The following is a 57,671-nucleotide window of genomic DNA, read 5'->3' as shown; positions in this document are numbered from 1 at the left end:
TTGAGCGTCACCTTGAAACAAAATTTTCCGGCGTCATTCTCGGTGAGATCGGTCCGCTGAGTTTGGCGGAAGGCCTCTCTATTGCAGCGCGCCTGGGTGTGCCGGCTTTGGATGCGGATACGGTTGGTCGTGCCACACCTGAAATCAATCAGCATTCCGTTCGCGTTGCGGGCTATCCCTTAACGCCGGCGGCGGGTGCTACGCAATTCGGGGATGAAGTTATTGTCGGCAAGCTGGGACAGCCGTCGCGCGGAGAGGATATTTTTCGAGCTCTGTCTGTTGCCAGCGGCATAATCGGCGTCGTCGACGCGCCGATTACCGGGGATATTGCAAAACGTAAGGGCACGCTCGTCACGGGGAGTTTAACGCTCGCGATGGATATAGGGCGCGCCGTAAGAGAGGCCAAAGCCGCCGGAATAGACCCAATTGAGGCGGCAAGGGTCGCAGGTGACGGCTATAAATTATTCGAAGGGCGCGTCGGAAGGTCAAACTGGGCCGATGGGGATGGATTTTTGGAAGGTGATGTGATTGTAGCGGGCACCGGGCCTTACGCGGGTCAATCCCTCCACCTCGATTACAAAAATGAGCACTTGGTCGCCAAGCGTAACGGCAAGACTATCGCAACCTGTCCCGACCTCATTACAATGATCGATAAAGCAACAGCCGACGGTATTAACAATCCTGATTTCATTGAGGGTCAAGAGGTTGCCATCCTCGGTTTCCGATGTGATCCCCTCTGGCGGACGGAGGCAGGCCTAGAGGTCTTTTCGCCCAGCTATTTTGGATATGATGAAGATTACGTGCCGATTGAAACGAGACTTGGAATCTAGGTCGAACTTGAATACCGATATTTCGTCAAACTTCGGGGAGGTTGGGTAGACATGTTGAAACTCTCAAAAAACTATAAGCGATGGGGTCTGGCCTTGGGCTTACCCGCGACCGCTTTTCTGCTCGTTGCCTGTGATGACGACCGTCTAGAAAGTTTTGCCAGTCTCTCTGTCGCCCCGATCTCGCAAACCGAAGCCGTCTATCCGTTGGATCTGACGCGCGAGAGTTATGAAGTTCACAATATTTCCGCGGATGTATTGAAGATGGCCTACCCGGAGGCGATGGCTGAGAGGCAAGACGTAATATCCAAATCTCATCGTCAGGTCCAATTTTTTGGGGCATCTGATCAGAACGAGGAGGATTTACCCTTAGAGATGACTCCCGATAATATGGCTTATGTCACAGCGCTCAGTGTCGGCTTTCCGGAGTTAATTACGTTACGCAATCTTGCTTCGATCGCAGAAGATTTCGACCAACTGCCGCCGGCCGAGTTTTACCCCGACCTTGACGAGGCGATGGAACTCAGCCGCCAGTCCCATTGTTATGATTTTGACGGCAAGGCGCTGGCCTTTGCCAATCTCTTTGCAAATTTATACCTTATGACCGTCACAACCGATGGCTGCGCCAAGGCGGGGACAGCCCAATCGCATAATGCTTATTTTGTCGAACTGAAAAATGACGCGCTTTACTCTTACTCCAAAAAAGACGGGACGGACATTCCAACTTTTACGGCATGGAAAACGGCCACGCAGCCCAATACAGCCCTGACCAACCCAGATGTTTATGCAGACTATTTCCGCGCACATGCCGACGATTTTGAACGGACGGATATTCCTGTCTATTGGAACGGAGAGGTATCAGAGCCGATGACAGTCGCGCATGGTTTCATCTCGAAACTGCAAAGTGCGAAAACCACTGACACATATTCTTTGGAAAGCCTGATCAAATGAGAAAGCCATTTGTCTCTCTTGCAGTTACCGGTTTGGTGGGATTAGGTGCATTGGCCCTCTCTGCCTGTACACCAACGGGACCGAAACTTGTTGACGCATATAGCGGCAATGACCTCTTCCCGTTTTGCGTCGGTGCGGGTCAGTGCGGCCTAATAACAGATGCGGGAGGTATCGCGCTTGCGCCGGAATATGACGCTGTCGTGCAAACCAAATTTATGGGTGATCCGATTGCGGGACGTCTTCTCGTGCAACAGAATGGAAAATTCGGCGTCACCAATGCCGGCGGGAAATATGATATTGCACCTGATTGGATCACGCTTTTTTATCATCCGGATGGTGATGTCTGGATCGGCCATGACGGTACGGGCTATCATATCATCAATGGCTCAGGACAGAACCGCGCGGCGCTGGATAGCAGGATTAAAGGCGTTCTGCCCGTTCCAGGGGCAGCAATCCTCGCCGTTCCCACGACATCCGATCAGAGTTGGATGGATGTGGAGGGCGAAACATTCGAGGCGGCTCCGGCATTTGACCTCTATCATACGACTATTCCGCTGACGAAAGTTGACCTGCCGGAGGAGACGTTTTTCGGTTTCTTCCCGACCGTTTTTTCTGATCTGATTTTCAAGGATGGAGATGAATTTGGTCTGGTCTCCGTGACAGGAGAGGAAAAACTGCGCATCGATATTCCGGCTGACACAGGGATTGAAGGCGCGATTGAGGAATTGATTGCGGCCGAAGCCTTTGAAAAAATACAGCATGTCATCGATAACGTTCGTTACAGATATAGAGCCGACCCCGTGGCTGAAAACCTGTTTCAGGTCGTCAAAGAGGACGGAACTCTTGCCTCCAGAACAAGTTTTAGTTCCATCAGTAAATTCAAGGAAGACCGCGCTGTTGCTTCGACACCGGACGGAACGGGCGTCATTTCGAAACAGTTTAAATTCATAGTCCCGCCAAGCTATGATATGGTCGAACTGGACGCGGATGGACGCGCCAGATTCAAGTCGGGGACACAGGTCGGTGTTATTGATAGATCCGGTAAGGAAATTTTCTCGACGTCGGAATGTGATAAGATCACCTATCAGAACAATTTGATGGTGATCTGCCAGAATTTTAGAAAAACAGAAAAATACGGCCTGCTCGACTATGACGGCGAGAGCCTTCTGAAATTCGTCTATCCGGGATTGGAAATGTTTGAAACAAAATCCGGACAGGTCACGATCCTGAAAACGCAAGCCAATGGAAAATACGGCCTCCTATCCACATTGGGACAAACGGTTCTGGAGCAAAAGTATGACTTTATTAAAACTGTGGAGCTGGATGATGGTTTGATTTTTGAGGCCCGACAAGGTGAAGCCAAATTTCTCTTCGACAGTGACGGTAAAGCCATTCCCGTCAACTTAACGGATGTATCGACTGTTGATGTTGTCGCAAATTATATCGTGACCAAGCGTGAGGGCAAGTTTCAGTTCAATCGCACGGATGGCACTAAACTTCAGGTTCCAGAGATGGACAGTTATGATGTCATTATACGGGAAGGCGAGCCTTACATACTGTTGAGTTTTAAAGGGCAGGAATATGTTATGACTCCGGAGGGCGATATGCTGGGATATAGCTCGCCCGATCAATGATATCGCCCTACTTCGTATGAACCACACGCTGCGGGAACGGTATTTCTACACCATTATCGCGCAGTGTTCGCCAGACGATAAAGTTCACATCGCTCGTGAATTTATTCGGGCCGTCATCGACTCCTTCACACCAAAACTCAATCGCCATATTGACGCCGTTTTCACCAAAGCTGCGGAACTCAAGGTCCGGCATTTCAGGCTCTCGTAGAACTTGCGGGTGCTTCAGAACTTCTGGGATGAGCATGTCTTCGAGCGCATCTAAATCGGTCGTATAAGAGACCATGAAGTGAACTTCATAACGCTGACGTGGGTCCTTATGGGTCCAGTTCTCATAAGCCTCTTCCGTGAACTTTGTGTTTGGCACCATAATGTCTTTGCCGTCCGTCGTTTCGACAACGGTGTTGCGCATATTGATAGCTTCGACGAAGCCTTCCTGCCCATCCGGTAGAACAACAAAGTCGCCGACGCGCACAGAGCGGTCAAATAAGATGATGAGGCCGGACACAAAATTCGCGGCGATGGGTTGAAGGCCAAAGCCAATGCCCAAGGCGACGGCCGAGAAGACAACGACTAACCCTGAAAGGGGAATCCCAGCTGCGCCCAGAACCAGAACTGTCAGGACCGCAAAGAGGATAATCTGGAACAGTTTGGCAACGATTTCCCGAACGCCGCTATCCAAGCTTTCTTGCCCGCGAATGGCAGCTTGCCCGCGTGTATTGGAAATTCCGCCCAGCCAGAAAAACAGTGCGCCAAAAATACCGAGCCGGATCAAGCTCATCAGCGTGATGTCCGCCTCACCCATTTTAAAGACAGTCGTCCCGCTGAGGAAGGCGGAGAGGTCATCGCCATAACCCAATACCATGATAAGACCGAGCGGTATGAGGGTCCAGGTCGCCAGCTTTTGGAATAACGGATCCGCCACAAATGTTTTGATCGCACGGTAAATCAGGAAAACGAGCGCTAAGCTCTGCGCCAGCTTCACGAGCCAGTCCTGCCCCAACATTGGGACGGCTTTCAAGATGGCGGCAAATATTGCCAGAAGGCCGACAAGCATGACGGCGCGCAGGAAATTCCCAGCCTTAAAAATGATCTGCCGCGCCGGCAGCAATTTGGCATCTTCCGCAGGCGCGTCCCGAAACAGGAAAATGCCTTTCCGGATAAACCTAGCCAGCAGAGGCGCGAGGATGAGAGCAGCAATGACTGCGCCAACCTGGGCCAGAAAAGCCGGGCTTTGCACCCAGATCAATACCTGTTCCAGCGCCTCGCGGAGGCGGGCTTCCATCACATCAGAATTCATTATAGCGGCCCTCTTTCTCTTGCACCCTATCGCTCATCTTATAGCGTGTCCTGAATAATATCACGGATAGGGATAAATGCACGGTGCCAAAATATTTTTATGTGAGTCCGTTTCTGCTCTGCGGGGTGATCTTGTCAGGGTGCGCTGCAACTCAGGTCCCACTCCCGAACCTTGAAACATCTTCCGAGCTTTCCCTTGTCTGGGCGGACGAGTTTGAGGGGGACCGTTTGGACCGGACCCGTTGGGCGTTTGATCAACACCGAAATCGTGCGGGTTGGTATAATAATGAACGCCAATATTACGGGCCTGACAATGTGCGGGTTGAGGACGGCCAGTTACATATCGACATACGCCAAGAGCGCCCATCCGGGGCATCGGATGATGGGGGGCAGACCTACACATCTGCGCGGCTCCACACAAAAGGTCTCGCCGCTTGGCAATATGGCCGGGTTGAAGCGCGCGTGAAGGTGCCGTGTGGAACGGGTCTCTGGCCCGCAGTTTGGATGTTGCCGGAAGCGGGGGGAAAATGGCCCGATGGCGGCGAAATCGATATCATGGAATATGTCGGATTTCAGCCCGACACATTTCACGCCACCGTCCACACCCGCGATTACAATCACGCCCAAGGTACAGAGGTCGGCGCAAAAATCGACCAACCCGGCGCTTGTGACCGCTTTCACACGCACAGGCTGGATTGGACGGCGGACGCGATCACTGTCAGTCTCGATGATACGCCTTATTTCACCTACCTGAATGATGGTGCGGGCCCGGGCAGTTGGCCCTTTGACCAGCCTTTTCACCTGTTATTGAATGTCGCCGTTGGCGGGGATTGGGGCGGACGCGAAGGTATTGATCCTGAAATCTTTCCGGCAACAATGTCCGTGGATTATGTCCGCATTTATCAATAGGCCTTGCATTGAAATATTCACGTGTCGACGGAGACGCTCCGGCATAGATACGCTAACCTATGATGAGGGTTGCACCACTCGCTATCATTCTCTAGCAGGCCTTTGATGCTGATATAGTCTTCGGAGCTTTTCTCATGTCTACACCCAAAAAAGTCGTCCTCGCCTATTCGGGCGGACTGGACACCTCGATCATCCTGAAATGGTTGCAAGAGGAGAAGGGCTGCGAGGTTGTGACCTTTACCGCCGACCTCGGTCAGGGCGAAGAGTTGGAACCTGCGCGCCGCAAGGCCGAAGCTGCGGGTGTGAAAGAAATTTTCATCGACGATCTGCGCGAAGAATTCGTGCGCGATTTCGTCTTCCCGATGTTCCGCGCCAATGCGGTTTATGAAGGGCTCTACCTGCTCGGCACATCCATTGCCCGTCCGCTCATTTCAAAACGCCAGATTGAAATTGCGCATCAGGTCGGGGCCGATGCCGTCTGTCACGGCGCAACCGGAAAAGGGAATGATCAGGTCCGGTTCGAGCTGGGCTATTACGCGCTGGACCCGGATATTAAAGTCATCGCGCCTTGGCGGGAATGGGATTTGAACTCCCGCGAAAAACTGATCGAATATGCCGAGAAGCATAATATCGAAATCGCCAAAGATAAGCGCGGCGAAGCCCCGTTCTCGGTCGATGCGAACCTGCTCCACACCTCATCCGAAGGTAAAGTCCTCGAGGACCCGAATGAGGACGCGCCGGAATATGTTTATCAACGCACCGTCTCGCCAGAAGCCGCCCCGGACAAGGCAACCATTATCGAAGTCGGATTTGAACGTGGCGATGCCGTGTCGATTGATGGGGTGGAGATGTCGCCCGCGACACTCCTGACGAAGTTGAATGAGTTGGGTGGGGAGAACGGGATTGGCCGTCTCGACCTGTTGGAAAACCGCTTTGTCGGGATGAAGTCGCGCGGAATTTACGAGACGCCGGGCGGGACCATCCTCCTCATGGCGCATCGCGGCATTGAACAAATCACGATGGATAAAGGCGCCGCGCATCTGAAAGATGAGTTGATGCCCCGCTATGCCGAATTAATTTATAATGGCTATTGGTACTCGCCCGAACGCGAAATGCTGCAAGCCGCGATTGACCACAGCCAGGAATTGGTGACCGGCACAGTCCGCCTGAAACTCTATAAGGGCAGCGTCAATATCGTCGGCCGCGACAGCCCCTATTCCCTCTACTCGCAGGAACACGTTACATTTGAAGAAGATGACGTATACGACCAAGCCGATGCGGGCGGGTTCATCAAAATCAATGCCCTGCGTCTGCGTTTGTTGAAGGCACGGGACCGCAAAGCCGGGAAGAACGGTTAGGGCAACTCTCACCCCTGCCGGATGAAAATGGAATTTTCCGGCAATGGGTAAACTGCGCGTCAATTAAAAAGACGAACCCCGATTTCAGCAAGCCCAAGATATGCTCGCCGCATATGACGCGCTTTGGGCGTCTGCGGAACATTTTCACGCCAGCTTGGGCCGCTCCTGTCGAAAGCGTATCATACAGGCTGGGGCGCGCCAAAAACTGAGGCCAGACTGAAAAGAATGATCTCTGCGCTTGGGTTCCAATTGTCACAATGGAACGCGCATTACGCCCGAAATGCTATCCCGAAACGGCGTTGCACAGAAGATAAAATCTGGCTGGAAGCTTGTTTAGACACCTGAGACAGACATAAAATTTGATACCTCAGGTTTCAAAACCGTCTTTTTACGGGACGTCTTCCGCCAAGGCGGCATCCACAAAACTCTCGCCTTCACTGATCTCTAGTTCCGCGACGGGTGCAGAGATTTCTGCGACGGGAATGTAGGCTGGCTCAGGCGCGCTGGGCAGGACCATGGGGATGACCAGAAATCCCAAAATGAGTCCGGCCGCGAGACCAAATAGGAAGTTTTTATCAAAAAGAGATTTTGATCTTGCGTCCGCTTGCGGGGCTTTTGACTCGCGTTTTAACAGTCCTGCCAGCAGCGATTTTGATTGAGGGGTCTCCGCGACATGTGATGCCGCCTGAGCTTGATGTGGCATGGGTGGATATCCCGGCGCGGCCATTTGCGGGGCTTGAAACTGTCCATGTCCCTGAGCGGCTTGAGCCTGTTGAACATGTGGGGGGTGAAACCCTGGAGGAGGTGTTTGGGACTGCTGCGGGGTCATATGACCGGGGCTTTGTTGAACTGCGGCAGGATAAGCTTGCGCGGGCGGCATTTGTGTTTGCGGATGGGCTTGCGGTTGAAAACCTTGCACCGGTTGCGCGTGAACGGTTTGCTGCGCCATTTGGGGCGCGGGCTGCATCAGGGGTGGTTGCGACGCTGCTGGCACGCCGGCTTGATGTGGCTGAGGTGTTTGTGGTTGCGTCACATGAGTTTGTGCGGGTGGGGTCCACGGCACAGCGAGAGGCGTCGGCATTTGCGGTATCGATGATTGCTCTGTCATAAGCTATGTTCCCATTCACTGCGACGAACTTATGGTTTGTAAAACCTAAAACACGGTTAAGTCGCGCGTGTAGACGCATATGACAGCGCTCGGTTGTTAGGTGAATATTGCGTGGAGCTAAGAGATCGCGGTAAAAACAAGGTTACAATTGCGCCCAATCCGCGTTACGTGACGCAAAGACCGTCATAACATTGCGTTTAAAACTGGAGCGCCCCAGACATGTCCCAAACACCCCAAAATGAACTTGGTTTCCGTGAATCCGTTGAGCTTATGTTCAACCGTGCCGCCAGTTACATGGATATTTCCGATAAGCTGATCGAGAAAATCCGTGTCTGTAACGCGACTTACATCGTGCGGTTCGGCGTGAAATTGCGCGGTGATGTTCACACGTTTACGGGTTACCGGTCGGTCCATTCGGAACATAAAGAACCCGTCAAAGGCGGGATCCGTTATTCCCTCGGCGTTAATCAGGACGAGGTCGAAGCCCTTGCCGCGTTGATGACTTATAAATGCGCGTTGGTTGACGTGCCCTTTGGTGGGTCAAAAGGCGGCCTTTGCATAAATCCTGCGGATTGGAATGAGGAAGAGCTGGAGCGGATCACCCGTCGTTTCACGTTTGAGCTCGCCCGTCGCGACCTCATCCATCCCTCGCTCAACGTACCCGCACCTGACATGGGCACGGGCGAGCGCGAAATGGCGTGGATGGCGGATGAATATCGTCGTCTGAATAATGAAAATATTGACGCCATTGCCTGTGTCACGGGTAAGCCCGTTCATCTGGGTGGTATTATGGGCCGGACCGAAGCGACAGGTCGCGGCGTGCAATATGCGTTGCAGGAATTTTTCCGCCACTCTGATGATGTCAAAGCGGCAGGTCTGCGCGGTGAGTTGAAGGGTAAAAAGATCGTCGTTCAAGGCCTCGGGAATGTGGGCTATCACGCGGCGCTCTTCCTCCAGACGGAAGACAAAGCCAAAATTATTACTGTGATTGAGCGCGACGGAGTTATCCGGAACAAGGACGGGCTCGATATCAAAGCTCTGCGCGAGCATATGACATCTGGAGCGCCCCTCGAAGAGTTTGAGGGCGGCACAGTCAGTCAGGACAAAGACGCCCTAGAAGATCAATGCGATATCCTAATCCCGGCGGCGCTCGAATCCGTCATTAATATGAACAATGCGCATAAGATTAAAACAAAGCTGATTATCGAGGCGGCGAACGGCCCGGTTACGGCCAAGGCGGATAAAATTCTCCGCGACCGCGGCATCACCATTATCCCGGATATGTTTGCCAATGCGGGCGGTGTGACTGTCTCCTATTTCGAATGGGTGAAGAATATCAACCAAATCCGCTTTGGGCGTTTGCAACGTCGATATGAAGAGGGCCGTAATAACGCCCTTATTCAAGCTCTGGAAAAGCAGGGCATGAAATTTACGCGCGGTTTTAAATCCAAATTCCTCGATGGCGCGGATGAGCTTGACCTCGTCCGGGCGGGCCTCGATGATACGATGCGTCTGTCCTACCGCAATATTCGCGACACGTTACATGAAAAACCGGAACTGGAAGATTTGCGGACGGCCGCTTTCTACACGGCCATTAGTGATATTGCCCTCCACTATCGCAGCATCGGATTATAGACATAAAAAACCCCGACTTTGGTTGGTCCAAAATCGGGGTCAATATTAAAGTTCAGCTTTAAGGGAAAAGAAGCTGAACTTCACATTAGGCTGATTTGATGTGGGTCCGATCACCAATATCAGGTAGCGTGTCTGTGATATTTGCTTTCGTTGTCTCATAGAGAAACTTTAGCGTACTATCCGTACTTGCCCAAAGGGCAGCATCTTCCATTTCAAACCGCAACATCATCATTTTTGGATCTGTTTTTCCACCCGGATACCAACTGGCGACGATGGGGTTCCAGAAGCGCTCGATTAATTGCATATTTGTGATTGGATATAACCGACCCCGCACGCAGGCTTGATAATCCTTCGTCATATAGGTCAGCATAACCGGACCATTATCTGCGAGGACGGCTTTACCCAAATCCGACGTGTTGTCTGAATAGAAATAAATATTTCCCGGATAATTTTCGATGATGTCATCATCCAGTTGCGGTGACATGGGCTGCATATGTTCCGATGGATTTGGGGAGCCAAGCATGACGCAACGAGCCTCTTTAATTTGCTCCAGCAATTGCTTTTGCGGGTTCTCTTTAAATTCTTTCAAATCGGCCATCTGACTCTCCTTCTTTTTGTTTCAGTTGTAAGATTAACGGGAGATCGCAGGAAAATGTTCCGAATTATTTGACAGACCTCGTAGGCTGGGCCAGTTTGTCGCAGATAAGGGAGAGACACTATGCGCACATTCGTCAAATGGCTCAGCTGGGCCGCCGCGATTTATATCTCAATCATTTTTCTTGATAGTTTGAGGTTTAAATTCACAGGTCATCCGACGCCGGAACATATTTTTACGACCTTGAAAGACTGGTCGGGCATTGGATTATTCTATCCGGCAGGGCCGTGGTTGATCGGGATTGGAGAAGCATTGGCCAGTTTGCTCGTCCTCGTTTTACCCGCAATCTTCACGCTAAAAAAATCACCTCGCAATGCGGCCCGCAGTCAGTTTCTCGGCGCGTTGATGGCGATGGGAATCATGAGCGGCGCAATCGTCTTTCATCTCTTCACGCCTCTGGGCATAGAGACTCCCACAGAATGGAATGAGGCTGGAACTGAAATCCTCGCTGAAGGGTCATTGCTTTTCTACATGGCCTGCGGCGTTTGGCTCGCTTCACTCTTCCTGCTGATTTATCGCGGCAAGCAGATGAAGGGCGGGACGAAGTTTTAGACCGCAATATTCGGCACGGTCCAAACAAGGCCGTGCCACTCACCTATAGAGTCATAATGTGCGGTGAAGTCTCTTTCAGGTGCGCGCAGATAATTTAGACGATTCATGACGGCTTGTGACGTCAGATTATCAGGCGCTGTATAGGTTATAATATCTGAAATGCGGCAGCGCTTTTGAATGTCATATTGCGCAGCCAGTGCCGCTTCCGTCGCATAACCTTTACCCCAAGCTTCGGGCAAGAGCCGCCAGCCAATTTCGACGTGTGTGCCGAGACATTGATGGTCTTTGACGCGGATACATCCGACAGCGCCCAAAAATGTTCCGGTCTTATCCGTCACTTTCCACCGCGTGAAATCATCCTCGCGATAAGCTTGCCGATATCTTTCAAAAGACGTCAACGCTTCCGCCTTACTCAAGGTGCGTCCAAAATCGCGGTTCGCCAGCGGGTCACCATAGAGGCGAACCAGAAGTGGACCGTCATCCGCGTCCCAAGAGGAGAGGATCAGACGGTCGGTTTCCAGTCTGAACGTCATTTATCCGCGCGCCTCTAACCACGCCTTGTAGCGTTTGGTCAGACGGGACGTTCTGATCTGTTGCCCAATCGTGGCGAGCAGGGCGTTTTGCTTAGGCTTTGTGGGTTTTCCGTCACCGAGGCGATAAAGCTGTTGCTTGGTCATCGCCATGGTCGCAAGGGCGGCGAGGCCTTTATCCTTCCACGTCGCCGTATTGATCGTGATCTCGGTACGTTCCCCGTCCTGCCAATCCGCGACGAGTTGCGGATTAAACGCAAAAGCGCGCCCAATCCCGACCATATCGACACCGGCCTCGGCCAGTGCCGTTTCCGCCGTTTCGTGCTTCGTCACGCCGCCCGTCACCATGAGCGGCATTTTCGCGGTCTCGGAAATGCGCTTGGCAAAGTCGAAGAAATAAAGCTCGCGTTTTTCTGTGGAGCTCTCAACGCGACCATCCTCGGATTGGCCCATCATGGCAGAACTCTCATAGCTACCGCCGGAAATCTCGACGAAATCCACGGCTTCCTCATTTAACCAGGCGACGACTTGCTCGGAATCTGCAATATCAAAACCTCCTTTTTGGAAATCCGCACTGTTGAGTTTCACGCCGACAATAAATTCCGGATCAACGCGGTCCCGTATGGCGCGGATGATCTCCAACAGGAACCGCGCGCGGTTCTCCAGCGATCCGCCAAATTCATCCTCGCGCAGATTGGTGAGCGGCGAGAGGAATTGCGCAACCAGATAGCCATGCGCGCCGTGAACCTGCACGCCGTCAAACCCCGCCGCCTGCGCGGCAAAAGCAGTTTCCGCAAAGCGGCGTATAAGGCCGCGAATTTCGTCAATCGTCAGGGCGCGCGCAGGCGCGAACATTTTGTCCGCCATGCCTGATAGCGTCACTTTCGTATCTGATGCCGAAACCGCCTGCGTGCCCATGGCGGCAAAGACCTGCCGCCCGGGGTGGGAGATTTGCATCACGAATTTCGACCCTCCGGCCTGTCCGGCTCTCGCCCAATGCTGGAACCGATGGCGCGTGTCGGGATTGTCCAATGTGCCTTGCTCCAGCACGACGCCCCCCGGTCCCGTCATGGCCGTCGGGTCCACCATCACATTGCCGGACAGGATGATACCCGGTCCGGCATCGGCTGCCTCGTTGGCCCAAGCTGTGTAAAGATTAATCAGGGCGTCGCCGGGCACCTGTCCGCCCTCCGCCATATTCTCCTCCATTGCCGCCTTTGCGAGACGGTTCTGAATAACGGTGCCATTGGGCAGTTTAAGGGGGCTAAAGAGGGTAGGGGTCATGCGGGAATTTCCAAAACTGTTCGGACCTGCTATAAGGTCTTTATGCGCATCATACCAACCCTCGTCCTTGTTGCTGGCCTATGCGTTAGCGCAGATAGTTTTGCGCAGGACGCCCCTTTTCGGAATATTGCAGATGAGGCCGACCCGCAAGTGATTGCATTTATCGGAAAAAAGATATTCGTCGAAGAACGCAATCTCAAAACAACCATGATGATTAAAGATGGTTCAGGCAATTTGGTTGAAAGGGTCATGCCAAATTTTGATAGTCGTTATGAAGCGCGGTATAGAATTTTGGACTGGGTTGTAGAGCCGGAGTCGCCTCGACCAGAAATCGATTTTACCGCCTATGACCATTACAGTAATCCACGTTTCCCAAAGGTCGAAACACCTCTCCTTTTTCTAGAAAAACATGATGGGCAATGGTTTCACAGCAAGTATCTGTTTTATGATGTCTCCAAGACGACGGATGGAGATTGGGCAATTTGCGGAATTCCCGACAGATATAAAGGTAACGGGGACGAGGGTTTGGATTTCGTTGAGCCGCTATCATTTCTGAAGCCGGATATAGAGAAACCTTGCATTTCCGGTACACGTGCGAAGCGTATTTTTGATTACCAAAACGTGACACGTTTTCTGCCTGACCAGTGGCATCGCGCCTGTAATTTACAACTTGGGTATCCAACAAATACCTTCATTGGTACGGGATCACACCCGACAGCCAAAGAGGAGAAAGATGCAGCCCGTTATAAAGTCTGTATTGATAAAAAGCGTTTCGAGGCGTTCAGATAACTTGATTTAAGGACTCCGTCGCCAAGCTTTCCACAAGCCCAAACTACTAATGGCCAGCCATGCAATTTCAATCACGAAGCTCGCAAGATTAAAGCTGTAATAGAGCGAGATGAGGATGAGGACGGCGCCAAGCCCGTTCCCCGCAGAATAGCGCCAACCCTTCGGGTCAATCCGCTCCAGCGTCAGCGCGCCGTAAGTCAGCAGGATTAACCCCACGCCGAGAAGGCCGATGAGGTCTGGGAGTGTGGGGGCATCAAATGTCATGGCGGAGGGCTTTGGCGGTCAAGAAGTAAGGGGTCAAGCGATGAACGCGCTCTATAGATTCACCCGCCGCATCGTCAGATTAATTCGTCCGCCTTTCGGAACGAGGGCGCTCTGCCCGTAATCGACTTTACTGATCCCGTGATAGCAGCGACGGGCCTCTTTCGCGAGGACGACGACATCGCCGGAGAGGAGTTTGACCCCCTGCGTTTTGCCACCGCGTTTTGGGCCGCCAATGCGGAACATGGCGGGGTCGCCAAGGCTGATCGAGACGACGGGCGCGTTGACGGCCAACTCGTCCCGGTCGACATGCAGCCCCATTTTCGCGCCGTCTTTATACCAGTTGATGAGGCAGGCTTCCGGCAGGTCCGGCCAGTCACTCACATCTTGCCAGAGCTTTTGCAGCAGATCGGGTAAGGGCGGCCAAGGGACATCCGTTACTGGATGTCGCGGCTCATAACGGTAGCCCCGTTCCTTATCTGTGACCCAGCCCAATGAGCCAAAGTTACTCATCACGACGGATAGAGGTGTTCCGGTCCGTGGCATTCTAGGTTGAAAGAACGGCGCAGTTTCAGTCGCCGCCTTGACCGCTGCAATGAGCGCCTCTTGCTCTGCGGGCGAGAAATAGAGCGGATAATGGGCGAACCCGTCGGGAAATTCAGATGGCTTAGCCAAACAAAGCCCGCATGATAAAGAAGATGGCGGCGGAGAGCAGTCCGGCGAGAGGCACGGTCAGCACCCAAGCGGCCGCAATTTTCAAAAGTAGTTTCCGTTCGACCAAACGCGGGCGGTGCTTCTTTTTCATTGCCCGCCAATCCCGTGCCGTCGGGCCGGAGGTCTGGGCGGCAAACTCCTTCATCAGGCCGCGACGCTCATTCAAAACGGCGGCCTCATAGCGCGCGGTGAAATCTGCTGCGACGCCAAAGGTCTGTGCGACCCACACATCCCGGGCTTTCTCTCGCGCCTGCAAGGCTTCGCGCAGGAAGCCGATGCCGAAAATCCCACCAATGGTAATATGCGTGGAGGAGACGGGCAGGCCGAGCTGGCTGGCAATAATCACGGTAATGGCCGCAGCCAGCGCGACACAGAATGCACGGGTCATATTAAGGGTCGTGATTTCAGAGCCAACCGTGCGGATGAGCTTCGGCCCGTAAAGCGCCAGACCGACGGCAATACCCGCCGCACCGACCAGCATAACCCAGAGCGGAATGCCGGCTTTGGACGCGATCTCTCCGGATTGGACCGCGGTGTTAATGGCCGCCAGTGGACCGACGGCATTGGCCACGTCATTTGCGCCATGGGCAAAGGAGAGCAGTGTTGCCGCCACGATGAGCGGGATCATGAAGAGATGGTCGACGCCCTTCTTCGTGTTTTTTTCGACCTTTGGCGCGCGTCTGACGAGGGCGGCGGTTAGCGCCAGAACGCCTAATCCGATGACGAACCCGACACCCAGTGCGGGCAGAAATTCGAATGGAATGATTTTCTTTAGGCCTTTGAGGATCAAATAGGTCGAAAAAGACCAGGCCATAACCCCGACGAGAAGCGGGACAATTTTCTTGGCCGAACCTTCAATATCATTTTGATAGAGCACGGTCCGTTTGACGAAATAGAGTGTTAGCGCCGCAATTCCGCCGCCCATGGCGGGGCTGATGACCCAACTGGCAACGATGCGACTGACCTCCGACCAATCCGCAATCGCCCAGCCACCCGCCGCGATGCCGGCGCCCATGACTCCGCCGACAATGGAATGGGTTGTGGAGACGGGAGCTCCGATAAAGGTGGCGAGGTTGAGCCAGAGGGCTGCCGCGAACAGGGCCGAGGCCATGACCCAGACAAAGACTTCCAACTCGCCCTCGAAATAACTGGGGTCGATAATGCCGCTCTTGATCGTGGAGACCACATCGCCCCCCGCAATCAATGCCCCTGCCGCTTCCGCGATAAAGGCAATGATAATCGCCGCGCCGAGGCCGAGCGCGCCCGAGCCGACGGCGGGGCCGACATTATTGGCCACATCATTCGCGCCAATATTCATGGCCATATAGCCGCCGACAACGGCCGCAAAGATCAGAAAGCTGGGATCATTGGACAGGTCGCCAAAGCTCTGCTGCACAAAAACATAGATAATGACGAGGAACAGCACCGCGCCCAATAGGCGGAGCATGTCTTTACCGTTCAGCCGTTTGACGGAGGCGGGGGATGTAGGCCCGGAATCGGACATAGAACACTCACTTGTAAATGGCTAACCTCGGAAAACCCATTGGCGCGACGTTTCGCCCGAGTCCAGCCCTATCCGCGAAATCTCTCGCCGGATGTGACAGAAATTTCAGATGCGTGAAGGGGGACGTGCGTTAGGGTCGGATCATGCGTACCCTTCTAAGTCTCCTCCCGATTATCGCTTTGGCGGCTTGTAGCCCGACGGAGGCGCAAGTTCCGCCTGTGACGGTGCCAGAACCTGAGCGTGTTGCGGTTATGTCGACATTAGCGGTCGACCCAGCCGCCCAGCCGCTCGTCACGGCGGCACGGGATCGGTTAAAGGCCAATGTTCGATATGATGGTGCCTATATCGGGTTGGATTATCCCGGCGGGGACGTGCCCGCCCATATCGGGGTCTGCACGGATGTCGTGATCCGGTCCTACCGCGCGGCCTACGGCTTCGACCTGCAAAAATCCGTACATGAGGATATGCGCGAGAATTTCGCGACTTACCCCACAAATTGGGGTTTAACCCGCCCCGATAAAAATATCGATCACCGTCGCGTCCCGAATTTGGAGACGTGGTTCACCCGCGCGGGATATGACATCCCCATCAGCGCGACACCCACCATCTATCAACCCGGCGATATTGTCAGTTGGCGCTTGGATAGCGGGTCGGGTTCAGGCGGCCTGCCACATATCGGCATCGTCTCAGATAAAGTCTCAAGAAACGGCACACCGCTCATCATCCACAATATCGTCGCGGACCGGAAGAAAGTGGCATTCTCTTTGACCACACGATTACGGGGCATTTTCGCTATTGGGTGAGGTGATGTATATGAAGTTTATGTGTTTATATATAGAATCTTGTATAAATGCATAAACTCTCTATATTTGAGCTATGGATCCCGTGAGAAACCCCTTTGCGCCCGGTGCGGGCGCGCCGCCCCCTGAACTTGTTGGACGCGCAGATGTTCTTTCATCAATTGATGTTGCTATTCGACGCGCCGCTTTGGGGAAGCCCGCCCGTAGTCACATGCTTTTGGGTTTGAGGGGGACGGGTAAAACGGTTCTGCTGCATCATACCGCGATTAAAGCGCAGGACATGAAAGATATTCTGGTTTGGGAGGCAATGATTGAGGCTCCTGAAGGTGGAGACTTGCCAAAGCTTATTTTTCCGCTTCTTCGCGCCATCCTGAGAAAACTTTCCGTCATAGAAGCCTCGAAAAAAGCCGCTTATTCGGGCCTACGCGCATTAAGAAGTTTCGCCTCTGCCTTTAAGCTTGAAGTCGGAGCTGCCAGTCTAAGTGTGGATCCAGAACCCGGAGTCGCCGATAGCGGGGACCTTTTATTGGACCTTTCTGAGCTTTTTGTTCGAATTGGCACTGCAGCCAAAGATGCGGGCGGTGTTTTTCTACTCTTATTAGATGAAGTGCAATATTTGAGCGCTCTTGAGCTTTCAGCAATTATCACATCTTTGCACAAATGCAGCCAAGCTACGCTACCCGTTATATTTATTGGAGGGGGCTTGCCACAGGTTGCGGGATTGGCTGGAAATGCAAAATCTTATGCGGAACGCCTCTTCGATTACCATGTAATTGGGCCGCTCTCGGAGCATGAGTCGCGGAAAGCTGTCCAGCAACCCATACTTGATGAAGGCGAGTCGATCACGTCGGAGGCTTTGGACCAGATCGTCGCTGACACGATGGGTTACCCTTACTTTCTGCAGGAATGGGGGTATCATGCGTGGAATGTGGCAGAGGAGTCCCCCATAAATATCGCAGACGCAGTAGCGGCCCGTGAAAATGCCATCCGACGACTGGATGAAGGGTTTTTCAAAGTTCGTCTCGACCGTCTGACACCGAAAGAGCGGGAATATGTACATGCAATGGCTTCATTAGGTCGTGAGGGGCCCTACCGTTCCGGCGATATTGCGCAAAAACTTGGCGAGGCTTCTAATAGACTTGGGCCTAGGCGCGCTGCCATTATCAAAAAAGGTATGATTTATAGTCCTGATCATGGGGATGCGGATTTTACAGTTCCGGGTTTTGCAGATTATTTGCAGAGGCTTGTGTAACTCTGAATTCTGAAGAAGCTAGAATCAGATATCCTTTGCGCCAGCAGAAAAATCTCTCCCCCAGCCCTTGCGAGTCAGGTCCTGCGCCCCATATCGGGTCCAGAACGAGGGTCAGACCGTGCAACCGGTATGTTGTCCTGCCCTCATTATTGATATCCGCGGATGCCGCATGATGCAGGTCCGCCAAAGAATTTGGAGCATGATACATGTCTAAAGTGATCGGTATCGACCTCGGCACCACGAATTCCTGTGTTGCGGTCATGGACGGCGATAAGCCGAAAGTTATTGAAAATGCGGAAGGGCAACGTACGACCCCATCCGTCGTCGCCTTTACAGAGGACGGCGAACGCCTGATCGGAACGCCCGCGCGTCGTCAGGCCGTTACAAACCCTGAACATACATATTTCGCGGTCAAGCGTTTGATCGGTCGTCCGTTCACGGATGCCGCCGTCAAGAAGGACGCGAAACTCGTTCCCTATAAAATCGTCAAGGGCAAGGGCGGCGATGCCTATGTCCAAGGCCGTGACAAGGAACTGTCCCCGGCTGAAATCTCCGCCATGACGCTCACGAAGATGAAGGAAACGGCTGAGGATTATCTCGGCGCGACCGTCTCGCAGGCCGTCATCACGGTTCCAGCCTACTTTAACGATGCCCAGCGTCAGGCCACAAAAGATGCCGGTAAGATTGCCGGTCTCGAAGTCCTGCGCATCATCAACGAGCCGACAGCGGCAGCGCTGGCTTACGGCATGAACAAAGAAGACGGTAAAACCATCGCGGTTTACGATCTCGGCGGTGGTACATTCGATGTGTCCATCCTGGAAATCGGTGACGGTGTGTTTGAGGTCAAATCCACAAACGGCGATACATTCCTCGGCGGTGAAGATTTCGATATGCGCATCGTTGAGTATTTCGCGGATGAGTTCAAAAAAGAAAACGCCATCGATCTGAAAGCCGACAAGCTCGCATTACAGCGTCTGCGCGAAGAAGCCGAGAAGGCGAAGAAGGAACTGTCTACTGCGTCCAGTTATGAAGTGAACCTGCCCTTTATCACCGCCGATGCGACGGGCCCGAAACATTTGAACATGAAGCTGTCCCGCGCCAAGCTGGAAACGCTTGTCGGCGACCTGATCAAGCGCACAATCGCGCCGATCAAAAAGGCCGTCTCGGATGCCGGACTGACCGTCAAAGATATCGATGACGTCGTGCTCGTTGGCGGGATGACCCGTATGCCGGCTGTGCAAAAGGCCGTGTCAGATTATTTCGGTAAGGAACCGCATAAAGGTGTGAACCCGGATGAAGTCGTCGCCATGGGCGCGGCCATTCAGGCGGGTGTCTTGCAGGGCGATGTCAAAGACGTCCTCCTCCTTGACGTGACGCCGCTGTCGCTCGGTATTGAAACCGAAGGTGGCTTGTTCACACGTATGATTGACCGGAACACAACAATCCCGACCAAGAAGTCTCAGGTCTATTCGACTGCGACGGATAATCAGGCCGCTGTGACGATTAAGGTCAGCCAGGGCGAACGCGAAATGGCCGCGGACAATAAATTGCTAGGCCAATTCGACCTCGTCGGTATTCCGCCCGCACCGCGCGGCATGCCACAAATCGAAGTCACATTTGATATCGACGCCAACGGCATTGTGAATGTGTCGGCGAAAGACAACGCCACGGGCAAGGAACAGCAGATCCGCATCCAAGCTTCCGGTGGCCTCTCTGACGATGACATCGAAGCGATGGTCAAAGACGCTGAAGCTAATGCGGAAGGCGACAAAGCCCGCCGCGAATTGGTCGAAGCCAAGAACCAAGCCGAAGCCCTCGTCCATAAAGCCCAGACCGACTTGGCTGAACATGGCGAAGCTGTCGATGATGAGCTGAAAGGCCAGATCGAAGAGGCGCTGAAAGAGACTGAAGACGTCATGGAAGGCGAAGACACAGCCCTGATCGTCGATAAGACACAGGTCCTCTCCGCCGCACTCATGAAAATGGGCCAGGCCATGTATGAAACAGCACAGGCCGAACAGGATGCAGGTCCGGCGTCACAAGCCGACCAAGCGGATGATGACGATGTCGTCGACGCTGAGTTTGAAGATGTCGAAGATGATGAGAACGCCGCTTAAACCCGGCTGTCCATCATAGACCAATAAGACTCGACCCTTCCGGTTTAACTCGGGAGGGTCTTTTTATTATCAAAGTACGCGAACTGGAATCCAAAATACCCTTGACACTAATTCTCACGATACACATGAAATCTTTAAACTAGTAGGTGTATTATAAAAATTGCTATTATTGGTGTCGGTTTGTTCTGCTTAACTCAAGCCTTTGGGGCCTATGCTCAAGTCAATAAAAATCAGACAATCCCGAAGAACCGATTTTCTGGGGTGGCGAAGAAGTCGAAAACTCAACCTGTTGGGGGTGGGATTGTGGAACAACATCAGGTCGGGGTGACCCCACCGGAAGCTACGGCACTGGCGGAAATAGCCCAGGCGAAGGTTTTGGATCCGACCCCTATTACAACCCCGGTGATGATGGTTTGGGCGGGTTAGGTTTCGATCCACAGAATCCTTTTCAAGGATCTTGCATAAATCATTGCTGGGATCATGTAAAAAAGCTTTCGAGAATTGCATGCAGGCAACTAAAGATGGAAGTCCAGAGTCCTTAAATATACCCCTGAGACTTGAATTATGTCGTGATTTCCAAGCGCAATTTTTTCAAAATGTACGGACGATCATAACTGCCATTAGTTTCCACAGTTAGGTGTTGGTTTGAAGGAGGATTTAATGAAAGTAACTTTTATTATTTTCTTTTCGGTGCTCTTTTTATGCTTTCCTACTTTTGCTCAAGAATTAGAGAGGGAGACCGGCAATGAAATTTGTACTGAAACCGACTGTGAGATTAGTTATGATGAATGGCGATATGTTTTAGACGTAGAGGTTGACCCTCGAAATGAAAATCAAATGATCTGTCTCAGCCATAGTTGGGATCATGCAAAAAAGACATTGGAAATTTGTATTGATGTAACTGGAGCGACTGTAAATGAATTTGAATCGCCCGGACACAAACTGCAAATGTGCCTTGATCAACAGATACAGTCCTTCAAGAAAAATGTAGAAAAACACCAGTGCTTGAAATCCTAAATCTTTATGGGCCATCAAAGACTCAATAAGTTTTGATATTTTGATGGCCTAAAAATTTTATCACCTCACTGATTGATATTTAGCCTTTCTGACTTACATCAGAGAGGCTTTCTTAATTTTATGGGGAAACGCTATTCCGAGCCTGTCTCGGTCTGCGAAGGAAACCGACTTACATGTCCAAACGCGATTATTACGAAATTCTGGGCGTTCCTAAAAACGCCGATGAGAAAACGATGAAATCCGCCTTCCGCAAGAAGGCGATGGAATGCCATCCGGACCGTCATCCTGATGACGAAGGCGCGGAAGCGCGGTTCAAAGAACTCAATGAGGCGTATGGCATCCTCTCGGACGAGCAGAAACGCGCCGCCTATGACAGGATGGGTCATGCGGCGTTCTCGCAAGGGGGCGGCGGAGGCGGTGGCGGCTTCCAGGATTTCAATGATATTTTCAGCCAGATGTTTGGCGGCAGCGGGGCCGGCGGCTTCGCCGATATGTTTGGCGGCGGCGGACGTCGTCAGCGTGAAACGGTGCAGCGTGGCTCTGACCTCCGCTATGAACTTGACATTACGCTGGAAGAGGCTTTCGCGGGCAAGGATGTGGAGATCACGGTCCCGATTGCTGAGGATTGCGATCGCTGTGACGGCGTCGGGGCGGAACCCGGGGCGGAAGTTGAGACATGTTCGACTTGTAACGGTATTGGCCGCGTGCGCACCAATCAGGGGCTCTTCACCATGGAACGCGCTTGCCCGACTTGTGGCGGGCAGGGCGAATATGTGTCTGACCCTTGCATCCAATGTGACGGACAGGGGCAGGTGCGCCAGCAAACCGAACTCGACGTGTCCATTCCCGCGGGTGTCGAAGACGGCACGCGCATTCGCCTGACCGGGCAAGGCGATGCTGCGCCGAAACGGGGCGGCGGCGGCGGGCGTCAACGCGGTGATCTCTATATTTTCGTCGGCGTGAAATCGCATGAATTATTCGAACGTGAAGCCGCCAATCTCTTTTGCCGTGCGCCCGTGCCGATGGCCACGGCCGCCCTAGGCGGAGAGATCGAAATCCCGACCATTGATGGTGGGAGGTCGAAAGTGAAAGTCGCTGAAGGCAGCCAATCCGGCAAGCGCCTGCGCCTGCGTGGAAAAGGGATGAGCGTCTTACGCTCGGACCGTCGCGGCGATATGTATGTTGAACTCGCGGTCGAAACACCGTCCGGCCTGACCAAGCGTCAGCGCGAATTGCTGGAAGAGTTTGCGGCAGAGGGCGGCGATCACACGGCCTCACCGGAGAGCCGGAATTTCTTTGATAAAGCGAAACGCTTCTGGGATGAACTTGTCGACTAGCAAAGTTTAAAGCAATTGCGTTCCAATATAAATAACAGATGGGTACGCGGCACCAAAGGCCCAGACGAACGCGTTCAGTCCCATAAAGAGGCCGACGCTGAGGTGAAAAACTATTCCGACAAAAATGCCAAGAAAGAATATTCCTCCGTCAAAGAAAAAAATAAATGGAAATAAAATTTCCCACCCTATTGTTGCCCAGCAAATCAAAAGACTGGCCCCAGCATAACGTTTGAAGAAGTCTTGTGTGAATTTGTTGCCATATGTGTGGGTGGACAGGACGCCTTTCGCCGCCAAGCCTTGACGCCAGCTTGAGGAAAAGAGTTTTGAAAAACCTGACGCAAAATAAGAAATGCAGAGTTGTCCTGCGATAAAAATAATTCCGACCAGATTAATGAACTCAGACGAACTTAGACAAAAACAAACGAGGACGGCGATAGAGACGAAGAAGGACATCTGATCCGCGCCGTCCGTGCCTAGATCCTGTCTATAATATAGCAGAAACATACAGGCAAAAATGACAGTCCCTAGAATTTTTCCGTAAACAGGTGCGACGTCAGTCAAAATGAACAACACTGAGAGAAAGCCGCATAGGGTACAGGTAAGACCTATACCCATCATGCCTTGTGGGGAATAAATTCGGGCTAATAATCCAACAGCTGGGGACCTTCTCATCCAAGTCGGGCCAATAATATTCCAATCGAAAATACCACGTGGTGCCAGCTCATATTTTAATGCGGCCATTTCAAGCGACTTTACCGCCCCTGAAATAGATAAAAGCAAACAAGTGAGAATATAGGTGTCAAATATTGTCATTTTACGGGGTGAAAATCCGATCTGCAGACAGGAATGACAACACGCTCTCCGGAGGCCTGTGTGGCTTCTGCCACAATGAATTGACGCGCGATTATAGTCTCGTCCTTCAGGGGAAGATGTAGAATGTAATTCAACATGCCAATATATCCGTCTGAGAGTTTAATGGTCGCGTCTCGAATATCACGCGAGGTGTCATCCTCTGTGTTTCGAACCGTATTATAGGTTGTTTTAATTGAGGCGACGCAATCGAAGAAAAACTTCTGGATACGTTTCTTTGGATTCCAGATGATATCAAACCAACTGCGCTCAATCATATATGGGATCTCAGACCAGCTGGAAAGACTTCCATCCTCAAACTTTTCTCTGACTAATATTCGCGTGTCATAGATGCCGGGATTTGGCGCAAAAAAAGTATAGATGGGTAGGAGTCGAAATCTCCAAATGAAGGAGGCCCCCAATATTCTATCCCGTATCGGCCCTATCTGCCAAAGCGCGGAAAGGCTTAACCAGAATGCAAAGAGGGAGCCGACAACACCGTCGACCCAACTCATTTAATACTGCGCTTTGCGTCTCGGACCTCGTCACGAAGTTTTGAAAGAACATTCACGGCTGTGCCATTTTCTTCAACGCTTTCCAGTTCGACGAGATCCCCTGCTAGCTTTTTAAGACGGAAACCAATGTCTTTGCGATCTGCAATAGATTTTCCATATTCTGTGTAGAGCGAAAATGTCAGGTTGGCGACACCAATTACGAGTGCGGCTGCGGCAAGCGTTGTTGCCTTTGGTGCCGCGTCGAGTGCGAAATTTAATTTTCCAGTTTCCGCTTGGGACGCCAGATCTAGGGCGCGGTCCAGCGCTCCAATCTCATCATCTGTGAGTGAAAGCTCCTTGATCAACTCTCCGCCGAGTTTTTTGCGACTTGCCATAATATGCCCCTGTAATTAATTATACCTAGGGTTGTATATATGTGCCGCTTTAAAATAAAGAAATATTTTTTAATTTATGACGGTTTGACTTTTTAGGGGCGCGTAAGTTACTGAAAATAAGAAAAATATTATTTTATTTTTTGAGGTTCAAATGCAGTAATGGGCCGGAATACTGCATTCCCCGCAATAATCGAACTCCACAAATCGTCATCTTCTTCCGCGTCCGGCACATCGCGCGTGAGATGCCAAAGGGTTCGGATATAGGGTCCGTCCGCGTCTTCGCTCATCTGTCCGGTCCAACTCGTCAGGCTGCCATAGCCTTTGAAATTGACGGTAAAAGTGACTTGGTCGCCCTCGATAAATCCGGTCAGCGGGAAACGCGCGGCCGGATCGGGATTGCCGAGTTGGGTGTTGTAATAGCCAGAGAGTAAACCATCAGCCTCTGTGAATGTCACAGCAGAGCCGCGTTCATTCGCCCAGATGCCCGTGATTTCAACGTCCTCAGCATTCGCATTTGCGCAGGACGACAGGATGATTGCGTTAATAAATAGAAAGCGTTTCATGGTTTTAAGAGGTCCGATGATTTGGCGAGGTGATCTAAACGTGTATGTAATATCGAGATCTTCGCTGTTGAAAGTTCTGGAGAAAACCGTGCGTGATGTCCGGTTTCCAGTGTCGCCCAACCGGGCTCGCCCGATTTTATAAATGACAGCATTGCCTCTTTCATCGCAAAGGGTGCGTCCGCAAAGAGACGGTCATATTGCTGACCATGTGTCGCTCCGGGCAGGTCGCCCCTGATTTCGTCATAATGAAACAACCACCCTTTAGCGGCTTGAGCCGTTTCTGCACTGGAGAGGAGATAGCGTAAGTCCCCGAAGATCTGCTGCGCCGCATGTCTTTTCGACACAGCAAAGTCCGCAGCATAAACCTTACGCAAAGCCGGACTGTCTATTTGAGATAGAAAGCTATCGGGCGTAAATCCAGCACCTTGAAGGGTGCCGGCCCCGTCATAGGAATTCGCGCCCGCCACATAGGGCTTCCCGGACCCAAATAGATCGACAGGCTGATCCTTCAGGAAAGGTGCATCGATAAAAGGCAGGTGGAAAACCGAAATATCTGACACGAGTTGTGCGGCGGATCGCGGGGTTTCCAGAGGTGCGTAACGGATGCGCTGCCGTTCCTCTGGTGTCGGGTTATAGGCTTTTGGAAATGGCCAAGACCCGTATCCCGCATGGGACCAAGCGTGGGCGAATTTTCCTTCGGCCCGGGGATCAACCATCATGAGTTGCACGCCCATCCCGCCGGCGCTGTGGCCTGCCAGTGTGACGTCATTTGGATTACCTCCAAATTGCGCGATATTCGCCTGCACCCAATTCAGAGCCGCGACCATATCGGCCTGTCCGAAATTGCGCGGGTCCGTTTCGTCCCAGCCAGCCCAGTCGTGAAAGCCGAGTTTACCGAGACGGTAATTAAATGTCACAACGACCACGCCGTCTCTCGCAAATGTCTTCGGCCCCGTTCCGCCCTCACCCGCAATAAATCCGCCGCCATGAAACCAGACGAGCACGGGGAGATCTGTCGCGTCCGTGTCAGGTGAGAATATGTTCAGGAAGAGGCAATCTTCCACCATAACCGTTTGACCCGCTTGCGGACAGGCGGGGCCGAAATCTGTTCCTGCGCTCCAATCGGTGTTAAGAGTCGGCAATTCCCACCGCTCTGCCGTCGCATATTCAATACCTAACACGCTGTTAATTTCATAGGATCCACCGGACGTCACCGGCTCAGTCTGAACGGGGGAGGCAAGCGTACACACCGTGAGGAGAAACGCGGTTGCGAGTGTGAAACGATTAAGCACTTAAAAATCCCAGAATTAAATAAAGTATCGTCGTAATTCCACCGCCAATCAACGCATAGGGGAGTTGTGTGCGGACATGATCAATATGGTCATTCGCTGTGGCCATGGACGAAATGATCGACGTGTCGGAGGTCGGGCTACAATGATCGCCAAAGACGCCGCCCCCAATCGCGGCTGCAATGGCGAGGACCGGGTCGACCTCCATAGCCTGCGCCAGCGGGACGGCAATCGCGACCATGATGGCAAAGGTTCCCCAACTTGTGCCCGTCGAAAAAGCGACGAAACAGGAGATCAGAAAGATCATGGCGGGCACGAGCGCGGGCGAGATAAAGCCCTTCGCCGTCTCGGCCACATAGAGCCCCGTCCCAAGCTCGCGGCACAGACTGCCGAGGGCAAAGGCGAGCACCATCAATATCGCCAGCGGCACCATACCCGACATGCCGGACAGGACCGTCTCAAAACTCTCGCGAATTCTCAGCGCACCCGTCAGTTTATAAAGCACCATCGCCCCGACCACGGCAAAGCTCGTCGCGTAGAGCACGGATTTTGACCCTGATCCCTCGACGATATTTCCGTTACCCGTGATCCAGAGGAAGACGGGCATGAGGACGACCATAAGCGCCAAAGGGATGAGCATATTTCTGGCCTTAAAGGAAATCCCGTCTTTCGGCTCCGTATCCAGCGCGGCATCCGCCATCATGATTTGCGCGTCTTCGCGGTTGAGCAAACCCGTCTCTTTGGCGCGGATTTCGGCTTTTCGCATCCAGCCAATATCTCTACCGGAGACAATGACAAAGACGAGGGTCAGGATCACGATCATTGGATAAAAATTCATCAGGGTCGCGCGGATAAATACATCCGTCGGCGTGCCCATATTGGCCGCTAAAGGCTGTGCCGCGATGAGGCCGATAATATAGGCACCCCACGCATTAAAAGGCAGAAGCACGGAAGACGGTGCCGACCCACTATCGGCAATATAGGCCAGCTTCTCACGCGGAATGCCCAGCTTATCAAAGACGGGACGATAGAGCGTCCCGACCGTCAGGATGGAAATATTACTCTCAATAAATAGCAGCAACCCCGTGCCCAGCGCTAGCAACTCGACCAGCTTGCGCTGTCCCTTAGTCTCGGCCGTGGCACTCATCCGGTCGAGCTTCGCCATCAAACGCGCCACAAATCCCGCTACCCCGCCGGAGCGTTGGATCAGCGCAATCAACGCCCCGACGATCAGGGTGAAGAGAATGATCCGCGTATTCCCCGCACTCTCAAAAACCGTAACAATCCCGTCCATCGCGGCCAGCGTCCCCGTCGCAAGATTCCCACCGGCCAAAATAACAAAGCCCAGCCAAAGCCCCGCCGCCAAAGACAAAAAAACCTGCCGCGTCCAAAGCGCAAGCCCAATGGCGAGGACGGGCGGGAGGAGAGAGAGAAGGCCGTAAGTTTCCATATAGCGGGGTTAGCGTGGAGCGAGCCGTGGGGGAAGAGGGAGTCCTACAAGGCTGTGCTCAACTCTTTGGGAAATATATCGAACTGAAAGAGGTCAATCGACGGGTTGAGGGGTCAATATTTATATTCACTCATAGCGATTTGCGCCTTATCCGTCAGACGTTTTCAAACCTTACACGCATAGCAACTCCCTTGATTGTTATCCAATCTAGGGTTACCGAATGGTTGAACACTGTAGCATCTTACTATCAGGTTTTGGGAATTGCAGTTTAAAAGCCTGCTTGGAGTATATTATGTATAGACGCATTGACGATTTCGCAAATGAGGCCATTGGCAGTGTCGAAATTTATGGTGAACCCTTAAAAGCCATAGATTTCAAAAATTTTGACTCCAAACTAAATGGTTTCATGCGACATCTCGAAAATACCAATGTGTTTTTCACTCCCATGAGAGTGCCTGAACTTGCGTTGAATTTCAGATTTGCGGAGATGGTAGCAGAGGACGATTTCACAGATAACAGTACAACAACGGGGTCTCTTGATATTGACGGCATGGCTGAGGGCGTCATTAATTTTGAGGGTGACTCAGATTGGTTTGAAATTGAATTAACGGTGGGGGATGTCATTCGTATTGCGGTTGACGATACGGACGTTAACTTGTCGTTGCGGGATAAATCTGGAAACTTCATTGCCTTCGATTTTAGAGACTTCGATACCAACGAAAACTTAATTGTTATGGAGGTTGTAGACGGTGGGACTTTTTATGTTGACGCCCGCAGCTTCACTTCACCCTTAAACTATACTCTAACCGCGACAACGATTGAGGATGATTTTTTAGGTAATTCTGAAACATCTGGTACTCTGGAAGTCGGGGCGACTGCCACGGGATCTATCGAATATAGAGGTGACTCAGATTGGTTTGCCATTGAATTGGTGGCAGGCGAAACTATTCGTATCGCCTCTGATGACATAGATACCGTTATCTCCTTAAGAGATGAATTTGGTAATTTTGTCGCGTCTAATTACAGAGATTTTGATACAAACGAGAGCGTCATCATCGCACAGGTGGACGCGAATGGAACATTCTATGTTGATGTGGAGAGCTTTAACTCGACTGTGAATTACGTACTGACGGCGACAGAAATTGAAGACGATTTTTCGGGCAATAATGATACAACGGGTATTTTAGAGGTTGGCGGGACAGCTACGGGTTCAATAGATTATAGATTTGATCCAGACTGGTTTGCAATAGAGCTTGTGGCAGGGGAAACCATTCGGATTGCGTCCAATGGAACGGATACAAACCTATCGCTGAGAGATGAACTTGGAAACCTTATCGCCTCAGATTTCAGGGACTTCGATACGGATCAGTCTGTCATCATTGCACAATTAGACCAAACAGGAACATACTATATTGATGTCAGCAGCTTTACCTCGCCGCTGGATTACACGCTCACGGCGACAGTCATCGAGGATGACTTTGTAGATGATGCAGACACGACAGGGAGTTTGGACGTCAGTGGCACAGCCACAGGCTCAATAGATTATAGAAATGACTCAGATTGGTTTGCGATTGAGCTGACAGCGGGTGATATCGTTCGTATTGCCTCTAATGACACTGATGCAAATTTAACTCTGCGGAATGAGTTTGGAGGCGCCGTCGCGTCTAATTTCAGGAATTTTGAGACGAATGAAAGTGTTATCATTGCCCAGGTCGAAGAGAGCGGGACTTTCTATGTTGATGTCAGTAGTTTTGAGTCGTCTTTAAACTACACACTCACGGCGAGCGAGATTGATGATGATTTCTCGGATAACGTGGACACGACGGGTGTTCTTGAACTCGGCAATACAGCCAGAGGCACAATCAATTATAGAGATGACTCAGATTGGTTTGCGATAGAGTTGGCGGTTGGGGATATCGTCCGTATTGCCGTTAATGACATTGATTTAAATATGAGCTTACGGGATGAATCTGGAAATCGCTTTGGATTCAATTTTAGAGATTTTGACACCGATGAGGCCGTCATTATCTTTGACGTCGAAGAAAGCGGAACATTCTACATTGATGTAAACGGCTTCTCTCCGCCCTTGAACTATACGCTTACAGCAGATGTCCTCGATGATGATTTTTCGGACGATACGACGACAACGGGTATTCTCGAAGTTGATGGCACGGCGAGCGGTTCAATTGACTTCAGAAATGATGAGGATTGGTTTGCGATCGATCTCGTAGCGGGGGAGACCGTTCGTATTGCGTCCAATAACGTAGATGCAAATTTGACGCTCTTAGATGCCTCGGGAAATAGTGTCGCTTTTGATTTCAGAAATTTTGATACAAATGAGAATGTTCTCATAGCGCAAGTCGATGAGAGTGGGGCATTCTATATTAACGTGAATAGCTTCAGTTCACCTCAAGACTACACACTTACATCTACAGTGATTGAAGATAGTTTTTCGGACGATTCGAATACGACCGGTGTTCTTGAACTGGGCGGAACAGCCACTGGTTCAATTGATTTTAGAAATGACTCGGATTGGTTCGCCATTGATTTGACAGCGGGCGACATCATTAGGATTGCATCTAATGATACAAATACGGACCTGTTTTTGCGAGATGGGTCGGGAAACTTTCTGGCCTTCGATTTTAGAGATTTTAATACAAATGAGAGCGTCATAGAGACCCTGGTGGAAGTAACCGGAACTTTCTATGTCGATGTCAGAGGCTCTACGTCCCCTCTGGACTACACGCTCACAGCCGTAAAAATTGAAGACGATTTTTCCGGTGACACTGAAACGCTTGGGACTTTAGAGATTGGCGGTACCTCCATGGGGTCGGTCGATTTCAGAAATGATTCGGACTGGTTTGCGATAAATTTGACGGTCGGTGATACGATCCGAATTGCCTCTGACAATACTTCTGCAAATTTGATTTTGCGGGACGAATTTGGAAATTTCGTGGCCTCCGATTTCAGAGATTTTGAGACAAGTGAGAATGTTATCATCGCCCAAGTCGACGTGGCTGGCACGTTCTTTGTTGATGTCAGTAGTTCAAGTGCACCGTTAGATTATACCCTCACAGCTACGGAAATCGAAGACGATTTTTCGGATGATGAAAACACGACGGGTGTTCTTGAAGTTGGCGGCACAGCCATGGGGTCCATTAACTTTCGAAATGACAACGATTGGTTTGCGATTGAGCTGACGGCGGGTCAACTTGTCAGGATCACATCCGACGGCTTTGAAGCAGATTTAGATTTACGCGGTTTGTCTGGAGAGTTTTTTGCGACTGAGTATCTCGATTTTGATAATGGTGAAACTGTTATCCTGGTGGAAGTAGAAGAGAGTCAGACAGTCTATGTCGTCGTAGACAGTTTTGAGTCATCTTTGGATTACACGCTCTCGGCCGCAATACAGGAGGATGACTTCTCAAATAACACGGAGACAACGGGCGTTCTTGAGGTAGGGGCTACGTCTATTGGAAGAATCGACTTCAGAAATGATGAGGACTGGTTCGCGATTGAGCTCACGGCGGGGGAGATCATTCGAATTGCGTCTAATGATACGGATGCGAGTTTAACATTGCGAGATGAAGCCGGAATTTTCGTCGCCTCTGATTATCGTGATTTTGGTGCGAATGAGAGTGTTATCATTGCGCAGGTTCAAGAAAATGGCATTTATTATATCGGTGTTGATAGTTTTGATGCGCCCTTGGATTACACACTGACCGCATCTGTTCAGGAAGATGACTTTGCAGCAAATATCGACACGACGGGTGTTCTTGAAGCTGAAGGCACGGCCACCGGATCAATTGAATATCGAGCTGATTCAGATTGGTTCGCGATTGAGCTTACGGCGGGTGAATTTATTCGTATTGCCGCTGATAGTGATGATGTTAATTTAGTTTTGCGGGATGAGTCTGGCGAGAGTGTCGCATTTGACTTCAGAGATGTCGTCACCAATGAAAATGTTATTATCGCGCAAGCGGAACAGAGCGGAACATTTTATGTTGATGTAAGTAGTTTTAACGCCTCCATTGATTACACGCTCAACGCTACGGTTTTAGAAGATGACTTCGCAGCTGACACGGACACGGCTGGTATTCTTGAGATCGGCAGCTCTTCCGCAGGCGTAATTAATTTCCGCGGTGATTCAGACTGGTTCGCGGTTGAGCTCACAGCGGGAGAACAAGTCCGTTTCACATCTGAAGACGTCACGACCAGCTTGGTTTTGCGTGACGAATTCGGGAATTTTGTTGCCTCTAATTACAGAGACCGTGAAGCGGATGAGCCCGTCCTGGTATATGAAGCCGAAGAAAGTGGAACGTTCTTTGTTGACGTAAGCACTCTCCGCTATTCTCTGGATTACACAGTAACGGCGTCTATTCAGGAAGACGACTTCAGGGCTAATACTGACACGACCGGAACCCTTGAAGCGGGTGGCCGTGCGACAGGTGTGATTGATTTTAAAGATGACGCAGATTGGTTTGCAATAGAAATTACGGACACTGACTTAGATCTAAGGCTTTTCGTCGACAGCCCTCGTGTGAGTTTGTCTCTTTATGACGCAAATGGAAATTTGCTCAGACCTTCAATTGACGACACAACAATTAGTTTTTCTGAGGCGGGAACATATTATATTTCTGCTTTTGAGTCATTTTTTGACGCGGGCGATTACACAATATCATCGGTCATTGTGGACTCTGTTGATGCAAATCTTCCCGTTACGAATGCTGGGATCGTTGATACAGTTGTGGATGACGCCAACGCGATCACTTATTCTCTAAGCGATGATGGAATACTAATTCGATACTCCACTGAAACGGGAACCCTTCTGCCCGAGACCGATCTTGGCGTAGATACGAGTGCGCTCTCCCTTAGTCAGGACGGGCAGTATTTATTTGCGGCTCAAGCGGATTTAACGGACGTCGGAAATAATGTCTTTGAAGCCACAGTCTTGCGGATTGATACAGAAACACTGGCAGTCGAATCCTTCTCTTTTGAAGTTTCGGGTCAAGGTTATGAGATTACCGACATACAGGCCGCAGCCGATGGTTCATTATTTGTGACAACAAATTTCCCTGGATCAGGATGGGTGCCTTTTTATAATTTATCCGGCTTTGACGACATATTGTCCGTTAATGTTATTGATGATGATGAATTTTCAGGCTTCAACGGCGTGCGTCAGAATACGACGTTAGATATTTCACGGGACGGTCAATTCCTTCTCATGGCCGAGAGTAATATCTCAAGCTACCCGGTCCATATTTATTCCGTCGAAACCGGTGAGGTCATTGCCTCAACAAATCACGGCGGATTTAACTTCGACAAAAACGCAATTAGCGGCGCGGCGCAGCTGGTTGCTGTGGCGGGATATAACGAAGTTACCTTATATGATTTCGATCTTAACCCAGTTGCGGATTTGACAGGAATTTATGGGAATGCGGAACGTGTTGACCCTATATTTTCAAAAAATGGAGAATATTTGTTCTTAGTCAATGACGCATTTAATGGGGATAGCAGTATCGCTGTTATCAGCACGTCAACTTATGAGGTCGTTTCCTTCGTAGATGTTGCTGAAAATATCTCATCTATTTCCGATGTTGATTTAAGCCCTGATGGCCTTAGCATCATCGTGACCAATCAAAGTGGGGTTCGTTATTTTGACTTTTCTGAAACTGATCTCTCCCTGAACGGGACTGAAGCTCGCGATAGGCTTTTTGGCACTGAATTTGATGAACTGATAACGGGCCTCGCTGGCAATGACATCTTGAACGGCCGGGCGGGCGACGACACTCTCCTCGGCGGAGAAGGTAACGATATGCTGATTGGCGGAGCGGGCGATGATACGATATCTGGCGAGTCAGGCGATGATAGAATTTTGGCTGGATCGGGCGATGACATCGTGGAGGGCGGCGCAGGCGTTGATGATATTCTGGGTGGGTCAGGCAATGACTTCATCTTCGGTGGAGACGGCGATGATCTGATTGATGGCCAAGCCAATAATGACATTATCGAGGGGGGTGCTGGCCGCGATACGATTTTTGGCGGTAACGGTAATGATCTGATCAAAGGACAGTCAGGAAATGATGCTCTTCGCGGCGGCGACGGCAATGACCGCGTCGAAGGTGGCACGGGTAATGATTTTCTTGGCGGTGCAGGCGGTCATGATCTTCTAATTGGCGGAACCGGACATGATCGTCTTTATGGTGGGTCTGGACAGGACACTTTATTCGGACAGCAGGGCAATGACCTTCTCGTGGGCGGGGGCGGAAATGATCGCCTTGTCGGCGCCGCTGGAAATGATGTTCTGGACGGTCAGGCCGGTGATGATATCCTTGAGGGCGGCAGTGCGAATGACAACCTGACCGGCGGCAGTGGTGCTGATACGTTTGTTCTCAGTCGCTTCGCCGCGACGACGACCGTGACGGACTTCACTGACGGTGTGGATGTGCTCGACCTGTCCGACTTCAGCGATACGGATATTGCGAATGCTCTAGACGGCGCGGTTCAGCAGAATAGTGATACCGTTCTGACCTTTGCTAATGGATCTGTCCTGGTCTTGGAAAATTTCGATCTTATAGATTTGTCCGATGAGGATGTTCTGGGATATGATGCATCAGATGTGGCGCTCATGGCCTAAACTGGACTTCAGCAGGCCAAGTCAAGTCTATTGAAGCCGGGCTTTATTTGGAATTCATAGGCGCGTCATGAGCCTCCCGGAGAAAAGCATTTTGGTTGAGATTAAATCCCGGAGCCTCTTGCCTTGCAAAACGGGTTGACGCTCCGCGTTGCCCTGCTACCTCGGGTCTATGTCAGATCTCTACCGTAAAGAAGCGCTTGCGCACCGGACCCGTGCTCTGTTCGGGGAGGTGCGGTTAAAGGCGCCGCCCTCGACGTGGTTGGTTACGATCTTGCTCGCCATTGTCGTTGTCAAGGTCGTCGCGGCGCTGTTCCTGTTGGATGTGGAGACGGCCGCAGGGTCTGTGCGGTTATTGGATTGGCTCTTGGGCGCGAAATCATAATGGCGAAACTGCCCGTTATTTTACAGACTGAGACGACGGAATGCGGTCTGGCCTGTCTCGCCATGATTGCGCGCTATCACGGGCATAATATAGATTTGAATGTGCTGCGGCGTCGGCACCTCGTCTCCATGACCGGGGCGTCGTTGAAATCCGTGATACAGATTGCGGACGGACTGCAGCTCTCCGCACGGCCGCTCAAGGTCGAGCTGGATCATTTGCAAAAGCTCCAGACGCCCGCGATTTTGCACTGGGATCTCAACCATTACGTTGTGTTGAAATCGGTCAAGGGCGACCGCGTCGAAATCGTCGATCCGGGCATTGGCCTGCGGCGAATGTCGCTGGATAAGGTCTCAAAACATTTCACGGGCATCGCGGTGGAGTTTACGCCGCAATCTAATTTCACGGCCGTACAGGCGCGGATGAAACCGCGGATCTCGCTGCTCTGGTCGCGGCTCGTCGGGTTGAAGCGGGCGGTGGGGCAGACGCTCGTCCTGTCCGTTATATTACAAGCCGTTGTCCTGCTCGCGCCGTTTTATTTGCAGCTCGTCGTGGATGCCGTCCTGCCAGAGGGGGATCGTGGGTTGCTCCTCGCGCTGGCCATTGGCTTTGGCGGGCTTATGATCCTGCGCGCCGTCGCGGAAGCCGTGCGCGGTTGGGCAATTGTTGTCTATGGGAACCAGATGTCCCTGCAAATGGTGGGCAATGTCTTCCGCCATCTCATTCGCCTGCCGACGCGCTATTTCGAGCGGCGCCATATTGGCGACATTATCAGCCGGATGGGCTCGACCGTCCCGATTCAAGAGGCCCTGACCCAATCCGTCGTCGCTGTGATCTTAGACGGCGCGATGGCGGTCCTCATGCTAATCGTGCTCTTTGCTTATTCGCCGCTTTTGGGCGCTATTGTTTTGGTGAGTGTTGCCCTCCTCGTCCTCGCAACACTCCTCATTTATCCGCATCTGCGTCGCACGCAGGAAGAGAGTATTTACGCTAAGGCCTTGGAAAACTCACACGTCATAGAAAGTGTCCGCGCCAACACAACGGTCAAGCTTTTCGGGCGCGAGGCGGAACGCGAAGCGGCCTGGCGGAATCTTTATACCGATTTCATCAATGCCAATGTGAATTACGGCCAGTGGGTGGTGGCGCGGAAATTTTTCGAGACGCTGCTGACGGGCTTGCAGATTGTCGTGGTTGTCTGGGCCGCCGCCGAGATTATGATGGGTGAAGGGTCAGTCTTTACCCTTGGTATGCTCGTCGCGTTTCTCGCCTATCGTCAATATTTTACGGATGCCGTCGTGCAGCTCTTGGAAAAGGGGATCGAATTTAATTTGCTCTCGCTTCACCTCGACCGGCTTTCTGATATTATTTTCGAGGAGCCGGATGAAGCGCATACGGGTGAGACGGAATTAAAAGATTTGCAGGGTAATATCGCGCTGGAGGATGTGTCCTTCCGCTATTCCGAAACGGACCCATGGGTCGTCAGCGATATGTCACTTGATATTGCGGCGGGTGAGATGGTGACCCTGACGGGATTATCCGGTGGTGGGAAAACCACATTGATGAAGCTGATGTTGGGTCTGTATGAACCCGTGAAGGGCCGTGTAAAAATTGATGGTCATGACCTTGCCGCGCTCAACCGTGCGGATTGGCGAGCCCATATCGGCGTCGTCATGCAGGATGACCGCCTCCTCTCCGGCACTCTGGCCGATAATATCAGCTTCTTCGACCCTGAAATTGATATGCAGCGCGTCTACCGCGCAGCGCAGGCGGCACAGATCCATGACACTATCGCGCGACTGCCCGGCAATTATCAGGTCGTGATAGGGGAAATGGGATCAGTCCTGTCAGGCGGGCAGAGACAGCGTGTCCTCCTCGCCCGCGCACTCTATCAAAATCCAAAAGTCCTGTTCTTGGACGAGGGCACGGCTAATCTGGATGTCGAAACCGAAGGTGCCATTGTTAAAATTATCCGCGACCTCCCCATAACGCGTGTCATAGTGGCACACCGCCCCGCATTCTTAGAAGCCAGCGATAGGGTCATTCGCGTGGAATAATCCGCTTAAAGAGCCTGAAATACGGTTTATGGGTAATTTTATATAAATAAACACAACCTTTTTTAGAAATTTTGGAACTTTTCGCATTTGAAGCCGTAGGTAAAGTGTACGTTAACCATAATTTGTGCTGACTTAGAACGTTTTTCCTTGCAATCTGGCACGGAAATCGCGTTTAGTAGGAAGTACGGAGGTGGGGCCCGTATCGCAGAAGGGTGGGGCTTTTGTGTTTTCTTTTAACTAAAACACAGGAATTCAAGATATGCGTGAACTATCTTTAGAAGAACTCGAAGTTGTTGTCGGTGGAAACCCCATCGTTATCTGGCTTTAAGTCAAAATAGATAATTGATTTGAACCCGCCTCAAGGCGGGTTTTTTTGTATCATATTTTTAAGAATTTATCGGTATGCCACTCTTCGGAGCTGATAAATGATATTTTCAAAATCATTACTTAAGATAATAGTTGTTACTGTTTTCACGTTTTTGGTGTCTTCCGTTGCAACTGCTGACACAACTAAGGATCTCGATCCAAGGCTCATTGAAATTGTTGAAATCATAAATGCCCGAGCTGGAGAAACGAGTCGACCGAACCTTCTTCGTGACAACTCCAATTTTTCAAAAGGTTTTAACCCTGATGATCCATTTTTGAAAGCCATCAGCGAAGTGATGGCATCCGTAACAACGGAAGACTCTCAAAAAATAAAGTTGGCAGTCCACGGCTTTTCACAGGTCGGCAGTTCCTATGATGAGGTCGATACTGATAGTATCGCTAGGCTATATAGCGAATATGCCGATGCATTAGCCAATGAGTTGAGTGCGTCTGAAATAGAGAATGTGCTTAGACCTTTTCAGGAGAGTGGCGATTGGTTCCAAAGGTTCTCAGCATATCAAATATCGATTTTTACGAATGCAAACCTGAAAAAGTCTCAAAACCATACTGCGCTTCAAAAAGCACAAGAGTCTTTATCGCTAATCCCTACTGAGGAAACAGAACTATCCAGCTTTGCAAGAATTGAGGTGACAAATGTCATCGCGCATCTGCATAATTTGAAAGCCAACAGAGATTTAGCCATTTCGACAACGCTGGAATATCTGGAGCTAACAGAAAACAATTTCGACCCGCAGGCTTCTATCGATATTTTAAACAACCTTTTATATTCTCATCTTGTGTGGAGGGATACGACGGCCCAACAATATTTGGCAGACGCGCTTTTAAATCTTGAAAAATATTATGACTCTGAAGCTCCGGGTTTGACAGAGCTCCGTGTTGCCCAAACGAAAAATGAGATTGGAGATTATGAAACGGCATTAGATTATGCCGTTTTGGCTTATGAAAAAGCCGCTCTTCCCCAGCTGAAACTACAAGCAAAAGTGACAGAGGCGACGGCTTTGGCCGGTTTGGGAGAATTGAAAAAAGCCGAAGCCATTATCAGCATGCATCAACTTAATATTTCGCCGGATATAATTCTAAACGAGCGTTCATCAAACTCAGTGCTTCAATTGGCTTTCTTAATGGCTCTTAAGTCTGGTGATGAGAAATTAGCTATAACCTTGTCTAATCGTCGTCTGCAGCTGCTTAGCCAGAATTTCCTAGCAGACGCTTCCAGCGATACATCCTCTATATTAGCCTCGCTCGAAAACTCGCGTGCGCGGCAGGAAGAACGCGCTGCGGCCGCCGCACGGGAGGCGGCTTTGCTTGAACTTACGATTGTAAAACAGCGGAAATTGAATCGCACATTGATGGCCTTATTGGGGCTCGCGGGGTTAGCGCTTATCGGATTAGTGGCCTTCCTAAGATTCCGGGAACGCACCATGAAGGAACTCGCGATTAAACGCAAAGAGGCGGCTTCTGCGGATAAATTAAAGACCGATTTCCTGGGTATGATCAGTCATGAACTCAGGACGCCGCTTAACGGGGTCATCGGGTTTTCCGACCTGCTCAGCCAAACCCATACCGATCCTGATGTGAGACAGAAAACGGGCGTAATTTTGAAAAGCGGTCATGAATTGTTGGATGTTGTCGAATCCATGACGGATATGGCGCGCATTGATGCGGGCCAGATGAATATCTTACCGGAAGACTCGCACCTACCCACATTATTGGAAGAGGTCGTGGAACCGTTGCAAGCCAAAGCGGAAGAGAAAGGCCTCGCTTTTACGCATTATATTGATCCGGATTTGGGTGAGCATTTTGTGGATGGTCAACGGTTGCAACAATGTGTTCGCACGGTGCTCTCAAATGCGGTGAGCTTCACAGAACGCGGGCGTGTTCATATGCATGTCACAACGCAAAAATCATCCGATGATGTCGTGACAGGTGTGACCGTCAATATTGCGGATACAGGCGTCGGGATGAGCGAGCTCGTCCAATCGCGTCTCTTCACGCCCTTCATGCAGGCGGATACATCCCTCCGCCGCAGTCATATGGGCACGGGCTTAAGCCTCGCCATTGCAAAAGCTCTGACGGTTCTGATGGAGGGTGAATTAACCGTTGTCAGTCGCGTCGGACGCGGCTCCGAATTCACACTCACGGTCCCTCTGGCGGCACCGGTATCCGTGCATGTTGAAACTGACGCAGTGGACGATATTGAACATGTTGAGGCGCTTTTAGAGCATGAGATGCCTGCGCCGCTGCCACCGGCTATCCTTGACCTCATGCAGCCTGTGGCGGGTCGCGACATGGCGCCGCTTCATGCGCCGCCGCAAATGCCGGAGAATAATCTTGACGGTTTGCGGGTTCTCATTGTCGATGATCTGGAGAATAATCGCCGCATTCTGCGTGATATGTTGGAGCCGCAGGGCTGTATCTGTTTCGACGCACCGGACGGCGAAGACGCTTTAGAGGCCCTTAATGCCGGGCCATTGGATATTGTGATCATGGATATTCACATGAACCGTCTGGACGGTGTTGAGGCGACACGATTAATTCGGGACTCCCGTGCGCCCTTTGCAGATATTCCAATCATTGCCCTGACGGCGGATAATGCCGCGACAACGAATGCAGCCTGTATGGCGGCAGGAGCGGATATTTTCCTGACCAAGCCTGTCATGCTTGATGAAATTTGCCGGGCCTTGGCGTTCCTGCAGACCGGAAAATCACGTCGGACCCTGCGCCAGGTTGAAGCGGGCTAAGCTCTACCAACTACCGCCTCCACCGCCGCCGCCGCCACCGCCGGAGAACCCCCCACCACCGGAAAAGCTACTCGAAGAGCCGCCACTGCTGCTCGTCTGGACAGGCCGCGCGGAGGCGACGCCGGCCGAGAGGGCTTTCGTCATATCTTTGGACAGGTTCCCAACGCCGCCTTTCAGGAAGGTGCGGCTGGACCCGCGATAATAATTTGGCTGATAATCCTGCGCGACAATGGGCAGCGTCTTTTCGAAATGTTTCGTCCAAGGTTTCTCGACGCCGAGTGCCACGGCATAGGGAAGGTAGCTCTCATAGCGTTCAACACTCATGGGCGGGACTTGATCCGTTCCGACTTCGGCTGCATTGAGGCGCAGCTTCTCCGCCGTTTCCAGATAGAGTTTAAAGCCCTCAATTTCTGATTTTACTCGTGCGCCTTTTTCCGTAGGGGCGGGCATCAGGAACATGAAAACGATATTACACATGATGAGGGCGGCGACGCCTAACCAGAAGAGGGCGGAACTGGGCGTTTGGAAGGCCTTGAACACGGCAAAGAGCCCAAGACCGGTCAGGACCATCCCGATAAATGTCGGCGCGAAATTGATCTTATGATAGTCCGGGCCATAGGTCGTGTTCAGATGCGAAACGAGGCTGCGATTGGCCTTATGAAACCGCGTATTGGGCTTATTCTTTTTCAGGACAATATCATCATGACGGTTTTTGAAAAGATGTGCATAGAGGACGGCTTCCTCACGGTTTAACTCGCCCTCATGATCGCGCGGGGGCAGGTGGACGAGAACCGTTTTCTTCTTCTGCACATCAATGAGAATGCGCCTTTTAATGGCGAGGCTCAGGAGTGTCGAAATCAGCGCGTCATCGCCAATGACCGTGCCGCGTTCAATCCGGTGCGCCGCCGAAGCGGAATAGCCCTGGGGCGCTTCGTATCGAGCGAAGACGGGCGGCTTAACGGGATCACGTCCCACGCGGGACCAATGAAACAGGAAGAAGGCGAGGATAGCGGGAATTAATCCGCCAATGCCGAGGAGGCCTCCATTTTTCCGCCACCACCGGGCTTTTTCTTCTTCGGGCGATAGCGGATCAAACACGCCCTTCTCCACTCCGACAGCCAGGGTGGCGGCTTCGCCCGGCATAATGGGACGCAGGGACGCAAATTCGACAATATTTCCGAGGGCGTTGATCGTAATGTCGCTCTCCCGACTACCATAGCGACCCGTATAGCCAGCCGTTTGTGCCGGGGATGCACCAAGCGGCAAGACAATCCGACCTGTCAGATTTTTGACCGGAAACTGCCAATATTCCCCCATCACGTTCCAGCGGATTTCATCCAGATCATCATACCGGACAATCCAGTCATCAGAGGTATATTCGAGAACATAACGTTGTATGCCTTCATCTAAATAGACCGTCGATTGCCCCAATCGCCATTGCACGATATTGCCGGATACGGTCGTGCGGACACTCTCCGTCTGACCATTACGGGTCGCGAGGAGAAGCCGGTAAGGTTTCTCAACCTTAATCGCGCCGTCTTTGACGTAACGGGGCAGCTCACGGAAAATCCCGCGCTTCGTGACGCCCCTTGGTTTGAGATAATCAATTTCTTCGCGAATGCGCAGACTGCCATCCTGCAGGACAGTTACCGTCACATCCATGCGTTCGATACGTTCGCCCTGAAGATTCTGTGCGCTGGCAAATGACGCGCAAAACCAGATTATGAGGAACAGAATAAATCCCGAAAGCACCCCTGTTTTCATCATCTGATTCAACCCTGAAAATCCACATCTGGCACGGCGCGATCCGCTGTTTCTATCTCGAAAAAGTCACGCTCGTGAAACCCGAACGGTCCCGCGACCAAATTGGACGGCACGCTTTTGACCTTGATATTATATTCGCGCACCGCGCCGTTGTAAAATCGCCGAGCCATTTCAATTTTGTCTTCCGTATCGGAGAGGTCTTTTTGTAGCGACAGGAAATTTTCATTGGTTTTGAGGTCGGGATAATCCTCCTTCAACGCGATCAATTTCGCGGTCGGGGCGGAGAGGCGGCTTTCCGCCGCGCCACGGGCCGTGACATCCGGTCCTGCGGCCTGCGCATTTGTTCGAGCTTCCGTGACTTCGCGGAATAACTCTCGCTCATGCGACGCGTAACCTTTCACAGTTTCAACCAATCGCGGGATCAGGTCTGCACGACGCTTCAACTGGACATCAATATCCGACCAACCATTTTCAGTCATCTGCCGTTTCTGGACGAGGCCGTTATAAATTAGAACGCCCCCGACAATCAGCGAGGCAAGAAGAATGAGAACTATAATGAGACCAGTCATATCGCGGGCATAGAGTCTGAACCGTCGCCCATCAAGCGATTAGCGGCCCGCTATCGGGTGCAACCCTTGCGGCGATAGGCTTCGCGAATGGCCTGCCGCTCGTCGCGTAAATTCTGATCGTCATTTGTTTTCGAGCGTCCCGCCCAAGGAGAACCGGATTCTTGGCGCGTCTCTTCCACACCGCGATCATTGTAAAGTTCAATCCCGCGCGCGGAGGCCGCAGAATTCTGACCGCTAACCAAAGCTCTCATAGAGTCGCAGTCTAAACCGGCATAATCGGCAGGATCGGGCCCCGTTGAACAGGCTGTTATTAAAAACGCCGCGGGCAGACATAAAATAGATTTCTTCATAGGCTTTTAGAACGCTTCTCACTCGGCTAGGTCAAATGAGAATTTGTTTAGGGAAGACCCATGACGACGAAATATACGATGCTGATTACAGGTGCCTCTGCGGGTCTGGGCGCGGCCCTTGCCCGCGAATATGCGTCGCGCGGCTGGGCTCTCGTCCTGACCGCAAGACGGGAAGACCGCTTGTTGGCTCTGGCCGAGGAACTGAAAGCGGCACACGGCACGGCCTGTACCGTCATCGCCGCCGACCTGTTTTCGGAAACCGCCGTGCCGGATATGATGGCCGCGCTGGACGGGCAACAAATCGACGGCGTCATCAATAATGCGGGCTATGGTCATCCCGGCACTTACCTGTCCTCCGATTGGGACGACCACCGTCGGTTCGATCACCTGATGACCGTCGTCCCGGCGGAACTCACCCGCGCGCTTCTGCCCGCGATGGTCGAGCGCGGCTTTGGCCGTATCATGCAGGTTGCCAGTCTCGCAGGCCATATGCCGGGGTCGAAAGGGCATACGCTTTATGCGGCGGTGAAAGCCTATCTCATTAAATTCTCGGAAAGCTTGAATGCTGAAATGCAAGGCACGGGCGTGAATGTCTCCGCCCTCTGTCCGGGTTTCGTGCTGACGGAATTTCACGATGTGAACGGCACGCGCGAGGGGATTAACAGCCTGCCCGGTTTCATGGTCATGGATGCGGATGTCTGCGCAAAATTGGCCGCCGATGCGTTGGAGGAGAATAAAGCCGTCTTTATTTCTGGACGCGTCAACCGCATGCTCGCCCGCCTTAATCGTTGGATGCCGTGGCTGGGCCGCAAAATTATGAATTCCGGTGCGAGCAGTTATAGGAACCAAGACTAATGACATCCGATCCCAGATTATTTGTCGCCCTCGATCTGCCCAGTGTGGGCGAGGCGGAAGCCATGGTCGACACGCTCGGCGATGCGGTTGAGAGCTATAAGATCGGCCTCCAACTCCTCCCCATTGGCGGGGTGGAATTCGGGCAACGGTTGAAGGCGATGGGGAAGAATGTCTTCTATGACTTCAAATTGCACGATATTGGCGCGACGGTGGAAAAGGCCACACGGTCTATTGCGGGTCTGGGCGCGGATCTTCTGACTGTGCATGCGCGGCCGGATGTGATGCGGTCTGCCGTAACAGGAAAAGGGCAGTCTACGCTGAAAATTCTCGGCGTGACGGTGCTGACCTCGCTCGACCAACAGGCGCTGGAAGATATCGGTTATAATGATAACGCGGAAAAGCTCGTCATGCGGCGCGTGCAACAAGCGCTGGACGCCGGCATAGACGGCGTCGTGTCATCGCCACTGGAAGCCGCTGCCATTCGCGCCAACGTGCCTGAGAGCTTCCTCGTCGTGACCCCGGGTGTCCGACCCGCAGGCGCGGAGAAAGGCGATCAGAAACGGATCGCAACGCCGTCCTCCGCGCTGACCTCAGGGGCCAGCCATCTCGTCGTCGGTCGCCCCATTACGCAGGCCGATGATCCCCGCGCCGCCGCGTTGAATATCTGCGAAGAGATGCGTGGCCATTAATTCCGGCCAATAAAAAACCCGCTTTGAAGAAAGCGGGCTTTGAAATCTATCTATGCCTGCCTAGCGACAGACGGATCCGCCGTGATGATAGGCGTGGCCATGACCATAACCGCTATATCCGCCTTGGGGACCATATCCGCCATAACGGGATGATCCGCCGCGAATAATCGGCTCGCAACACTGTGTGCGACAGGTTGGGACGGCGACGGGATAACGGACATAGATGACCGGACGGACGACACGGTAATATGTCGTCTGCGGAACAGGTTTCACGACATTGTAACAGCCGAGAACTGTGGAGCCGGAGGACGTGCCGTAGACATTCACGGGACAGGAGGTCGCTTGCAGGGACTCGTTATAACCGAGACCCGCTACGGAATTTGTTGCGCCTGAAAAGCCGTAAGTTTCCGTGGTTGTGTAACTTTCGCTAATGGAGCCCGTACCATATGTACTATCCGCCTCAACCGTCGACATCGAGGTCGTGTAGGCCGTTGACGGGCTGTAGCGCGAAGACGTTCCGTTCAGTGAGTAGCTGGCCCCTGTTGTACCGGACCAGGTCGATAGCGGTTTCAGGGTCGAGTGATGCCCGTTCCCGCCCGCAAAGGCTGTACCGGCCAGCGCGATGGCTGCGCCCGCAACTGTGATGCTCTTGATTAATCGGGAAACCATATGACCCACCTCTTTGATATTTATCCTATTCAGAACATATCAAAGCAAAGGGCATGCCAGAGTCGAGCGGATTCGCGTGAAACGGGAGTTCTTCCGGTGGAATCAAAAAAGCCCCACCAAATTGGCAGGGCTTTCAAATCTTTTCTTACGTCCGAACTAGTGGACCCAACGGCCCTGTTCTGAATGACCATAGCGTCCAGCGGCTTGATGCCCGCCTTCATACTGTCCCAGACCGTGGGGGACGGGGGCGCAGCCGGGTTGCGGGGCGACCTGTACGGGCACGGGATAGGGCACGTTCACGACAGGCCGCACGGTTTGCGTCGGCAATTGACGCTTACAGATCACGGATGTCGCAATTGTGTCGCCAAAGGCTGTCGGGCCAGAGACTTTTTCCCAATAGGTGCCATCTGCGCCCACCGTTGAGCCATAGCTCCCAGCCATCGGACCGTTTTGTTGCAACACGGGTGCGCCGGGCTGACCAAAGCTGGGGCCGGGACGCGGTGCGCCAAGGACGAGGCCTTGTGTATTCATGAGGCCAGGCGCTCTCATCTGCGGCGCTGGCATCATCCGGCGGGTTTGTCCATGATATGTACCGGGCAGGGTCACTGTACGTTGGACTTGTCCGCTATAAGTTCCCGGCAGGGTCACATTATAACCTTGCTGACGCATCATGCCCGGGTTTGGAACGGTGCCGCCAAATGTATCGCGGCCCAGAACGGGTTGCGACACTGTGCGACCGCTGTCGAGCACTTGCTGCGCGCGAACGGGGTCACGGTCGACAATAGATGTCGGAACATGCGCAATACCAGGAACGAAAGTCGCGTCACCGTATGTGCGGGGCGCGAATTTGGACGGATCATATCCGCCGCCAATGGCGACAACGCGGGGTTCTTCCACGACTTGGACAGGCGCGGGCGGGCTGTAAAGCGCGAGGGGCACGGGGGCCGGAGCCGGGCGGTTCATCTCGACTTGCACAGGAACCCCTGTATCCTGACGACAATATGTCGTGCTGGTCGGGTGGCATCCATTTGTAAATCCTGACGGGGCGTCGGACAGCGCAGCCGTCGGCATCATGCCATGCACGCGTGTAATTGAAACATTTGGTGCGCGTTGAAAATCAACAGACCGTAAATGACCCATCGGGTTTTGATTGCGAACCGTCATAGGTCCGAATTGCGGTGCATATCCGTCTATAACTTGAACCGGAACGGCACAACCGCCCGCGCCGCAATTACCACCCGCAAAGGCCGGTGTTGCTAAAAGGGCTGCGCCCATAACGCCCGTTAGGGCCGTTGAAATCATTTTGGTCGGCATGTGCCCACTCCCACTGGTCAATGACGCGGGAGATCCCGACGCCGGTCAAAAATATCTACCGGTGCCGAAGGAGGGAAGTCTGCCTAGAAGTCGTAGGCAATTCCGCCGCGTTCCCAATCGCCATAGCGTGTGGGTTCGACACCTTTCGGGCCGCCTTTTTCGGGTTCACGGGACTCAGCTTCCTCGCGCGCTTTGCGCCGTTCCGCCGCTTCAGCCAGAGCCCGCTTTGCCGCGGGGCTCAAAACCTTTTTCGGGGTTTCGGGGATATCGTTTTCTGGCTCGCTCATAGCGTACCAAATACCCCTGTCTGTCCCGTCCCGTCAAACGCGCAAATTGCCGCTCGATGAACCAGTGTGATACACGCACGCAGATAAGATTCCGTGAATCCCGTCTTTGCCAACTGTTTACCATAACGTGCCCGCTCTTTACGGGTGAGCCGCTTGCGCCTAAGCGCCTCGCATGACCGATAAAGAGCATATCTCCCGCCGTCCCCGCGCGGAACAAATCGCCGCCAGGATGACCGATTCCGTGAAAGCCCGCCGGTGTGCCGCGCTGGCCGTCATGGATGTGACCGCGAATGGGCGGGCCTTAGAACTCGCACTGGCGGCCACAGATGATTATGCGGGGCTTGAGGCGCGGGACCGCGCTTTTGCCCGCGCGATTGCAGCGACCGTGTTCCGGCGCTCGGGTCAGATCAAAGCCGTGCTGAAACCGCTCGTGCGCAAACCGCCCACCGCGCCCGTGACCGCCGTGTTGCAAACGGCTGTTGCGCAAATCGTCTTTATGGATGTCCCGCCTCATGCGGCTGTCGGAGAAACGGTCGAAGTTTTGAAATCCGGCAAAGCGACACGCGGCTTCGCCAATTTCGCCAATGCTGTCCTTCGCCGCGTCGTGGAGCAGGGCAGGCAAAGTGCCGCCTCCTCTCCGCCTCGCGCCAATATTCCCGGCTGGATCCGCGGTGAATGGGAGCGGACCTACGGCAAAATGCCCGCGACAAAGATCGCGGTGCAATTGATTAAAGACCCTGTGTTGGATTTGACAGTTGCGTCAAATCGCGAAGATTTGGCCGAGGCGACGGGCGGAAAACCGCTAGGGCGTCAAACACTCCGCCTCGACTCCATCGGTGATGTGACGGCCCTGCCGGGGTTTGAGGACGGGACGTGGTGGGCGCAGGATGTCTCCGCCGCGCAGCCTGCGCAGATCCTGATGGATCAGTTTGATATTATAAAGGACAAACGCGTTCTCGACCTCTGTGCTGCGCCGGGGGGCAAGACCCTCCAACTCGCCAGTGCGGGCGCGGATGTTACCGCGGTCGATAAATCCAGCGGACGCTTGGTGCGATTGGAAGAAAACCTCGCGCGGACCAAACTCTCCGCCACGGTTATAAATCAGGACGCGCTTGAGTTCGAGTCTGAACCCTTTGACGCGGTCCTGCTGGATGCACCTTGTTCCGCAACGGGTACGTTCCGCCGTCATCCCGATGTCCTGCATAACCGCTCGCCCAAATCCGTCGCTGATCTTGTGCGGTTGCAGGATAAACTCCTGCCCAAAGCCGCAAGCCTGACAGCGCCCGGCGGCGTGCTGGTCTATGCCGTCTGTTCACTGCAACCGGATGAGGGCCTGCCCCGTATCGTTAAGTTTTTGGAAATGTCGCCCGATTTTAGCCTTATTCCCCTTTCAGACCTGCCGGGTCTGGACCTACCGCCTGAACGTTTCGAAGGCGGTGTCGTGCGGACATTGCCGTGTGATCTGTCCAAAGCGGGCGGGATGGACGGTTTCTTCATCGCGGCATTACGCAAAGCGGGTTGAGGGCATGTATGGTTAATGCGGTAATTGAACGTTAACCTCAATGTGGTCCAAGCTTTGCAAGATACCGCCCGAAGCTGTTTCAAAATGGGAGGCTCTGACATGAGCACAACGAAATTTTTACGCGCCAGCCTGATTGCATCCGTAGGTGTAGCCGGACTGACACTGACTGCCAACGCACAAAGCCGCTATGGCAATGTCTATGATTATGAGAGTGGCAAAAACTGCGGCCAAGCCTGCGTTGCGCCTGCGCCAATGACGCCAAAGGCCAATTCCCGCTACGGTGCGCCCGTCACGGCGGCCCCGACTTATAATCCGGCACCTGTCTATGTGGATTGCCAGCAAATGGGAACATGTGCCCCGCAAGCGGCCGTTGTTTATACGCAACCTGCACCTGTTTATACGCAACCAGCGCCCGTTTATTCGCAGCCTGCGCCGACTTATTCAGCGCCAAGCTACGCACAGGCCGCACCTGTAAATTGTCCGGCGGGCACAACGGCTCAGTCTGATGGCACATGCCTGCAAGGGTCTTCCAGCTATACAGGAAGCTACTCCGCGCCAAGTTCTACATCTTCATATTCGTCTTCCACGACATATGATTCCACGCCTGTCAGCTGTCCTGCAGGCACAACAGCCCAGTCAGATGGAACATGTTTGCAGGGGTCTTCAGGCTCCATGACGATGGAAATGACAACGATGCCAGCGACTGTGACCCTGCCGGGTACTTATAATAGCGCTTCTGTCAGCTGTCCTGCGGGCACGACAGCACAATCCGATGGAACATGTATGCAAGGTGCATCCGGGTTTACCGGCGCAACGGTAGAGCTCTATCAGGGCGATGCGTCAACACAGTCCACGGGTAGCTATGGCTATACTGGCGGAACTTACACATCCGGCGATTACCTGCCTATCCGTAAGTAATTTGACCCCATTTAATAGAGACCCGTCTTCCCTTTCGGGAGGGCGGGTTTTTTTATACCTGAGTCTCATTTCCACGTTCGCTTGCGAGTCCTCTCCACACGCGGTAAGTTATTATCATGTCAGATAAAGTCCTCATTTCACCAAGCATTCTCTCCGCTGACTTCGCAGCATTGGGACAGGCCGTCCGTGATATAGACGCGGCGGGTGCGGATATGATCCATATTGATGTCATGGACGGGCATTATGTGCCGAACCTGACCATTGGACCGGATGTGGTAAAAGCGCTGCGCCCGCATTCGGAAAAACCATTCGACGTGCATTTAATGATTTCGCCAACTGAAATTCTCGTCCCGCTCTTTATTGCGGCAGGCGCGGATTACATCACGGTTCATCCCGATGCGGGGCCGCATTTGCACCGCACATTACAATCCATCCGCGCGGCGGGTGTGAAATCGGGCATTGTTCTCAATCCCGGTGCGCCTGTGGAACAACTCGACCCTGTTATCGACCTCTGCGACCAAGTCATGATTATGAGTGTGAATCCCGGCTTTGGGGGGCAGTCTTTCATTCCCTCACAACTCGATAAAATCCGCGCGGTCCGCGCCAAAATTGATGCGTTCAAAGCCGCTGGTGGCCATGACATTTTGTTACAGGTCGATGGCGGCGTGAACCCGACAACCGCTCGCGATTGCATTGCAGCCGGGGCAACATCGCTGGTGGCAGGGTCCGCCGTCTTCAAAGGTGCGGGGACTTACGCGGAAAATATCGCAGCCCTGCGCGGCGATGCCCTCACGAAAGCCGCTTGATCCAGCCTTATGGCCAAGCCGAGCCACCCATCCCTAAAATCGCGTGTTCCAACGCTGCCAACGGCATTGGACCTGACAAAACAGCATGTGCGCCGATTTTTTGCGGGGTTCACCTCGGGTAAAGGCCCCGGAAAACTCCCAACGCGAAAGCCTGGGCCTTTTCATCCTGCCAAGCCCGCCCTGACTTTGGGGGATGCCGAGAAAGCCAGCGAGCTTCTGGAAGGACAATTTCAGTTTGCCGGACAAAATTTGGATGTCGGGCCCTGGACGGAAGCCGCGCCGTCCCGTCGTTTCGCGGATTGGCTCCATAGTTTTGACTGGCTGCCTGACCTATTGGCGGTGGATAGTGAAGCCCATCATGCCAGGGCCCGAAGCTATGTTGATGGCTGGATTGAAACCTATGGCAAAGGTAATGAATTTGCGTGGGATAGTGAGCGCCTTGCACGGCGTTTATTTAATTGGCTCAGCGTCTGGGCTCCAGCCCTTGCCACAGCTGATGCGGAACCGACATTGGACCACCGTCGCGGATCAGTTGTCAGCCAACTCACAGCACTGCGTGGATCATTAAAAAAGCTACCGCCGGGATTAATTCGTCTTCAGGCGGGATGCGCCTTGGCGATGGGCGGCGCAAGATTGACCGATGGGCGATCACAATTTTTGGAACGCGGGTTGGATTATCTGGATTCTGAGCTCTCCGTGCAAATCTTGCCGGATGGGGGCCATATTTCGCGCTCGCCCGCAAATACGGCAGAGGCTTTGCGGCTACTGCTCACGCTCGACACGCTCTTGGCGGATCGCGGCGTCGAAGGCTCCCGCGACCTCTCCCGCGTCATTGATCGGCTCGCGCCAATGGTCGCGTTTTTTCGCCGTGCCGGTGGAGAGCTCGCGCCGTTCCAAGGGGGCGGTGAATGGGATGCCGCCGATATTGCCGAACTCCTTAATGTCGCTCCGGGCGACCCAAAGCCGTTTGGTTACGGTCCGCATACGGGCTATCAACGCCTCTCTGCCGGGGGGACGGTTGCGATTATCGATACGGGATGTGCCGCGCCGCGTCCCTTTGATGGGGAAACCCATTTGGCGCCTTTGGCGATGGATCTGTCCACCCCCGAGGGTGCCATCATTACGGCCTGCGGGTTTAACCCAGAGCAACCTTTATCTTGGTCCCGTCCCGTGCGGGCTGCGGCGGCGCATTCGACATTAATTTTGGATGGACGTTCGCCCGGCGCTCTTTTGAACTCAGACTGGAAACGTCGTGTAGTCGGGGACGCCGTCGACCGCGATGTCGGTCCCGTCCGTGCCTCTCGAAAAGAACAAGAGTCCGGGATTTGGCTGGAATCCCATCATGAGGGCTATCGCGGGGAATATGGCCTTGCCCATCGGCGGCGTTTATTCGTCCCGAAAGACGGAAGTGATGTCCGCGGTGAAGATTGTCTTTTCGTCCCTGTGGGCGCACCGCCCCTGCGCCGCGATCAGGTCCCGTTTGCTATTCGTTTTCACCTCCACCCCGATGTACGTGCCAGCCTAAGTCAGGATCAATCCTCGGCCTTATTAGTCGTGGGCGGCAAAGCGGGATGGCGTTTTCGCACAGATGGCGGTCTCGTCGCGCTGGAAGATTCCGTTTATCTCGGCACGGGACATACGCCCATTAAAACGCAACAAATCGTCGTGCGCGGCGAGGCCTTTTGTGATAGTGACGGTGAAACGCGGTCCAATCGCGTACGCTGGTCGATCCGGCGGTTAAAGCCGTCAGAACCTAAAAAAACGGCTAAGGTTGACGAGAAAAATGAGAGAGAGGGGGGGGCATGACGACACGTTCAACGGCGCAACCCTCCTTCCGTATGTTACGCAGCATCGCCCTGATCGGTACGGATGTTGTCTTTGCTTTGTTTTCCATGATGGCGGTTGTCCGCTGGCGCTATGATTTTCTAAACCAACCCATTCGCAGCGATATTGACCACCGCGCGGGCTGGATTACAGCGGGCGTTGTCTTGGTGACATGGGTTGTCATGCGGCAGGATCGGGCGATTTGGCGCTTCACAACGCTGCATGATTTCCGAAAGCTGCTCGTCGGTATTGTTGTCGTTATGCTCTCCGTGCCGCTCTTGCTCTATTTCTTTTTTGATCGGGCCGAGGCTTTCCCGCGCTCTGCGCCATTTTTGGCGGGCGCCCTTTTCTTCGGTCTTATTCTGGTGTCGCGCCTCATCGCGATGATGATCCAGAACGGTGATTTCAGGGCGCTATTTCGGGCGCGCTCGACCTATGCGCAGGACGCGTTGCTCGTCGGGCCGGCGCCGCACCTCTATAATTACCTGAATGACCGCGCGCGAAAGAAAAAGAGCGGACCGGGCTTCAACCCTGTCGGCCTGATTGAAACCTCAGGACAATATCAGGGACGGTCCATTCGGTCCGTTCCGATTCTGGGTGATCTGGATGAATTGCGAGAGGTGTATAAAAACATCTCAGGGCGGCAGGACCGACCCCTTCAAATTGTCTCTGTCGATCCCGCGCCGGATCGGGCGCAGACGGCGAACCTTATTAAAATTGCCTCGGATCTGGGTGCGCCACTCGGTCGTCGATCGACAGATGCCAGTCTCGGATTGTCCCCCTTTGAAGCGGCCGATTTAATTGGGCGCGAAATGCGCCGGCTTGACCTAACACCCGTGAAAGAGATGTTTCAGGGCAAGCGGGTTCTCGTGACGGGCGCGGGCGGATCGATTGGGTCGGAACTCTCGCAACAGATTGCGGCGTTGGACCCGGCGTCTTTAATTCTCGTCGATCATTCGGAATTTCATCTTTATAATCTGGAGAAACGCCTCGCACCGCTTACGCCGAAAATGAAAGCTGCGCCTTGGCAGACCTTTCTCGGCGATGTGCGCAATGCCCCGCGTATGCGCGAAATATTCAAGGTCGAGCGCCCGGAAATTGTCCTCCACGCAGCGGCTCTGAAACATGTCCCACTGGGCCAGAAAAACCCACTGGAAGTTCTGCGCACCAATGTCATGGGAACGTCCAATGTATTGGATATGTGCGAGGAATCCGGCGTCGACCATTTTATCCTGATTTCCACGGATAAAGCCGTCGCTCCCGTCAATATGATGGGCGCGTCCAAGCGGATTGTCGAAATGCTGACGCTCGCGCGGCAGGCCGTTAACCCGACCATGCAGGCCTCCTGTGTGCGGTTTGGCAATGTGCTGGCCTCTAACGGGTCGGTCGTGAATCTGTTCGAGGAACAAATCGCGATGGGGGGGCCCGTGACCGTGACCCACCGCGAAGTCGACCGCTATTTTATGATGGTCGAGGAGGCCTCCGCGCTCGTTCTCCAAGCTGCCGCGATGGGGGCGCAACGTCGCGAGAAAATCGGCGGCGGCCATGATGCTTCGGCTTGTATTTATGTGTTGGAAATGGGTGAACCCGTGAACATTGCCCGCCTCGCGCGGCAACTCATTCGATTGCGCGGGAAGGTCCCGGATGTCGATATTGAGGTCCGCTATACAGGTTTGCGCCCAGGTGAAAAATTGACCGAAGTTCTGTCTTATGAGGATGAAGACCTCGCCCCGACCGCCGTGGACGGTGTGCAACGGTTTAACGGCGCGATGATTGATCCGCACTCCGTGCTCAAGCGCGTAAAGTCCCTGATCAAGGCATTGGAAACCCGTAATCGTCGTAATATTCGCAAGGCGATTGCACAACTCGTCCCCATCTATGACCCGTCAGATGTGTTGTCCGAACCGACGCTCGCGGTTGTTCCCAATTTGGCAGAGCCGGACGTGATCGCGAATGATGTGGACGACCGCTCAGCCTAAGTGGAAACGCGTGAAACGGCGTGATAGGCGAGACATGATTCCATCGCTTTTTAACGGACTCCGCCATGCCCAGCCCCAATCCCGACCTGCCCGCTTTTGACCGCGCGACCCTACGCCCTGTGAAGCGGGCTTTGCTCTCTGTCTCGGACAAATCCCGCCTGATCGACCAGGCCAAAGCGCTGCACGAACGCGGCGTGAAACTCGTCTCCACAGGCGGCACGCATAAAGCCATTGCGGGCGCAGGTATTCCAGTCAAGGACGTCTCAGAGCTCACGAATTTTCCGGAAATGATGGATGGCCGCGTGAAGACGCTGCACCCGATGGTGCATGGCGGTTTGCTCGGCGACCGCGATTTGGCGTCCCACCGCGATGCCATGCACGATCACGGTATCCTCTCCATCGACCTGCTCATCGTCAATCTCTACCCGTTTGAGAATGCGGTCGCGCAAGGCGGCAGCTATGAGATGTGCGTCGAGAATATAGACATTGGCGGTCCCGCCATGATCCGCGCGGCGGCGAAAAATCATGCCCATGTGGCCGTCTGCACCGACTCCGTTGATGTCGATGCGGTGCTGGCAGATATGGACGCAAATGATGGTCAGACGACGGGAACACTGCGCCAAAAACTCGCGGCGAAAACCTACGCCCGTTCCGCCGCCTATGACGCGGCCATCGCCAATTACTTCGCGAAGCAGGTTGAAGAAACGCCCACCTATCGCGCCCAAGGTGGCACATTGAAACAGGAACTCCGCTACGGCGAAAATCCGCATCAGACGGCGGCTTTCTACACGGATGGCTCCCACCGCGCGGGCGTCGCGACAGCCGAACAACTCCAAGGCAAAGCGCTGTCTTATAATAATATCAACGACACGGACGCCGCCTATGAACTCGTCGCAGAATTTGGCTCAGTTGAGGCGGGCGACAAACCGACCGTCGCGATTATCAAACATGCCAATCCTTGCGGCCTCGCGACGGCGGATGATTTCATCACCGCTTATAAAAACGCGCTGGCCTGTGACCCCGTCTCGGCCTTTGGCGGGATTGTCGCGCTGAACGGAAATCTGGATGCGGCGACCGCAAAAGAAATCGTGAAAGTCTTCACCGAAGTCGTCATCGCGCCCAGCGCCGATGAAGATGCCGTCGAAGTCTTCCGTAAGAAAAAGAATTTGCGCCTCCTCGTCGCGGGCGGATTGCCGGATGTCACGGCCCCGTCCTTGACCCAACGGAATGTCGCGGGCGGTATCCTCGTTCAGGACCGCGATAATGGCTATGTCGCGGATGCGGACCTCAAAGTCGTGACGAAACGCAAACCGACGGATGCGGAAATGGCCGACCTGCGCATGGCGTGGAAAGTCGCCAAACACGTCAAATCCAATGCGATTATTTACGTCAAAGACGGCTCCACAGCCGGTATCGGCGCGGGCCAGATGAGCCGGATTGACTCGGCCAGAATTGCCGCGCGTAAGGCCGAAGATGCCCAAGCGGCCGCCGGATGGGACGCGCCAAGAACACAAGGCTGCGCCTGCGCCTCGGATGCCTTCTTCCCCTTCGCCGACGGCATGCTCGCCGCCGCCGCTGCGGGCGCCACCGCGATCATCCAACCGGGCGGCTCAATCCGCGATGACGAGGTAATTGCGGCTGCGGATGAAGCGGGCATCGCGATGGTGTTCACCGGGATGCGGCATTTTAGGCACTGATTTTTTAGGCGGCGTCCCGGAAATCGGTCCGCGGGACCGATTTCAGCCGCATGAAAAATCAGCAGGTTCCGTTAGATGAGGTAGGACTCTAAAGTCCAAAAACCTTCCTCATTGCCATCTGTGGGAATCAAGCCTCCACGTCGTAAGATCCTGCGCCTCACCGATTTTGAGGAATACCACACTCCTGTCTGTGGGCATAAAGATTGAGAATATGCACATGCTCCGATGGGCGCGTGCAGAGATACTGGGAAAGCCATGGGCGTTCCTCCTGAAAATTATGTTGATAATTTGCAGGACCGCGTTAAGCCTAGACTTCTTCAGGGTTGTTGGATCGTACGATCCTGCAGCTACTAGCGCCGGTGCATTGCATCGGCGCTTTTTTGATTTCTTCCTTTACTTATTACGTCGTTATTTTTTGAGAAAGTTCTCTCAAAAGATAGAATGACATCTGATATAAAATGTGAACCGCTACGTTCCACTATATATAGTGTTGATTTGCCCATGATGGTCAACGCCTAGTGTGTCTCTTTAAGGCGAAAACAAGTTACCACACCTTCAAGTTACTGTAATTAAAAGGCTTTTATAATTTGTGCACAATGCTATCCACACCCACAAAGGATTTAACGAGCAACTAAAATTTAAATTAGTGCTCTATTTCAATTTAATTTAACTATCTGATTCGGTCTCGTATAAATTAGTAGATTTAGAAATTCTCTATATTCACCCAATACATCGTTAAACACCACGCTCCCAGAAAATGGAAAACTTAATCCCCACTTATGCGAATTTTGAAAGCGTGGATTAAAAATTATACTCATCCCAAACTTCCGTTCATTCCAGCGAAAGCTGGAATCCAGAGATTAAATTGATTTCAGTGCGTTGAGGGCTGTTAAGCGATAAACGCTCTGGACCCCGGCTCTAGTTGTTTGTGAACAAAAAACGGACTGGGGTGGACGGGATCATGTGGATAGAGTTTTTGCTCAAGAGAATAATCCCCACTTATCCAACCCGCGCTATATTCAAACTCGTTCTTTCGGACATGGGACAGGTAGGAGCTCATCTATTCGTGCCGAAAGACGGTGTGTTTATCGGTGCGGGGTGAGACCTGCATCGGGGGACCGGGTTTCGAGTGCCTGACGGATTGAAACATCCGCAGTCAAGTAAGGCCGTTATCTGTAAAACACCGCCGCGTTGGTTCGTGCATTTGTTTTTAAAACAATTGCACAGAGCGCAGAGTTCTATCGATTAAAGACCGATAGAGCTTCGAGATTTGGAAGACGTAACGGTATCGCCGACCACTGCTCCCGTCTCACGCGCTTGGCCCTTGAGTAAAACATTTTTTCTTTTGGTCCTCCATCGCTTGGGCCACCACGCGGACGTCCCGTTTTTTTTCAGGGCTTCGCCCCTGTTGGCAGGTTGCCGCCCGCCAACCCAACCTGCGTTTGTCACGGACAATCGCCTCTCCTGCCAACCCCAAAGATGGGCGGTCGCATCATTCGCATGTCTGATTAAAAATGCGCCGGGACCCGTCCCTTTACGATGTGGGGCGCAGAAGGACGGGCTGCAGACCATAATAGCCTGACTTGATTAGGATTAGACTTTACTTAGGGCTTCACAAAGATTTTATGTCCGAACGTAGAGTTCGGAAATTACGAACAGAATAGAAAGCAAAATTTAATGGATCAATTACGTCGTATGGAAGTGTTTGTGAAACTGGTCAATTCCGGTCAATTCACTCAGGCGGCGAAACAACTCTCCCTATCAAAATCCACGGTAAGCCACTCCATTGCGGAGTTAGAACGTTATCTCGGCCTGCAACTCGTCAAGCGTAATAGCCGGACATTGAGTTTGACCAAGGCGGGGCAGGTTTATTACGAGGATTGCGTCCGGATATTGGATGAGATTAATCTGTCTGAAGACCGTGTTCGCGGGGAAGCCCGCGCGATTACCGGGTCCATTCGGATGACGGCGCCTATTTCATTTGGGACCTATGTTCTAACGCCGATTTTAGGACGGTTCATGGCGGATAATCCCGATATCTCGGTCAATATGATGTTGGCCGAGAAGCGCCTAGATTTGATTTCTGAAGGAATCGATCTTGCATTACGGGTCGGGACAATGCCTGATAGCCGTCTGCTCTCACGAAAAATCGGGGATGCAAAAATGGTGCTCTGCGCCGCGCCGTCTTATCTGGCGCAGCGTGGAAGACCGTCAAAATTGTCAGATCTCGACCATCACGAATTACTCGCCTATTCGCGCAGCCCGACATGGCGATTATGCGAAAGCGGGGTCGAAGTCGAGATTGAGCCTAAGGGTCGTTTGCAAACCAATAATGGCGAAAATCTTCGCGAATTTGGAGTGGCCGGATTAGGGATTGTCTATATGCCGAATGTGATTGCGGCCCCCGCGTTGGAGAGTGGCCGCTTGGTACAAATTATGCCCGCCCATACATCTGAACCGATCGATATTCATCTCGTCAGACCCGCAGGTCGTCACACGCCAATGCGGATTAAAAAACTGATGAACTTCATCATTGCAGATTTCAAATCAAAGGGACCTTTATGAGCCTTCCTCTAAACGCCCTCTGCCTTTTTTGGTTGCCCACCGTAGACCGAGATAGAGAACGAGACCCAGTGGACCAAACATGAAAGTGAAGAACA

General features: G+C 52.7%; 47 protein-coding genes and 1 pseudogene (2 of these 48 running past the window's edge). 27 read left to right on the top strand and 21 right to left on the bottom strand.

Annotated elements, in window-relative coordinates; genetic code table 11:
• The 3 genes in view from ACP9M6_RS02735 to ACP9M6_RS02725 are tightly spaced (at most 51 nt apart) and all read left to right on the top strand, a layout consistent with a single transcriptional unit that may run on beyond the window.
• Positions 1-830, top strand: the 3' portion of a protein-coding gene (locus ACP9M6_RS02735) for a DUF917 domain-containing protein (RefSeq protein ID WP_427453221.1). Its footprint begins 409 nt before the window's first position; the window shows 830 of its 1,239 coding nt (coding positions 410-1,239); the start codon falls outside the window, past its left edge; the stop codon is at positions 828-830.
• A gap of 51 nt (positions 831-881) precedes the next feature.
• Positions 882-1,778, top strand: coding sequence for a hypothetical protein (locus tag ACP9M6_RS02730; RefSeq protein WP_427453219.1), 897 nt, complete (start codon positions 882-884; stop codon positions 1,776-1,778).
• Positions 1,775-3,412, top strand: a complete 1,638-nt coding sequence (locus tag ACP9M6_RS02725) for a WG repeat-containing protein (RefSeq protein WP_427453217.1) — start codon at positions 1,775-1,777, stop codon at positions 3,410-3,412. Before ACP9M6_RS02730 ends, ACP9M6_RS02725 begins: the two co-directional genes overlap by 4 nt.
• A gap of 7 nt (positions 3,413-3,419) precedes the next feature.
• Here the strand turns inward: ACP9M6_RS02725 and ACP9M6_RS02720 are convergent, their stop codons facing one another.
• A complete protein-coding gene (locus tag ACP9M6_RS02720; protein WP_427453216.1) occupies positions 3,420-4,709 on the bottom strand; it encodes a mechanosensitive ion channel family protein in 1,290 nt (429 codons plus the stop codon).
• Between the two features lie 83 nt (positions 4,710-4,792).
• Here ACP9M6_RS02720 and ACP9M6_RS02715 point away from each other — a divergent pair, with 83 nt between their 5' ends.
• On the top strand, positions 4,793-5,617 hold the full coding sequence (locus ACP9M6_RS02715; RefSeq protein ID WP_427453214.1) for a glycoside hydrolase family 16 protein: 825 nt from the start codon (positions 4,793-4,795) through the stop codon (positions 5,615-5,617).
• Between the two features lie 134 nt (positions 5,618-5,751).
• Positions 5,752-6,975 (top strand): argininosuccinate synthase, encoded by a 1,224-nt coding sequence (locus ACP9M6_RS02710; protein WP_427453212.1) that lies wholly within the window; start codon positions 5,752-5,754, stop codon positions 6,973-6,975.
• 388 nt (positions 6,976-7,363) lie between these two features.
• Here ACP9M6_RS02710 and ACP9M6_RS02705 read toward each other — a convergent pair whose 3' ends face one another.
• A complete protein-coding gene (locus ACP9M6_RS02705) occupies positions 7,364-7,678 on the bottom strand; it encodes a hypothetical protein (protein ID WP_427453210.1) in 315 nt (104 codons plus the stop codon).
• Here ACP9M6_RS02705 and ACP9M6_RS02700 point away from each other — a divergent pair.
• Together ACP9M6_RS02700 and ACP9M6_RS02695 are read left to right on the top strand one after the other, a co-directional pair.
• Entirely contained in the window at positions 7,654-8,085 is a 432-nt protein-coding gene (locus ACP9M6_RS02700) for a hypothetical protein (protein ID WP_427453208.1), read from the top strand. The two genes, ACP9M6_RS02705 and ACP9M6_RS02700, sit on opposite strands and share 25 nt — an antisense overlap.
• A 217-nt stretch (positions 8,086-8,302) precedes the next feature.
• Positions 8,303-9,718, top strand: coding sequence for a Glu/Leu/Phe/Val family dehydrogenase (locus ACP9M6_RS02695; protein ID WP_427453206.1), 1,416 nt, complete (start codon positions 8,303-8,305; stop codon positions 9,716-9,718).
• Positions 9,719-9,803: 85 nt separating this feature from the next.
• On the opposite strand, the gene ACP9M6_RS02690 is transcribed toward ACP9M6_RS02695, so the two are convergent.
• Entirely contained in the window at positions 9,804-10,316 is a 513-nt protein-coding gene (locus tag ACP9M6_RS02690) for a pyridoxamine 5'-phosphate oxidase family protein (RefSeq protein ID WP_427453204.1), read from the bottom strand.
• A 120-nt stretch (positions 10,317-10,436) separates the two neighbouring features.
• Here ACP9M6_RS02690 and ACP9M6_RS02685 point away from each other — a divergent pair, with 120 nt between their 5' ends.
• On the top strand, positions 10,437-10,925 hold the full coding sequence (locus ACP9M6_RS02685; RefSeq protein WP_427453202.1) for a hypothetical protein: 489 nt from the start codon (positions 10,437-10,439) through the stop codon (positions 10,923-10,925).
• Here the strand turns inward: ACP9M6_RS02685 and ACP9M6_RS02680 are convergent.
• On the bottom strand, positions 10,922-11,458 hold the full coding sequence (locus ACP9M6_RS02680) for a GNAT family N-acetyltransferase (RefSeq protein ID WP_427453200.1): 537 nt from the start codon (positions 11,456-11,458) through the stop codon (positions 10,922-10,924). The two genes, ACP9M6_RS02685 and ACP9M6_RS02680, sit on opposite strands and share 4 nt — an antisense overlap.
• Positions 11,459-12,739: an NADH:flavin oxidoreductase/NADH oxidase family protein gene (locus ACP9M6_RS02675; RefSeq protein ID WP_427453198.1), complete on the bottom strand. Its 1,281-nt coding sequence runs from the start codon at positions 12,737-12,739 to the stop codon at positions 11,459-11,461.
• A gap of 150 nt (positions 12,740-12,889) precedes the next feature.
• On the opposite strand from ACP9M6_RS02675, the gene ACP9M6_RS02670 reads away from it, so the two are divergent.
• Complete coding sequence (locus tag ACP9M6_RS02670) at positions 12,890-13,528, top strand: hypothetical protein (RefSeq protein ID WP_427453196.1); 639 nt, start codon at positions 12,890-12,892, stop codon at positions 13,526-13,528.
• A gap of 6 nt (positions 13,529-13,534) precedes the next feature.
• On the opposite strand, the gene ACP9M6_RS02665 is transcribed toward ACP9M6_RS02670, so the two are convergent.
• Genes ACP9M6_RS02665 through ACP9M6_RS02655 form a run of 3 tightly spaced genes read right to left on the bottom strand, consistent with a single transcriptional unit; the run spans position 13,535 to position 16,007 of the window.
• Positions 13,535-13,792, bottom strand: a complete 258-nt coding sequence (locus ACP9M6_RS02665; RefSeq protein ID WP_427453194.1) for a CBU_0592 family membrane protein — start codon at positions 13,790-13,792, stop codon at positions 13,535-13,537.
• A 51-nt stretch (positions 13,793-13,843) separates the two neighbouring features.
• On the bottom strand, positions 13,844-14,464 hold the full coding sequence (locus ACP9M6_RS02660) for an alpha-ketoglutarate-dependent dioxygenase AlkB family protein (RefSeq protein ID WP_427453192.1): 621 nt from the start codon (positions 14,462-14,464) through the stop codon (positions 13,844-13,846).
• Positions 14,457-16,007 carry an inorganic phosphate transporter gene (locus tag ACP9M6_RS02655; protein ID WP_427453191.1) on the bottom strand — a complete coding sequence of 517 codons (1,551 nt, stop codon included), beginning with the start codon at positions 16,005-16,007 and terminating at the stop codon, positions 14,457-14,459. The genes ACP9M6_RS02660 and ACP9M6_RS02655 overlap by 8 nt, the downstream gene beginning before the upstream one ends.
• Before the next feature lie 143 nt (positions 16,008-16,150).
• Between ACP9M6_RS02655 and ACP9M6_RS02650 the strand changes: the two are divergent.
• The 5 genes and pseudogenes from ACP9M6_RS02650 (at position 16,151) to dnaJ (ending at position 22,530) form a co-directional block, all read left to right on the top strand.
• Positions 16,151-16,815, top strand: a pseudogene (locus tag ACP9M6_RS02650) (DUF1287 domain-containing protein).
• A gap of 68 nt (positions 16,816-16,883) precedes the next feature.
• The gene (locus ACP9M6_RS02645) at positions 16,884-18,059 is read left to right on the top strand and encodes an AAA family ATPase (RefSeq protein ID WP_427453189.1); all 1,176 of its coding nucleotides are present in this window, start codon (positions 16,884-16,886) and stop codon (positions 18,057-18,059) included.
• Positions 18,060-18,265: 206 nt separating this feature from the next.
• A complete protein-coding gene (dnaK, locus tag ACP9M6_RS02640; protein WP_427453188.1) occupies positions 18,266-20,176 on the top strand; it encodes a molecular chaperone DnaK in 1,911 nt (636 codons plus the stop codon).
• Between the two features lie 660 nt (positions 20,177-20,836).
• A complete protein-coding gene (locus ACP9M6_RS02635; protein WP_427453187.1) occupies positions 20,837-21,193 on the top strand; it encodes a hypothetical protein in 357 nt (118 codons plus the stop codon).
• 173 nt (positions 21,194-21,366) lie between these two features.
• On the top strand, positions 21,367-22,530 hold the full coding sequence (gene dnaJ / locus ACP9M6_RS02630) for a molecular chaperone DnaJ (RefSeq protein ID WP_427453185.1): 1,164 nt from the start codon (positions 21,367-21,369) through the stop codon (positions 22,528-22,530).
• A 6-nt stretch (positions 22,531-22,536) separates the two neighbouring features.
• Here the strand turns inward: dnaJ and ACP9M6_RS02625 are convergent, their stop codons facing one another.
• The 6 genes from ACP9M6_RS02625 to ACP9M6_RS02600 all read right to left on the bottom strand — a co-directional run bounded on the left by ACP9M6_RS02625 (position 22,537) and on the right by ACP9M6_RS02600 (position 27,570).
• On the bottom strand, positions 22,537-23,271 hold the full coding sequence (locus ACP9M6_RS02625; protein WP_427453183.1) for a hypothetical protein: 735 nt from the start codon (positions 23,269-23,271) through the stop codon (positions 22,537-22,539).
• 68 nt (positions 23,272-23,339) lie between these two features.
• Positions 23,340-23,894 (bottom strand): hypothetical protein, encoded by a 555-nt coding sequence (locus ACP9M6_RS02620; RefSeq protein WP_427453182.1) that lies wholly within the window; start codon positions 23,892-23,894, stop codon positions 23,340-23,342.
• On the bottom strand, positions 23,891-24,268 hold the full coding sequence (locus ACP9M6_RS02615) for a hypothetical protein (protein ID WP_427453180.1): 378 nt from the start codon (positions 24,266-24,268) through the stop codon (positions 23,891-23,893). The genes ACP9M6_RS02620 and ACP9M6_RS02615 overlap by 4 nt, the downstream gene beginning before the upstream one ends.
• Positions 24,269-24,396: 128 nt before the next feature.
• The gene (locus tag ACP9M6_RS02610) at positions 24,397-24,831 is read right to left on the bottom strand and encodes an avidin/streptavidin family protein (protein ID WP_427453178.1); all 435 of its coding nucleotides are present in this window, start codon (positions 24,829-24,831) and stop codon (positions 24,397-24,399) included.
• Positions 24,828-26,123 carry a carboxylesterase family protein gene (locus tag ACP9M6_RS02605; protein WP_427453176.1) on the bottom strand — a complete coding sequence of 432 codons (1,296 nt, stop codon included), beginning with the start codon at positions 26,121-26,123 and terminating at the stop codon, positions 24,828-24,830. Before ACP9M6_RS02605 ends, ACP9M6_RS02610 begins: the two co-directional genes overlap by 4 nt.
• On the bottom strand, positions 26,116-27,570 hold the full coding sequence (locus tag ACP9M6_RS02600) for a Na+/H+ antiporter NhaC family protein (RefSeq protein WP_427453175.1): 1,455 nt from the start codon (positions 27,568-27,570) through the stop codon (positions 26,116-26,118). Before ACP9M6_RS02600 ends, ACP9M6_RS02605 begins: the two co-directional genes overlap by 8 nt.
• 292 nt (positions 27,571-27,862) lie before the next feature.
• Here ACP9M6_RS02600 and ACP9M6_RS02595 point away from each other — a divergent pair, with 292 nt between their 5' ends.
• From ACP9M6_RS02595 to ACP9M6_RS02580, 4 genes are all read left to right on the top strand, one after another.
• Positions 27,863-34,207 carry a calcium-binding protein gene (locus ACP9M6_RS02595; RefSeq protein WP_427453173.1) on the top strand — a complete coding sequence of 2,115 codons (6,345 nt, stop codon included), beginning with the start codon at positions 27,863-27,865 and terminating at the stop codon, positions 34,205-34,207.
• Between the two features lie 169 nt (positions 34,208-34,376).
• Positions 34,377-34,589, top strand: coding sequence for a hypothetical protein (locus ACP9M6_RS02590; RefSeq protein WP_427453171.1), 213 nt, complete (start codon positions 34,377-34,379; stop codon positions 34,587-34,589).
• Positions 34,589-36,640, top strand: a complete 2,052-nt coding sequence (locus ACP9M6_RS02585) for a peptidase domain-containing ABC transporter (protein WP_427453169.1) — start codon at positions 34,589-34,591, stop codon at positions 36,638-36,640. Before ACP9M6_RS02590 ends, ACP9M6_RS02585 begins: the two co-directional genes overlap by 1 nt.
• Before the next feature lie 1,013 nt (positions 36,641-37,653).
• A complete protein-coding gene (locus ACP9M6_RS02580; RefSeq protein ID WP_427453168.1) occupies positions 37,654-39,768 on the top strand; it encodes a response regulator in 2,115 nt (704 codons plus the stop codon).
• 3 nt (positions 39,769-39,771) lie between these two features.
• Here the strand turns inward: ACP9M6_RS02580 and ACP9M6_RS02575 are convergent, their stop codons facing one another.
• The 3 genes from ACP9M6_RS02575 to ACP9M6_RS02565 are packed head-to-tail and all read right to left on the bottom strand — an operon-like array spanning position 39,772 to position 42,352.
• Positions 39,772-41,535: a DUF2207 domain-containing protein gene (locus ACP9M6_RS02575; protein ID WP_427453166.1), complete on the bottom strand. Its 1,764-nt coding sequence runs from the start codon at positions 41,533-41,535 to the stop codon at positions 39,772-39,774.
• A gap of 5 nt (positions 41,536-41,540) precedes the next feature.
• Positions 41,541-42,101 carry a LemA family protein gene (locus tag ACP9M6_RS02570; protein ID WP_427453165.1) on the bottom strand — a complete coding sequence of 187 codons (561 nt, stop codon included), beginning with the start codon at positions 42,099-42,101 and terminating at the stop codon, positions 41,541-41,543.
• A gap of 50 nt (positions 42,102-42,151) precedes the next feature.
• A complete protein-coding gene (locus ACP9M6_RS02565; RefSeq protein ID WP_427453163.1) occupies positions 42,152-42,352 on the bottom strand; it encodes a hypothetical protein in 201 nt (66 codons plus the stop codon).
• A 159-nt stretch (positions 42,353-42,511) separates the two neighbouring features.
• Here ACP9M6_RS02565 and ACP9M6_RS02560 point away from each other — a divergent pair, with 159 nt between their 5' ends.
• On the top strand, positions 42,512-43,306 hold the full coding sequence (locus ACP9M6_RS02560) for an SDR family NAD(P)-dependent oxidoreductase (protein ID WP_427453161.1): 795 nt from the start codon (positions 42,512-42,514) through the stop codon (positions 43,304-43,306).
• Positions 43,306-43,995: an orotidine-5'-phosphate decarboxylase gene (gene pyrF, locus ACP9M6_RS02555; protein WP_427453159.1), complete on the top strand. Its 690-nt coding sequence runs from the start codon at positions 43,306-43,308 to the stop codon at positions 43,993-43,995. The genes ACP9M6_RS02560 and pyrF overlap by 1 nt, the downstream gene beginning before the upstream one ends.
• 60 nt (positions 43,996-44,055) lie before the next feature.
• Here the strand turns inward: pyrF and ACP9M6_RS02550 are convergent, their stop codons facing one another.
• The 3 genes from ACP9M6_RS02550 to ACP9M6_RS02540 form a co-directional block, all read right to left on the bottom strand.
• The gene (locus tag ACP9M6_RS02550; RefSeq protein ID WP_427453158.1) at positions 44,056-44,664 is read right to left on the bottom strand and encodes a hypothetical protein; all 609 of its coding nucleotides are present in this window, start codon (positions 44,662-44,664) and stop codon (positions 44,056-44,058) included.
• A gap of 156 nt (positions 44,665-44,820) precedes the next feature.
• Positions 44,821-45,978 (bottom strand): hypothetical protein, encoded by a 1,158-nt coding sequence (locus tag ACP9M6_RS02545; RefSeq protein ID WP_427453157.1) that lies wholly within the window; start codon positions 45,976-45,978, stop codon positions 44,821-44,823.
• A gap of 83 nt (positions 45,979-46,061) precedes the next feature.
• Complete coding sequence (locus ACP9M6_RS02540; RefSeq protein ID WP_427453155.1) at positions 46,062-46,265, bottom strand: DUF1674 domain-containing protein; 204 nt, start codon at positions 46,263-46,265, stop codon at positions 46,062-46,064.
• A 172-nt stretch (positions 46,266-46,437) separates the two neighbouring features.
• Here ACP9M6_RS02540 and ACP9M6_RS02535 point away from each other — a divergent pair, with 172 nt between their 5' ends.
• The 7 genes from ACP9M6_RS02535 (at position 46,438) to ACP9M6_RS02505 (ending at position 57,576) form a co-directional block, all read left to right on the top strand.
• Positions 46,438-47,787, top strand: a complete 1,350-nt coding sequence (locus tag ACP9M6_RS02535; protein ID WP_427453153.1) for an RsmB/NOP family class I SAM-dependent RNA methyltransferase — start codon at positions 46,438-46,440, stop codon at positions 47,785-47,787.
• 99 nt (positions 47,788-47,886) lie between these two features.
• Positions 47,887-48,705 (top strand): hypothetical protein, encoded by an 819-nt coding sequence (locus ACP9M6_RS02530; RefSeq protein WP_427453151.1) that lies wholly within the window; start codon positions 47,887-47,889, stop codon positions 48,703-48,705.
• Between the two features lie 116 nt (positions 48,706-48,821).
• Positions 48,822-49,511 (top strand): ribulose-phosphate 3-epimerase, encoded by a 690-nt coding sequence (rpe, locus tag ACP9M6_RS02525; RefSeq protein WP_427453149.1) that lies wholly within the window; start codon positions 48,822-48,824, stop codon positions 49,509-49,511.
• Between the two features lie 9 nt (positions 49,512-49,520).
• A complete protein-coding gene (locus tag ACP9M6_RS02520; protein ID WP_427453147.1) occupies positions 49,521-51,317 on the top strand; it encodes a heparinase II/III family protein in 1,797 nt (598 codons plus the stop codon).
• Complete coding sequence (locus ACP9M6_RS02515; RefSeq protein ID WP_427453146.1) at positions 51,314-53,314, top strand: polysaccharide biosynthesis protein; 2,001 nt, start codon at positions 51,314-51,316, stop codon at positions 53,312-53,314. The genes ACP9M6_RS02520 and ACP9M6_RS02515 overlap by 4 nt, the downstream gene beginning before the upstream one ends.
• Positions 53,315-53,379: 65 nt before the next feature.
• A complete protein-coding gene (gene purH / locus ACP9M6_RS02510; RefSeq protein ID WP_427453144.1) occupies positions 53,380-55,011 on the top strand; it encodes a bifunctional phosphoribosylaminoimidazolecarboxamide formyltransferase/IMP cyclohydrolase in 1,632 nt (543 codons plus the stop codon).
• Between the two features lie 1,677 nt (positions 55,012-56,688).
• Positions 56,689-57,576 (top strand): LysR family transcriptional regulator, encoded by an 888-nt coding sequence (locus ACP9M6_RS02505; RefSeq protein ID WP_427453143.1) that lies wholly within the window; start codon positions 56,689-56,691, stop codon positions 57,574-57,576.
• Here ACP9M6_RS02505 and ACP9M6_RS02500 read toward each other — a convergent pair.
• Positions 57,571-57,671, bottom strand: partial view of an ABA4-like family protein gene (locus tag ACP9M6_RS02500; protein WP_427453142.1) — the 3' portion only. 352 nt of this gene lie beyond the right edge of the window; the window shows 101 of its 453 coding nt (coding positions 353-453); its start codon lies beyond the right edge, outside the window; the stop codon is at positions 57,571-57,573. The two genes, ACP9M6_RS02505 and ACP9M6_RS02500, sit on opposite strands and share 6 nt — an antisense overlap.

Source organism: Litorimonas sp. WD9-15 (assembly GCF_050271975.1).
Classification (GTDB): domain Bacteria; phylum Pseudomonadota; class Alphaproteobacteria; order Caulobacterales; family Maricaulaceae; genus Litorimonas.
The sequence above is the reverse complement of the archived record's forward strand: the minus strand, read 5'-3'. Positions and strand labels throughout refer to the sequence as shown.

Excerpts from the sequence above, each read along its gene's own strand:
- ACP9M6_RS02730 (WP_427453219.1), top strand. The coding sequence starts at position 882 with ATGTTGAAACTCTCAAAAAACTATAAGCGATGGGGTCTGGCCTTGGGC.
- ACP9M6_RS02725 (WP_427453217.1), top strand. The coding sequence starts at position 1,775 with ATGAGAAAGCCATTTGTCTCTCTTGCAGTTACCGGTTTGGTGGGATTA.
- ACP9M6_RS02720 (WP_427453216.1), bottom strand. The coding sequence starts at position 4,709 with ATGAATTCTGATGTGATGGAAGCCCGCCTCCGCGAGGCGCTGGAACAG.
- ACP9M6_RS02710 (WP_427453212.1), top strand. The coding sequence starts at position 5,752 with ATGTCTACACCCAAAAAAGTCGTCCTCGCCTATTCGGGCGGACTGGAC.
- ACP9M6_RS02700 (WP_427453208.1), top strand. The coding sequence starts at position 7,654 with ATGCCGCCTGAGCTTGATGTGGCATGGGTGGATATCCCGGCGCGGCCA.
- ACP9M6_RS02705 (WP_427453210.1), bottom strand. The coding sequence starts at position 7,678 with ATGCCACATCAAGCTCAGGCGGCATCACATGTCGCGGAGACCCCTCAA.
- ACP9M6_RS02695 (WP_427453206.1), top strand. The coding sequence starts at position 8,303 with ATGTCCCAAACACCCCAAAATGAACTTGGTTTCCGTGAATCCGTTGAG.
- ACP9M6_RS02690 (WP_427453204.1), bottom strand. The coding sequence starts at position 10,316 with ATGGCCGATTTGAAAGAATTTAAAGAGAACCCGCAAAAGCAATTGCTG.
- ACP9M6_RS02685 (WP_427453202.1), top strand. The coding sequence starts at position 10,437 with ATGCGCACATTCGTCAAATGGCTCAGCTGGGCCGCCGCGATTTATATC.
- ACP9M6_RS02680 (WP_427453200.1), bottom strand. The coding sequence starts at position 11,458 with ATGACGTTCAGACTGGAAACCGACCGTCTGATCCTCTCCTCTTGGGAC.
- ACP9M6_RS02675 (WP_427453198.1), bottom strand. The coding sequence starts at position 12,739 with ATGACCCCTACCCTCTTTAGCCCCCTTAAACTGCCCAATGGCACCGTT.
- ACP9M6_RS02665 (WP_427453194.1), bottom strand. The coding sequence starts at position 13,792 with ATGACATTTGATGCCCCCACACTCCCAGACCTCATCGGCCTTCTCGGC.
- ACP9M6_RS02655 (WP_427453191.1), bottom strand. The coding sequence starts at position 16,007 with ATGTCCGATTCCGGGCCTACATCCCCCGCCTCCGTCAAACGGCTGAAC.
- ACP9M6_RS02645 (WP_427453189.1), top strand. The coding sequence starts at position 16,884 with ATGGATCCCGTGAGAAACCCCTTTGCGCCCGGTGCGGGCGCGCCGCCC.
- dnaK (WP_427453188.1), top strand. The coding sequence starts at position 18,266 with ATGTCTAAAGTGATCGGTATCGACCTCGGCACCACGAATTCCTGTGTT.
- ACP9M6_RS02635 (WP_427453187.1), top strand. The coding sequence starts at position 20,837 with ATGAAAGTAACTTTTATTATTTTCTTTTCGGTGCTCTTTTTATGCTTT.
- dnaJ (WP_427453185.1), top strand. The coding sequence starts at position 21,367 with ATGTCCAAACGCGATTATTACGAAATTCTGGGCGTTCCTAAAAACGCC.
- ACP9M6_RS02625 (WP_427453183.1), bottom strand. The coding sequence starts at position 23,271 with ATGGCCGCATTAAAATATGAGCTGGCACCACGTGGTATTTTCGATTGG.
- ACP9M6_RS02620 (WP_427453182.1), bottom strand. The coding sequence starts at position 23,894 with ATGAGTTGGGTCGACGGTGTTGTCGGCTCCCTCTTTGCATTCTGGTTA.
- ACP9M6_RS02615 (WP_427453180.1), bottom strand. The coding sequence starts at position 24,268 with ATGGCAAGTCGCAAAAAACTCGGCGGAGAGTTGATCAAGGAGCTTTCA.
- ACP9M6_RS02610 (WP_427453178.1), bottom strand. The coding sequence starts at position 24,831 with ATGAAACGCTTTCTATTTATTAACGCAATCATCCTGTCGTCCTGCGCA.
- ACP9M6_RS02600 (WP_427453175.1), bottom strand. The coding sequence starts at position 27,570 with ATGGAAACTTACGGCCTTCTCTCTCTCCTCCCGCCCGTCCTCGCCATT.
- ACP9M6_RS02595 (WP_427453173.1), top strand. The coding sequence starts at position 27,863 with ATGTATAGACGCATTGACGATTTCGCAAATGAGGCCATTGGCAGTGTC.
- ACP9M6_RS02590 (WP_427453171.1), top strand. The coding sequence starts at position 34,377 with ATGTCAGATCTCTACCGTAAAGAAGCGCTTGCGCACCGGACCCGTGCT.
- ACP9M6_RS02585 (WP_427453169.1), top strand. The coding sequence starts at position 34,589 with ATGGCGAAACTGCCCGTTATTTTACAGACTGAGACGACGGAATGCGGT.
- ACP9M6_RS02575 (WP_427453166.1), bottom strand. The coding sequence starts at position 41,535 with ATGATGAAAACAGGGGTGCTTTCGGGATTTATTCTGTTCCTCATAATC.
- ACP9M6_RS02570 (WP_427453165.1), bottom strand. The coding sequence starts at position 42,101 with ATGACTGGTCTCATTATAGTTCTCATTCTTCTTGCCTCGCTGATTGTC.
- ACP9M6_RS02565 (WP_427453163.1), bottom strand. The coding sequence starts at position 42,352 with ATGAGAGCTTTGGTTAGCGGTCAGAATTCTGCGGCCTCCGCGCGCGGG.
- ACP9M6_RS02560 (WP_427453161.1), top strand. The coding sequence starts at position 42,512 with ATGACGACGAAATATACGATGCTGATTACAGGTGCCTCTGCGGGTCTG.
- pyrF (WP_427453159.1), top strand. The coding sequence starts at position 43,306 with ATGACATCCGATCCCAGATTATTTGTCGCCCTCGATCTGCCCAGTGTG.
- ACP9M6_RS02550 (WP_427453158.1), bottom strand. The coding sequence starts at position 44,664 with ATGGTTTCCCGATTAATCAAGAGCATCACAGTTGCGGGCGCAGCCATC.
- ACP9M6_RS02545 (WP_427453157.1), bottom strand. The coding sequence starts at position 45,978 with ATGCCGACCAAAATGATTTCAACGGCCCTAACGGGCGTTATGGGCGCA.
- ACP9M6_RS02540 (WP_427453155.1), bottom strand. The coding sequence starts at position 46,265 with ATGAGCGAGCCAGAAAACGATATCCCCGAAACCCCGAAAAAGGTTTTG.
- ACP9M6_RS02535 (WP_427453153.1), top strand. The coding sequence starts at position 46,438 with ATGACCGATAAAGAGCATATCTCCCGCCGTCCCCGCGCGGAACAAATC.
- ACP9M6_RS02530 (WP_427453151.1), top strand. The coding sequence starts at position 47,887 with ATGAGCACAACGAAATTTTTACGCGCCAGCCTGATTGCATCCGTAGGT.
- rpe (WP_427453149.1), top strand. The coding sequence starts at position 48,822 with ATGTCAGATAAAGTCCTCATTTCACCAAGCATTCTCTCCGCTGACTTC.
- ACP9M6_RS02520 (WP_427453147.1), top strand. The coding sequence starts at position 49,521 with ATGGCCAAGCCGAGCCACCCATCCCTAAAATCGCGTGTTCCAACGCTG.
- ACP9M6_RS02515 (WP_427453146.1), top strand. The coding sequence starts at position 51,314 with ATGACGACACGTTCAACGGCGCAACCCTCCTTCCGTATGTTACGCAGC.
- purH (WP_427453144.1), top strand. The coding sequence starts at position 53,380 with ATGCCCAGCCCCAATCCCGACCTGCCCGCTTTTGACCGCGCGACCCTA.
- ACP9M6_RS02505 (WP_427453143.1), top strand. The coding sequence starts at position 56,689 with ATGGATCAATTACGTCGTATGGAAGTGTTTGTGAAACTGGTCAATTCC.